This is a genomic window from Butyricicoccus sp. OF27-2pH9A, assembly GCF_027693185.1.
GTDB lineage: Bacteria > Bacillota > Clostridia > Oscillospirales > Butyricicoccaceae > Agathobaculum > Agathobaculum butyriciproducens.
In genome coordinates, this window is the sequence record NZ_JAQEXK010000002.1 from 286,514 (window position 1) to 343,819 (window position 57,306).

The 57,306-nt window shown below is 55.8% G+C and carries 57 protein-coding genes, 1 other RNA gene and 1 pseudogene (2 of these 59 only partly in view); 42 read left to right on the forward strand and 17 right to left on the reverse strand.

Annotated features, from left to right (window positions below; translation table 11 throughout):
- The 4 genes from PG722_RS03420 to PG722_RS03435 all read right to left on the reverse strand — a co-directional run.
- On the reverse strand, positions 1-27 hold the 5' end (the start) of the coding sequence (locus PG722_RS03420; protein ID WP_270579655.1) for a sensor histidine kinase. 1,224 nt of this gene lie to the left of the window's left edge; the window shows 27 of its 1,251 coding nt (coding positions 1-27); it begins with the start codon at positions 25-27; the stop codon falls past the left edge of the window.
- Complete coding sequence (locus PG722_RS03425) at positions 24-713, reverse strand: response regulator transcription factor (protein ID WP_118359817.1); 690 nt, start codon at positions 711-713, stop codon at positions 24-26. The genes PG722_RS03420 and PG722_RS03425 overlap by 4 nt, the downstream gene beginning before the upstream one ends.
- A 21-nt stretch (positions 714-734) precedes the next feature.
- A complete protein-coding gene (locus PG722_RS03430; RefSeq protein WP_270579656.1) occupies positions 735-1,052 on the reverse strand; it encodes a hypothetical protein in 318 nt (105 codons plus the stop codon).
- 235 nt (positions 1,053-1,287) lie between these two features.
- Positions 1,288-1,491, reverse strand: a complete 204-nt coding sequence (locus tag PG722_RS03435; protein WP_270579657.1) for a DNA-binding protein — start codon at positions 1,489-1,491, stop codon at positions 1,288-1,290.
- A gap of 369 nt (positions 1,492-1,860) precedes the next feature.
- Here PG722_RS03435 and PG722_RS03440 point away from each other — a divergent pair, with 369 nt between their 5' ends.
- The 6 genes and pseudogenes from PG722_RS03440 to PG722_RS03465 all read left to right on the forward strand — a co-directional run bounded on the left by PG722_RS03440 (position 1,861) and on the right by PG722_RS03465 (position 5,842).
- On the forward strand, positions 1,861-2,190 hold the full coding sequence (locus tag PG722_RS03440; RefSeq protein ID WP_270579659.1) for a plasmid mobilization protein: 330 nt from the start codon (positions 1,861-1,863) through the stop codon (positions 2,188-2,190).
- Positions 2,191-2,210: 20 nt separating this feature from the next.
- Positions 2,211-2,429, forward strand: a complete 219-nt coding sequence (locus tag PG722_RS03445) for a hypothetical protein (protein ID WP_270579660.1) — start codon at positions 2,211-2,213, stop codon at positions 2,427-2,429.
- A gap of 93 nt (positions 2,430-2,522) precedes the next feature.
- Complete coding sequence (locus PG722_RS03450) at positions 2,523-2,957, forward strand: replication initiator protein A (protein ID WP_442867821.1); 435 nt, start codon at positions 2,523-2,525, stop codon at positions 2,955-2,957.
- Positions 2,918-3,052 (forward strand): annotated as a pseudogene (locus PG722_RS03455) (IS256 family transposase); the annotation flags it as partial. The gene PG722_RS03450 and the pseudogene PG722_RS03455, both read left to right, overlap by 40 nt.
- A gap of 248 nt (positions 3,053-3,300) precedes the next feature.
- Positions 3,301-5,685 (forward strand): ferrous iron transport protein B, encoded by a 2,385-nt coding sequence (gene feoB, locus PG722_RS03460; RefSeq protein ID WP_270579663.1) that lies wholly within the window; start codon positions 3,301-3,303, stop codon positions 5,683-5,685.
- A gap of 13 nt (positions 5,686-5,698) precedes the next feature.
- Positions 5,699-5,842 (forward strand): FeoB-associated Cys-rich membrane protein, encoded by a 144-nt coding sequence (locus tag PG722_RS03465; RefSeq protein ID WP_116704689.1) that lies wholly within the window; start codon positions 5,699-5,701, stop codon positions 5,840-5,842.
- Between the two features lie 98 nt (positions 5,843-5,940).
- Here the strand turns inward: PG722_RS03465 and PG722_RS03470 are convergent, their stop codons facing one another.
- Positions 5,941-6,486: an NADH peroxidase gene (locus PG722_RS03470; RefSeq protein WP_110435265.1), complete on the reverse strand. Its 546-nt coding sequence runs from the start codon at positions 6,484-6,486 to the stop codon at positions 5,941-5,943.
- 30 nt (positions 6,487-6,516) lie between these two features.
- Positions 6,517-6,927, reverse strand: coding sequence for an RrF2 family transcriptional regulator (locus tag PG722_RS03475; protein WP_118285485.1), 411 nt, complete (start codon positions 6,925-6,927; stop codon positions 6,517-6,519).
- A 684-nt stretch (positions 6,928-7,611) separates the two neighbouring features.
- Between PG722_RS03475 and PG722_RS03480 the strand changes: the two genes are divergently transcribed.
- Both PG722_RS03480 and PG722_RS03485 read left to right on the forward strand, forming a co-directional pair.
- Complete coding sequence (locus tag PG722_RS03480) at positions 7,612-8,094, forward strand: RNA polymerase sigma factor (RefSeq protein ID WP_227108921.1); 483 nt, start codon at positions 7,612-7,614, stop codon at positions 8,092-8,094.
- Positions 8,091-9,110, forward strand: a complete 1,020-nt coding sequence (locus PG722_RS03485; protein WP_270579665.1) for a hypothetical protein — start codon at positions 8,091-8,093, stop codon at positions 9,108-9,110. Before PG722_RS03480 ends, PG722_RS03485 begins: the two co-directional genes overlap by 4 nt.
- 51 nt (positions 9,111-9,161) lie before the next feature.
- Here the strand turns inward: PG722_RS03485 and PG722_RS03490 are convergent, their stop codons facing one another.
- From PG722_RS03490 to PG722_RS03510, 5 genes are all read right to left on the reverse strand, one after another.
- Positions 9,162-9,692, reverse strand: a complete 531-nt coding sequence (locus tag PG722_RS03490) for a CAP domain-containing protein (RefSeq protein WP_270579667.1) — start codon at positions 9,690-9,692, stop codon at positions 9,162-9,164.
- A 152-nt stretch (positions 9,693-9,844) separates the two neighbouring features.
- Entirely contained in the window at positions 9,845-11,122 is a 1,278-nt protein-coding gene (locus tag PG722_RS03495) for a glycosyl hydrolase family 18 protein (RefSeq protein WP_270579668.1), read from the reverse strand.
- 116 nt (positions 11,123-11,238) lie between these two features.
- On the reverse strand, positions 11,239-11,931 hold the full coding sequence (locus PG722_RS03500) for an LrgB family protein (protein WP_270579670.1): 693 nt from the start codon (positions 11,929-11,931) through the stop codon (positions 11,239-11,241).
- Positions 11,924-12,292, reverse strand: a complete 369-nt coding sequence (locus tag PG722_RS03505; RefSeq protein ID WP_147357269.1) for a CidA/LrgA family protein — start codon at positions 12,290-12,292, stop codon at positions 11,924-11,926. Before PG722_RS03505 ends, PG722_RS03500 begins: the two co-directional genes overlap by 8 nt.
- Before the next feature lie 5 nt (positions 12,293-12,297).
- The gene (locus PG722_RS03510; RefSeq protein ID WP_158579384.1) at positions 12,298-12,852 is read right to left on the reverse strand and encodes a DUF4364 family protein; all 555 of its coding nucleotides are present in this window, start codon (positions 12,850-12,852) and stop codon (positions 12,298-12,300) included.
- A 260-nt stretch (positions 12,853-13,112) separates the two neighbouring features.
- On the opposite strand from PG722_RS03510, the gene PG722_RS03515 reads away from it, so the two are divergent.
- The 23 genes from PG722_RS03515 (at position 13,113) to rsmA (ending at position 37,478) form a co-directional block, all read left to right on the forward strand.
- Complete coding sequence (locus PG722_RS03515) at positions 13,113-13,712, forward strand: GNAT family N-acetyltransferase (protein ID WP_110435257.1); 600 nt, start codon at positions 13,113-13,115, stop codon at positions 13,710-13,712.
- Positions 13,713-13,853: 141 nt separating this feature from the next.
- Complete coding sequence (locus PG722_RS03520; protein ID WP_117489438.1) at positions 13,854-14,558, forward strand: JAB domain-containing protein; 705 nt, start codon at positions 13,854-13,856, stop codon at positions 14,556-14,558.
- Between the two features lie 57 nt (positions 14,559-14,615).
- Positions 14,616-16,535 carry an excinuclease ABC subunit UvrB gene (gene uvrB / locus PG722_RS03525; RefSeq protein WP_442867824.1) on the forward strand — a complete coding sequence of 640 codons (1,920 nt, stop codon included), beginning with the start codon at positions 14,616-14,618 and terminating at the stop codon, positions 16,533-16,535.
- 110 nt (positions 16,536-16,645) lie between these two features.
- Entirely contained in the window at positions 16,646-19,492 is a 2,847-nt protein-coding gene (gene uvrA / locus PG722_RS03530; protein ID WP_270579672.1) for an excinuclease ABC subunit UvrA, read from the forward strand.
- Between the two features lie 180 nt (positions 19,493-19,672).
- Positions 19,673-21,748 carry a single-stranded-DNA-specific exonuclease RecJ gene (gene recJ / locus PG722_RS03535; RefSeq protein ID WP_270579673.1) on the forward strand — a complete coding sequence of 692 codons (2,076 nt, stop codon included), beginning with the start codon at positions 19,673-19,675 and terminating at the stop codon, positions 21,746-21,748.
- Positions 21,749-21,768: 20 nt separating this feature from the next.
- Positions 21,769-23,955 carry a RelA/SpoT family protein gene (locus PG722_RS03540; protein WP_110435252.1) on the forward strand — a complete coding sequence of 729 codons (2,187 nt, stop codon included), beginning with the start codon at positions 21,769-21,771 and terminating at the stop codon, positions 23,953-23,955.
- A 425-nt stretch (positions 23,956-24,380) separates the two neighbouring features.
- Positions 24,381-24,833: a D-aminoacyl-tRNA deacylase gene (dtd, locus tag PG722_RS03545; protein ID WP_117492555.1), complete on the forward strand. Its 453-nt coding sequence runs from the start codon at positions 24,381-24,383 to the stop codon at positions 24,831-24,833.
- A 104-nt stretch (positions 24,834-24,937) separates the two neighbouring features.
- On the forward strand, positions 24,938-25,570 hold the full coding sequence (locus PG722_RS03550; protein ID WP_118478250.1) for an MBL fold metallo-hydrolase: 633 nt from the start codon (positions 24,938-24,940) through the stop codon (positions 25,568-25,570).
- A complete protein-coding gene (gene hemZ, locus PG722_RS03555; RefSeq protein WP_270579674.1) occupies positions 25,567-27,036 on the forward strand; it encodes a coproporphyrinogen dehydrogenase HemZ in 1,470 nt (489 codons plus the stop codon). The genes PG722_RS03550 and hemZ overlap by 4 nt, the downstream gene beginning before the upstream one ends.
- 46 nt (positions 27,037-27,082) lie before the next feature.
- A complete protein-coding gene (locus tag PG722_RS03560) occupies positions 27,083-28,006 on the forward strand; it encodes a uridine kinase family protein (RefSeq protein ID WP_270579675.1) in 924 nt (307 codons plus the stop codon).
- Positions 28,007-28,176: 170 nt separating this feature from the next.
- Entirely contained in the window at positions 28,177-28,569 is a 393-nt protein-coding gene (locus tag PG722_RS03565; RefSeq protein WP_118478256.1) for a hypothetical protein, read from the forward strand.
- 84 nt (positions 28,570-28,653) lie between these two features.
- Positions 28,654-30,279: a putative polysaccharide biosynthesis protein gene (locus PG722_RS03570; RefSeq protein WP_270579676.1), complete on the forward strand. Its 1,626-nt coding sequence runs from the start codon at positions 28,654-28,656 to the stop codon at positions 30,277-30,279.
- 15 nt (positions 30,280-30,294) lie between these two features.
- The gene (gene mazG / locus PG722_RS03575; protein ID WP_110435245.1) at positions 30,295-31,092 is read left to right on the forward strand and encodes a nucleoside triphosphate pyrophosphohydrolase; all 798 of its coding nucleotides are present in this window, start codon (positions 30,295-30,297) and stop codon (positions 31,090-31,092) included.
- A gap of 11 nt (positions 31,093-31,103) precedes the next feature.
- Entirely contained in the window at positions 31,104-31,385 is a 282-nt protein-coding gene (locus tag PG722_RS03580) for an HU family DNA-binding protein (RefSeq protein WP_110435244.1), read from the forward strand.
- Entirely contained in the window at positions 31,382-31,621 is a 240-nt protein-coding gene (locus PG722_RS03585; protein WP_116704678.1) for an RNA-binding S4 domain-containing protein, read from the forward strand. Before PG722_RS03580 ends, PG722_RS03585 begins: the two co-directional genes overlap by 4 nt.
- Before the next feature lie 74 nt (positions 31,622-31,695).
- Complete coding sequence (gene yabP, locus PG722_RS03590) at positions 31,696-31,980, forward strand: sporulation protein YabP (protein ID WP_110435242.1); 285 nt, start codon at positions 31,696-31,698, stop codon at positions 31,978-31,980.
- A 6-nt stretch (positions 31,981-31,986) separates the two neighbouring features.
- Positions 31,987-32,445 carry a spore cortex biosynthesis protein YabQ gene (yabQ, locus tag PG722_RS03595; RefSeq protein WP_119195000.1) on the forward strand — a complete coding sequence of 153 codons (459 nt, stop codon included), beginning with the start codon at positions 31,987-31,989 and terminating at the stop codon, positions 32,443-32,445.
- 46 nt (positions 32,446-32,491) lie between these two features.
- Entirely contained in the window at positions 32,492-32,773 is a 282-nt protein-coding gene (locus PG722_RS03600; protein WP_110435240.1) for an FtsB family cell division protein, read from the forward strand.
- A gap of 33 nt (positions 32,774-32,806) precedes the next feature.
- A complete protein-coding gene (locus PG722_RS03605; protein WP_110435239.1) occupies positions 32,807-33,271 on the forward strand; it encodes a S1 RNA-binding domain-containing protein in 465 nt (154 codons plus the stop codon).
- Between the two features lie 361 nt (positions 33,272-33,632).
- Positions 33,633-34,805, forward strand: a complete 1,173-nt coding sequence (locus PG722_RS03610; RefSeq protein WP_270579678.1) for an amidohydrolase — start codon at positions 33,633-33,635, stop codon at positions 34,803-34,805.
- Entirely contained in the window at positions 34,802-35,644 is an 843-nt protein-coding gene (locus PG722_RS03615; protein ID WP_110435236.1) for a fumarate hydratase, read from the forward strand. Before PG722_RS03610 ends, PG722_RS03615 begins: the two co-directional genes overlap by 4 nt.
- 195 nt (positions 35,645-35,839) lie before the next feature.
- Positions 35,840-36,367, forward strand: a complete 528-nt coding sequence (gene hpf, locus PG722_RS03620; RefSeq protein ID WP_118761109.1) for a ribosome hibernation-promoting factor, HPF/YfiA family — start codon at positions 35,840-35,842, stop codon at positions 36,365-36,367.
- A gap of 247 nt (positions 36,368-36,614) precedes the next feature.
- Entirely contained in the window at positions 36,615-37,478 is an 864-nt protein-coding gene (gene rsmA / locus PG722_RS03625) for a 16S rRNA (adenine(1518)-N(6)/adenine(1519)-N(6))-dimethyltransferase RsmA (protein ID WP_270579679.1), read from the forward strand.
- Positions 37,479-37,750: 272 nt separating this feature from the next.
- Here rsmA and PG722_RS03630 read toward each other — a convergent pair whose 3' ends face one another.
- From PG722_RS03630 to PG722_RS03650, 5 genes are all read right to left on the reverse strand, one after another.
- A complete protein-coding gene (locus PG722_RS03630; RefSeq protein ID WP_116704675.1) occupies positions 37,751-38,182 on the reverse strand; it encodes an Lrp/AsnC family transcriptional regulator in 432 nt (143 codons plus the stop codon).
- A 139-nt stretch (positions 38,183-38,321) separates the two neighbouring features.
- Complete coding sequence (locus PG722_RS03635; RefSeq protein ID WP_270579680.1) at positions 38,322-38,975, reverse strand: hypothetical protein; 654 nt, start codon at positions 38,973-38,975, stop codon at positions 38,322-38,324.
- Between the two features lie 68 nt (positions 38,976-39,043).
- Positions 39,044-41,059, reverse strand: a complete 2,016-nt coding sequence (locus tag PG722_RS03640) for a YgiQ family radical SAM protein (RefSeq protein WP_270579681.1) — start codon at positions 41,057-41,059, stop codon at positions 39,044-39,046.
- Positions 41,060-41,464: 405 nt separating this feature from the next.
- The gene (locus PG722_RS03645) at positions 41,465-41,710 is read right to left on the reverse strand and encodes an IreB family regulatory phosphoprotein (RefSeq protein WP_110435230.1); all 246 of its coding nucleotides are present in this window, start codon (positions 41,708-41,710) and stop codon (positions 41,465-41,467) included.
- A gap of 159 nt (positions 41,711-41,869) precedes the next feature.
- A complete protein-coding gene (locus PG722_RS03650) occupies positions 41,870-42,199 on the reverse strand; it encodes a BofC C-terminal domain-containing protein (RefSeq protein WP_270579682.1) in 330 nt (109 codons plus the stop codon).
- A gap of 349 nt (positions 42,200-42,548) precedes the next feature.
- On the opposite strand from PG722_RS03650, the gene PG722_RS03655 reads away from it, so the two are divergent.
- The 6 genes from PG722_RS03655 (at position 42,549) to PG722_RS03680 (ending at position 50,631) form a co-directional block, all read left to right on the forward strand.
- Positions 42,549-44,939, forward strand: coding sequence for a transglycosylase domain-containing protein (locus PG722_RS03655; RefSeq protein WP_270579683.1), 2,391 nt, complete (start codon positions 42,549-42,551; stop codon positions 44,937-44,939).
- Between the two features lie 55 nt (positions 44,940-44,994).
- An RNA gene (gene ffs / locus PG722_RS03660) (signal recognition particle sRNA large type) lies at positions 44,995-45,261 on the forward strand.
- A gap of 372 nt (positions 45,262-45,633) precedes the next feature.
- Entirely contained in the window at positions 45,634-47,259 is a 1,626-nt protein-coding gene (dnaX, locus tag PG722_RS03665; protein ID WP_270579684.1) for a DNA polymerase III subunit gamma/tau, read from the forward strand.
- Positions 47,260-47,273: 14 nt separating this feature from the next.
- Positions 47,274-47,627: a YbaB/EbfC family nucleoid-associated protein gene (locus PG722_RS03670; protein WP_118728905.1), complete on the forward strand. Its 354-nt coding sequence runs from the start codon at positions 47,274-47,276 to the stop codon at positions 47,625-47,627.
- Complete coding sequence (gene recR / locus PG722_RS03675) at positions 47,627-48,226, forward strand: recombination mediator RecR (RefSeq protein WP_270579685.1); 600 nt, start codon at positions 47,627-47,629, stop codon at positions 48,224-48,226. The genes PG722_RS03670 and recR overlap by 1 nt, the downstream gene beginning before the upstream one ends.
- An 809-nt stretch (positions 48,227-49,035) precedes the next feature.
- On the forward strand, positions 49,036-50,631 hold the full coding sequence (locus PG722_RS03680) for a peptide chain release factor 3 (RefSeq protein ID WP_270579686.1): 1,596 nt from the start codon (positions 49,036-49,038) through the stop codon (positions 50,629-50,631).
- Between the two features lie 612 nt (positions 50,632-51,243).
- Here PG722_RS03680 and gdhA read toward each other — a convergent pair.
- On the reverse strand, positions 51,244-52,587 hold the full coding sequence (gene gdhA, locus PG722_RS03685) for an NADP-specific glutamate dehydrogenase (RefSeq protein ID WP_117491421.1): 1,344 nt from the start codon (positions 52,585-52,587) through the stop codon (positions 51,244-51,246).
- A 217-nt stretch (positions 52,588-52,804) separates the two neighbouring features.
- Here gdhA and PG722_RS03690 point away from each other — a divergent pair, with 217 nt between their 5' ends.
- The 5 genes from PG722_RS03690 to PG722_RS03710 form a co-directional block, all read left to right on the forward strand.
- A complete protein-coding gene (locus tag PG722_RS03690) occupies positions 52,805-53,119 on the forward strand; it encodes an MGMT family protein (protein WP_118478278.1) in 315 nt (104 codons plus the stop codon).
- 211 nt (positions 53,120-53,330) lie between these two features.
- Positions 53,331-53,840 carry an HD domain-containing protein gene (locus PG722_RS03695; protein WP_270579687.1) on the forward strand — a complete coding sequence of 170 codons (510 nt, stop codon included), beginning with the start codon at positions 53,331-53,333 and terminating at the stop codon, positions 53,838-53,840.
- Between the two features lie 261 nt (positions 53,841-54,101).
- Positions 54,102-54,608 (forward strand): MarR family winged helix-turn-helix transcriptional regulator, encoded by a 507-nt coding sequence (locus PG722_RS03700; protein ID WP_270579689.1) that lies wholly within the window; start codon positions 54,102-54,104, stop codon positions 54,606-54,608.
- The gene (locus tag PG722_RS03705; RefSeq protein WP_270579691.1) at positions 54,608-56,338 is read left to right on the forward strand and encodes an ABC transporter ATP-binding protein; all 1,731 of its coding nucleotides are present in this window, start codon (positions 54,608-54,610) and stop codon (positions 56,336-56,338) included. The genes PG722_RS03700 and PG722_RS03705 overlap by 1 nt, the downstream gene beginning before the upstream one ends.
- Positions 56,338-57,306: the 5' portion of an ABC transporter ATP-binding protein gene (locus PG722_RS03710; RefSeq protein ID WP_442867822.1), read on the forward strand. It continues 957 nt past the right edge of the window; 969 of the gene's 1,926 nt are visible here — the first part of the coding sequence; its start codon is at positions 56,338-56,340; its stop codon lies beyond the right edge, outside the window. Before PG722_RS03705 ends, PG722_RS03710 begins: the two co-directional genes overlap by 1 nt.

Sequence of the window (57,306 nt, forward strand, 5' to 3'; positions counted from 1 at the left end):
CCACTTTTTACGATGTCGTTTCGTCACTGACTTACCTCTTGATTCCATATATACCCAAGACCTCTGATATTCTTTATATAGACCGGTGCAGCCGGATTGTCTTCAATTTTCTCACGGAGTCTTCTGATATTGACAGCGATTGTATTTTCATCCACAAAATCCCCTTCCAGATCAAATACATTTTCCAATATTTGTGTTTTTGAAAGAATCTGTTTCGGATTCTGAAGAAAAAAAGTCAGCATTTTCAACTCCGTTTTTGTCAGACTGATTTCACGACTCTTTATCAGGACTTTCATTTCTCCTGCGATAAATACGATATCTCCCGAAATCATCTTTCCGGCTTCTGTTTTCTCCTGTCTGCGGCGGAAATGTGCTTCTATTTTCAAAAGAAGTACCGAAAGACTAAATGGCTTTGTAATATAATCATCTGCCCCTGCTTCATATCCCATGACCTGATCCATCTCCTGATCTAGTGCTGTAAGACAAATAATGTATGTATTATAATTGCATCTCATCCACCTTACAAATTCCAGTCCATTCCCATCCGGGAGATTCACATCACAAATGGCAACATCCACATTATTATCACTTGCAATTCTTTTCGCTTTTTTCACTGATTCTGCTGAAAAAACCTCATATCCGGATTTTTTCAGTGAAAAAGTGATTCCACGATTCAAGTTTTCATCGTCCTCAACCACAAGGATATTTGGCATAATTCAAACCACCCTTCCGTCTTAGCTATATATGTTAAACGTTACATCAAATACTGCAAATGCTTTTATTGATTCAGGCGAACTCTGCATTCCTGTTGGCACACGATTTTCCGCAGGAAAGTCTAGTGTGCTATACCTTTGCTTCCGGCTGACGCGGAAAAGGGACCGCATTCGCCCTCCCTCCCCAAAACTAATTTTATTATATTCAATAAATTTCAGGAGCTGTGTCTCGGAAAAACGCGGGATCGGGTACAGCATGATGTGAGTTTTGTCACCACGAGGCATTTTTGTTCCTTTTGCCCCTGACATGACATAATCGAAGAATCCATCTTGAAACATGATGGATTTCAGAAGGTATGCGTACTTCTTGTCCAAGGCGCTAAAACACAGGACATCGGCGTTACACCCGCCCGAAGTTGTTGCGAACCACATCTTTTTGAAATATGGACGGATGTTGCTAACAAGCACGTCCTCCGCTTGAAAATATGTCACTCGCTCTGAAGAATCAGTCGTGCCAAAGCAAGCAACACCTTGCTCGTCCGGCAGAATGTTTTCCGTTGAGACATGATGCGGCTCATTTTTCGTTTTCGGCGGGCTTCTTGATATACTTGCCGTTCTTGATTCTCGCGTCCGCTGGCTTCTCTGCGTCCTCTGGAATCCCCCAGACCGAGCCAATGCGGATCGCACCGGGGACGCGCCCCTCGCCGCACAAAATCTGAATACAGCGAGTGGATATACCCCAGCGTTCGGCGGTTTGCGCGATAGATAAATACTTCATGGGCGGTACTCCTGTTGCAGTTCCGTTCTGCGTCTGCTTATAAAATCACAGTATAATTATAATCGTCAAAGCGAATAAAAGAAAGGGCTTTTCGGAAAAGCACAGAAAGTATCTACAACTTAAAAATCAAGGGTTTGGGGCTTCCCCAAAAATCAAAATGGGCGTATCGGCTGCAAGGCTGAAACGCTCATTTTTCCGGTGTGTACGGACACCGGATGTGCTTGCTACTCGCTCAAATCTCATATCCGCAAATACAACGCGCTCCCGCTTTTGCAAAAGCAGGGGCGCATATTTTTTGAAAATCTCTCGTTTCGATACCTGCGTTTCGACGAAGAAATGTCCGTTGTATTGTGAAAGGAGTGTTTCAATATGCCAGACCGCACGCGACCCATCCGCAAAGAAATCTGCCTGAATGAGCAGGAATTGAGCATGGTTCGCCACAAGATGAACCAACTCGGCACCCGCAACTTCGACGCGTATGCCCGGAAAATGTTGATTGACGGGTACATCATCAAGGTCGATTACACCAAGCAGAAAAAGTTAGCTGCCGCTGTCAGCAGGATTGCCACGAACATCAACCACGTCTGCCGCCGCATCAACAGCATCGGGCATTTCTACGATGCTGACGTTGCCGAGCTGAAAGAACGGATGGCTGACGTATGGGAGCTGCTGAAAGTACAGCAGAGAAACGAATTGTAATTCGGGAAAGGAGTACAGATATGCCGCGCATGAGCAAATCAAAAAAGCTGGAATGGTCGTTCTTCCTGAATGACCGGGGACGCAAGGCGTACAACACGCTCTGCCGCCGCTGCGTCCACGATTGCAAGCAGAGTTTCCAGGCGGTTGTCGTTATTTGTCCGCATTATCAGTCAAAGAGGGCAAAAAAGGGTGGCACAGCTGCGTACTCCCCTCGCGGACCTGACAGAAAACCGCCATAGAAGCCGTATCATACCAGACCAGAGAGGATGTGATGAAAAATCTATTTCAAACTGAACACCACATTGCCGCCGTTCATTCCCTTGCCGCGCTTCATGCTGGCGGGCGAATATTCCATCAACGCCAAGCTGCTATATGGGCTGCTGCTTAACCGCACCACACTTTCCCAGAGAAGCGGCTGGGTGTCCGAGAATGGGAATGTGTATGTGATCTATACGATCAAGCAGATGGCGGATGACCTTGACCGGAGTGAGCGGACGGTCAAAACCGCCCTGCGGGAACTGGAAAATGCCGAGCTGATTACCCGCGTCCGTCAGGGATGGAATCAGGCGAACCGCATCTTTCTGCAAATCCCGGACAGGGTGCAGGTTTCTTCCCGTCCAGAGGGCAATATCTGCCCAATGGATGTGCAGGATTCTTCCACTTGCATGGGGCAGAAATTCCCCACAAGTAATACTGATGCAGAGTATAAAGAACATAGTAAGACCGAACCGATGACAGCTTTTTCAAAATGCTGTATCTGGCAATGATCGACATCACGAAAAAGTGGACTGGCCGCAGACAGGACTGGAGCATGATTTATGCCCAGCTGGCAATCTACTTCGAGGATCGGATGCCTGATTAACAACCCGGCTCGAAGGTCAAGGGGCGCTTTATCGCCGGCGAGGCTCCAATGGACGAGGGTGCCCCTTGACTTCCACCTTGGTTGGCGTTATGTTTCTCGTAATTCTCGATGTCATCCGTGTGTTGCGTGTGCACAATCGGCAGGATTGCTGTATAATAAACATTGACAACTCCCGCGCATAGGAGAATAATAGTCTACGAGTATAGAGCAAAACTGTCGACGGCACGAAGCCGCGAGGAGATATAGATATGACATTGGATAAACTGAAGCCGCATGAAAGTGCGAAAATCACCGCAGTAGGAGGAAGCGGAGCCTTACGCCATCACCTGCTCGATATGGGACTGACGCCGCAGACCGAGGTCACGCTGCAGAAGGTCGCTCCGATGGGTGATCCGGTGCAGTTTGAGCTGCGCGGCTATGAATTGACCCTGCGCCTGGATGAAGCGCGGAAGATCGAAGTCGGCACGCCGTATCAGCGAACAAAAAAGCCTTCCGCCGGACAGGTACGCCACCGTCCTGCGGCGCACCCCGGCATGGGTGAGCTCAGAAAATCCAAGGACTACCACATTTATGAGCATGCCAAAGCCGCGGCTGCCGATAAAAAACTGACATTTGCGCTTGCCGGCAATCAGAACTGCGGCAAAACGACGCTGTTCAATCAGCTGACCGGTGCCAACCAGCATGTCGGCAACTTCCCCGGTGTTACGGTGGACCGCAAGGACGGCACGATCCGCAGCCATCCGGAGGCAACCGTTACCGACCTGCCCGGCATCTATTCGCTGTCACCGTATTCCAGCGAGGAGATCGTAACCCGCAGCTTTCTGCTGGACAACAAGCCGGACGGCATCATCAATATTGTAGACGCGACCAACATTGAGCGAAACCTCTACCTGACCATGCAGATGATGGAGCTGGGCATTCCGATGGTGCTGGCGTTGAATATGATGGACGAGGTCCGTGCAAACGGCGGCACCGTTCATGTAAATGAGCTTGAACAGGCGCTCGGCATTCCGGTAGTGCCGATTTCGGCAGCAAAAAACGAAGGCATTGATGAGCTGATCGACCACGCGATCCACATCGCCCGCTATCAGGAAACACCCAGAGGCATCGACTTCTGCCAGGACAGCAGCGACAAGAACGATCCGGTCGCCGCTGTTCACCGATGCATCCATGCAACCGCCCTGATGATCGAGCCGAATGCCAAACGAGCCGGTCTGCCGGTGCGCTTTGCCGCCACCAAGCTGATCGAAAAGGACCCGCTCATCGAAAAGGCACTCGCGCTGTCCGATGACAATCGCTCCGCTTTTGACCAGATCGTATCCGTCATGGAGAAGGATTCCGGTCTGGACCGCGAAGCGGCGCTGGCAAACATGCGGTTCAGCTTTCTGGAAAACCTGTGCAGCACAACAGTCGTCCGCCCGCACGAGAGCAAAGAGCATAAACGCAGTATGGCGATTGACCGCTTTCTGACCGGCAAATACACCGCTATCCCTTGCTTTGCCGGTATCATGGGTCTGATCTTCATCATGACCTTCAGCTGGATCGGCGCATGGCTGTCCGACGGCATGACCGTTCTGGTCAATGCCTGCATTTCGTGGCTGGATGCCGGGTTATCCGCCCTGCAGATCAACCCCGTTGTTCACTCGCTCGTTGTAGACGGCATCGCAAACGGCGTTGGCAGCGTACTCAGCTTCCTGCCGACCATTGTAACGCTGTTCTTCTTCCTCTCGATTCTGGAGGACACCGGCTATATGGCGCGTGTGGCCTTTATCATGGATCGGCCGCTCCGCAAGCTGGGACTGTCCGGCCGCAGCTTTGTGCCGATGCTGGTCGGCTTCGGCTGCTCGGTTCCGGCCATTATGGCTACCCGTACACTGTCCAGTGAGCGTGACCGCCGCATGACGATTTTACTTACCCCGTTTATGAGCTGCTCGGCCAAGCTGCCCATCTACACCATGATGATCAGCGCCTTTTTCCCCAGGCGGTATCGTGCGCTTGCTATGATAGGCCTGTATCTGTTCGGCATTCTCTGCGGCATCCTGTATGCGGTCATTTTGAAGGTCTCCCGCTTCAAGGGCGAACCGGTTCCGTTCGTCATGGAGCTGCCGAATTACCGTCTGCCCAGTGCCAAAAGTGTTGTGCACCTTATCTGGGAAAAGGCAAAGGGCTTTATCCAGAAGGCATTTACCATCATCTTTTCCGCTTCTATCGTAATCTGGTTCCTGCAGACCTTCGATGCACGCTTTAATGTGGTGTCTATGCCGGAAAGCAGCCTGCTGGCTGCGCTGGGCAGCATTTTTGCACCGCTGTTCGCACCGCTCGGCTTTGCGGACTGGCGCGTGTCCACCGCCCTGATTACCGGCTTTACCGCAAAGGAAAGCGTTGTATCCACGCTGACGCTGCTGCTCGGCGGCGAGGTATCCAGCATCGGCACCCTGTTTACGCCGTTTACCGCGGTCGTATTTCTGGTATTCGTGCTGCTCTACACCCCTTGTGTTGCGGCAATCGCCACCGTAAAGCGTGAGATGGGCAGCACACGGGCTGCCATCACGACTGCGCTGACCCAATGCGTGATTGCATGGCTCATTGCCTTTGCCGTCCGCTGTATCGGTCTTGCATTTGGTCTGGCATAAGGAGGCACGGTATATGAATCTCCCCACTATTTTGATTCTGGCATTGATCGGCATCGCGCTGTTTGCCGCGCTCCGTTCGATGAAAAAGCATCCGTCCGGCTGTTCCGGACACTGCTCCGGCTGTCCCGTGCAATGCAAAAGTGAAAAACACAAATAAAACAGCAGCCTGTCCGCCCCAAGAGCGGACAGGCTGCTGTTTATCGGTTTCTGAAAAAAGAGGGCAGGCATTTCTGCCTGTCCTCTGAATAGTCTCAATTACTTGTTGAAGTAACGCTTCAGCAGGCCCTCGAAAGCCTTGCCGTGGCGAGCCTCGTCGCGTGCCATCTCATGTACGGTGTCATGGATCGCATCGAGGTTCAGAGCCTTAGCGCGCTTTGCCAGATCAAACTTGCCAGCGGTTGCGCCATTCTCAGCGTCTACACGCATCTGCAGGTTCTTCTCGGTGGAGTCGGTTACAACCTCGCCAAGCAGCTCTGCGAACTTAGCAGCGTGCTCTGCTTCCTCGAATGCAGCCTTCTCCCAGTACAGGCCGATTTCCGGATAGCCCTCGCGGTGTGCAACGCGAGCCATTGCCAGATACATACCAACCTCGGAGCACTCGCCCTCAAAGTTAGCACGCAGGTCAGCCATGATGTCCTCCGGAGCACCCTGTGCAACGCCTACAACGTGCTCAGCTGCCCAGGTCTTTTCACCGGCCTGCTCCTTAAACTTCTCTGCCGGTGCGTGGCAGATCGGGCACTCTGCCGGAGCTGCTTCGCCTTCATATACATAACCACATACGGAACAAACAAACTTTTTCATGATTTTTTCCTCCTGTATCGTTGAACAAATTTATTTTTGAGGGGGCAGGAAACGATCCATTGTTATCGAACAAAGCTGATCGCGCAGAGACCGGTTGATCTCCGAGAACACGCGATGAAAATCACATTCATTCTGGGTACCCATGTGTGTGCACTGGAACTCATTTGCAAGGCAGTGATTGATAGCGATCGGACCATCAATGCATTCGATGATCGCGCCGAGACTGATCTCCGATGGGGAGTGGTTCAGCTCATAGCCGCCGGCAACGCCCTTATAGGATTTTGTAATACCGGACTGCGTCAGCTTGCGGAGAATTTTAAGTGCAAACCGGAGTGTTACGCCGGTTGCCTCGGAAATATCCTTCGCGCACTGCTTTTCGCCTGCAAGTGCCAGACAATAGGTCACACGAATTGCATAATCCGCTTCATGTGTGATTCTCAAATCGTTCCTTCCTTTCTCTCCTTGGAACAACTTTAGTATAACCGTGTTGTGCCAAAATGTCAATAGGTTTTCTTAAAAATAAATAATATTTTTTATTTGATAATAGTTATCAATATGTAACTCGATCTTCGACTCGAATTAAGGCAATACCGCATAATTGAACAAGAGCGATTTGCGAGCAAATTTTGTGTACTAACGAGACGCGGTTTTGCAGTAATACTTAATGTATTACTGTGAAATCGCAACAAAGTCAGGACGCAAAATTTCCGCAAAGCGCCGCGGCAGCGCGACCGGAGCCTGCGCAAGGAGCCGCAGCTTTAATTGTGCGGTGTTGCCTTAACTATACCAGATAAGGACAGTATACCATGGCGGGAGACTTTTGTCTATCGGTTCAGGAATGGAGAATGGAGGATGGAAAATGAACGTGGAGATTCAGCATTCTTCCTTTATTCATTTGTATTGTGCGATACGATGGGGAAATGCGCTTTGAATCTTTGCACCGATTTCATTCTGTGCGCTTGTACTGTATAATAGGTAATGCAAAATGCAAGTACGAAAAATTTTCCCTTTCACAAAACCATTTGCCGCACCGAACCGTCTAATAGATGAAAGCAGCAGACAGGAAGCGCTTTTCGCGAAACCTGCCTGCGTTGTCCGGACGCTTTCGGAAAGGAGAATTCGCTTATGATGGATAGAGAGCAATTTACCTCCGCGGTGCTGGCAGCCGAGCCTACGCTGTACCGCGTAGCGAAAACCATGCTCCGCAGCGAGCATGACTGTGCAGACGCGGCGCAGCAGGCAATCCTGCGGGCGTGGGAGCAGCTGGATTCGCTGCGCAGCACGCGGTATTTCAAAACGTGGCTGGTCCGCATACTCATCAACGAGTGCAGCACGATATTGCGCCGTCAGCAGCGGCTTGCGCCGTATGACGCGGCTGCTGCAGAGGCGATACCGGCGCCTGCGGCTGATGATCACAGCGACCTGTATGCCGCCATCACCGCACTGGAGGAAAAGCTGCGCCTGCCGGTGGAGCTGTACTACTTAGAGGGCTTCAAGACCCGTGAGATTGCCGGAATGCTCGGCATACCGGAAAACACGGTCAAGACCCGTCTCCGAGCGGCAAGAGAGCATTTGCGCAAGGACTTGAAAGGAGCGTGCTTTGCATGATGAACCATAATGATTTCCCGAAAATGACCGAAGAATTTGACCGCAGTGTCCGCAGGGCGCTGGACAGCCTGCCCGAGCGAGAAAGCAAGCCGGTACGCCGTTTCTCAGCAAAGAAAATCGTCTGCGCCGGACTGGCTGCCGCGCTGTGCATCGGCGGAACTGCATTCGCCGCGAATGCACAGAGCTGGTTTCCGGTGCTGTTTCCGAATGGCGGAGACGCGAATCTCGAAGGGTATGTGCAGACGGCGGACAATGCCAAGTTGACCGACGAGAACGAGCATTACCGTCTGTCGGTGGAGTCAGTGCTGTTTGACGAGAGTGCGGGTACGGGCGTTATCAGTCTGCACCTTGCAAACAAAAAGCAGGACGGCGTAAAGCCGTTCACGCTGGCGCACCTGATCGACAGCTATCAGAACAAGCCAGACATCACATGGTCCACGCTGTCCTCGTGCTATGCCGAGGAGGGACAGCTTGATTTCGAGGTCATGTACGGCGACAGCGGCTTCTGCGGCAGTGAATTTTATCTCGATACCGCGCGTTCGACCGACAACGACTACTATTTCGAAGGCGCATTTGCGATTTCGAGCGATTACAGGCAGGGAGAGCCGCTCCGTCTGGAAGCGCTTGATCCGAGCGGAACGACCGTGCGTGCGGACGGAGCGGGTACCGCAAAGACGGTTCTGGCGGTCGATCTGCCGGAATTTCAGCAGATGCCGTACCTGACGAGCGCAGACGGCGATGTTACGCTGTCGCAGATCGGCATCCGCATCCGCAATGCGGATATGCACTGCACGGTGGACGAGGTCGATAAGCTGAGCGTGCAGCTGAGGGACGGCTCGGAGTACGTTATTCTGGATGAAAACGCCGATATCGACCGGACATTGTACACTTACGGTTTCAATTCCACCGAGGATACCGACCGTATCGACACTGAGATTGCCGTGCTCGCGCGTGCGTTTGATCTGGATAATGTGCAGTCCGTCACCATCAACGGCGAGGTATATCCGCTCTCGTGATAAACGGCAGGATAGAGCAAAACAGACCGCAAATGCGGTCTGTTTTTGCGTTTATGCGGTGAAAAGCTGCGCCCAGTATGCGGTTCCGTTCACAACGGTACAGCCGATGCCAATCGTGGTGAAGCTGCTGCTGAGAATGTTTGCGCGGTGGCCGGACGAGTTCATCCACGACTGCACAACAGCCTCCGGCGTGCTCTGACCATAGGCGATGTTTTCGCCGGCACGCGCGTAGGAAACGCCGGCCTCGGTCAGCGCGGTAAAGCAGGATGCACCGCTCGGGCGTGTGTGCGAAAAGCTGGTTTGCAGTTCTCCGGCGCGGGTCTGCGCCGCCTGCTGCACCGCGGTGCTGACGGTCAGCGCGGGCAGTCCCTGCCTGGCACGCTCGGCGTTCACGAGCGAAACCACCTGTGCGGCGTAGCTGCTGTTTGGCTGTGCGCTCATCGAGGGACGGCTGACCGTCTGCGTATAGCCGGGACGGAACAGAAACGAAAAGCCACTCTGCGGCAGTCTTGCCGCGCCCGCCGATACGGTGGATGCGATGGCAAGCGCAAGTGCCAGCGGCACGAGTCTCTTGAACTTCATAGGTAGATACCTCCTTGGATTTTGCGGGAAATTCCCATGCACCGTATGATAGCGGGTTTTGTAACCGTTTTGCAATGGAAATCCAAGGAGAAACTGCCGGAACACGGAAAAAACCGACCGAAACAGGGGAAATTCGGTCGGTTTGGTGAATTTTATCCAAGCTTTTCGATGTCGTACAGGCTGTTCAGCACGAGCCACAGCTGCGGAAAATACCGCATGATATTCCAGATGCTGACGCCGGCCAGCTGATATTCTCCGGCAAGCGCCAGCTTGGCGCGGACAGAACGCGCGTCCTCGAACCAGACCTCGTGCTCGGCACGGTCGCGCCAGTAGTTGTAGTGCGGAGACTGTGCCGTGTCATCATAATGAATCGGCGCGCCGACCTGAATCGCCTGCTCGACGGCCTGCACGTTGCCCAGACTGCGGGCGCGCGACTGTCCCTGCACATAGGGCAGCGCCCAGTCATAGCCGTAGTTCGGGATGCCCATGAACAGCTTATCCGGTGGCACCTGCGACACGGCAAACCGCACGACCTGCGCTACCTTGTTAATCGGCGCGACCGCCATCGGAGCGGACAGCGTGTAACCCCATTCATAGGTCATCAGCAGGGCACGGTCCGCCGCAGAGCCGAGCGCGGCATAGTCGTGTGCCTCATATAGAAGACCTTGCTGCGCGGCGGAGGTTTTAGGCGCGAGTGCCGCGAAGACCGTGTATCCGGCAGGCGAGAGCCGCTCGCGGACCGAGCGGACAAACGCGGCATATGCGTCCGCGTCCTCCGGCGGCACATACTCAAAGTCGATGTCCACACCGGCGAAGCCCTGCATGGCCAGTACCTGTGCCAGATTTTCAATCAGCGCCGCGCGAGCCGTCGGGGTGTTCAGCAGCCGGTGGGCACGTTCGCCGGAGAACTGCCCGTCCTCGCCGAGTGTTGTCAGAACGAGCAAAGGTTTTACCTGATACTGCCGCGCCATGCGCACGAGCAGCTCGGCGGAGAACGGTAAAATGCGTCCTGCGTTGTCAAAACCGACGGAAAATACGGATAAGTACGTCAGATAGGGCAGTGTGCGGCGCAGAACGCGCAGGTCGATGCTCGGATAGGCGTAGCCGTTCACCGCAAAGCGTCCCAGCTTATTTCCATAGCCGAGTACAAGCATCTGCCCCGGCTGAATGCGGTCGGTGCCGCCAAGCTGCGGATTGTTCTGCCACAGCTGCATCACGGTTGTGCCGTTCTGCGCGGCAATGCTGCCGAGCGTGTCGCCGCGGCGGACGATGTACGTCTTTTCCGGCTGCGGAACGACAATGGTCTGCCCGGGCGTTAAGCGGTACGGCTCGTGCAGCTCGTTCTGCTGGATGAGGAACGGTAGGGGAACACTGTGCAGCTGCGCAATGCGGTACAGCGAATCACCCGGCCGAACAACATGGATCACCATAGAAAAACCACCTTTCTTCCTGCATTTTATGCAGGGGAAAGGTGGTTTTGTGAATGGAGAATGGAGAATTAGGGTATCGCGCAAGGATAGCGACATTTTCCATTCTCCATTTTCAATTATAACAGAATTGCCGAGCCAATCGACACGATAAGTGCCGTCAGCAGACCGGCAACGCCGATCGCCAGACCGGAAATTGCGCCTTCGGTCTCACCCAGCTCAATGGCACGCGAGGTACCGACCGCATGGGAGGCCGTGCCGATGGACAGGCCCATCTGCACCGGATTGCGCACGCCGATGCACTTGAGGAAGGTCGGCAGGATGATCGCGCCGATGATGCCGGTGACGACAACCGCAATCGCGGTGATGGAGGTTACGCCGCCGAGCATTTCGGCTACCGCGACTGCAATCGGAGTTGTTACCGATTTCGGCACGAGAGAAAGCGTCGTGCTTTCGCTCAGACCGAACAGATGGCTGAAGAGCAGCACGCTGCCGATGGATACCATCGAGCCGACGAACGCGCCGAGCAGAATGGGCAGCAGGTTTTTCAGCAGTACATCCAGCTTGCGGTAAATCGGGATCGCAAGCGCTACCGTTGCCGGCGTCAGGAAGAACGAGATCAGCTTGCCGGATTCCTCATAGGTCTGGTAGGGGGTGCCGGTTGCGATCAGCAGCGCACCGACCAGAATCGAGGCAATCAGCAGCGGATTGCAGACCGCAGAACCGGTTTTCTTTTGAATCTCTACGCCAAGCGCATAAAAACCGATGGAAACCAGCAGCCAGAACTGCGAGGAGGAGAGAAGATCAGTCATGGTCGAACGCCTCCTCGGTTTCACGATGCTGCAGACGGAACACGATATGTACGGTCAGTGCGGTAGCAGCGGCAGTACACAGCGTGGTCAGCAGGCAGACGGCAAGAATGGCAAGTGCTTCACTTTTGATGTCGTTCCAGATTTCCAGCACGCCCAGCATGGCGGGCAGAAAGAAAAATGCCATGTTCTGCAGCAGAAAATCCGCTACGCTCTCTACATGGTGCAGACGAACCGCACCGAAGATGAGCAGGGCGAGCAGCAGGGTCAGACCGAGCACGTTGCCGGGCAGCAGACCGCGGAGTAAAAGGGAGAGCAGTGAGCCGCCGACACAGCAGGCAAGCAGCACACCGAGTTGCTTCATGTGTTTCAAGGTTTTTGCGCTTCTTTCTCGTTTGCGTAGTTTTTGGTCATTGCGGCGAGCAATGTTTGGTAGATGGCCTCGGCGTTTTCCTTAAAGGTACGCTCGAGCATGGCAGCCTGTCCGTGACTGACGACGTTCATTTCCACCGCGAACACCTGCTCCATTTCCATGCGGACGGTCAGGTCGTTCGGACCGTGCTCGGTGACGGCGGTGTGGATGCCGGCGTCGCGCCGGATCTGGCGGACGACACGCAGCGCAGAGCGCTGTGCGGCTTCGCGGACCGGATAGGGAAGCTGCTTCTCGAAAATGCGGGTAGCCTCACGTCCCTTTTCGGTGATGGCGTACAGGGTTTCTCCTTCGTCGGGTATCTCCTCGATGTGCCCGGTCGGGACCATCTCGTAGAAAGCCTCGCTCAGCTCGAAGTAGCCAAAGCCTTCGTCACACCAGGTCGTTAAGTCCACAATGGTGCTGAAGCTGACCGGAAATGGCAGCAGATCCATGGCGAACAGGACCAGAAACTTGATATCCTCTTTGGTATGGATGAAACCGTAGCGAACCATATGCGCGATGCCTCCTTCTCTTCCCCGGCAGGGCGAAACGCCGTTTTCGTCAGTGCTTTTCATAGTATACTACTCGGCAGGGTAAAATGCAATCGGCTGAAATGACAAAGAATATTATATAGAACGGCAAGAATTATACTGTAAAAAAATCAGCATATACAAGGCGAACAAATGTGCGATTTTTTGATAATCTTCTATTGAACATAAAAAATGAATGCGGTATACTTATATCGAGATTATATCGAAACGAGGAAAAAATCATGCCGGAAGTTGTTCTGCGTCCTGCAGAGGAAGAAGATATTGCCGAGATGCTTGCGCTGTATGCGCCGTATGTTATTCAAACCACTGTGTCGAGCGAGTACGATGCTCCTTCGATAGAGGAGTTTACCCGCCGGTGGCGCACCTATACCCAAAAGCTGCCGTGGCTGGTCTGCCGCATTGACGGCGAGGTCGTCGGCTATGGCTATGCTGCGCCGCACCGTACCCGCGCTGCCTATCAGTGGTCGGTCGAAACGTCCATCTACGTTGCACAGGAGCAGCACCGCCACGGTATCGCCGGTGCGATTTACGCCGCGCTGTTTGAACTGCTGGCGATGCAGGGATACTATAATATCTACGTCGGCATCACTTCACCGAATGAGCGGTCGATGAAGTTCCATAAAGCCATGGGCTTTATCATCTCGGGCGCATATCAGGAGAGCATGTATAAATTCGGTCAGTGGCGCGATGTCCTCTGGATGGGCAAGAGCCTGCGTCCGCATGACGGCGCACCGCAGCCGACCGTTCCGTTCCCGGAGATTAAGGACAGTCCGCTGGTAACCAGAGCGCTCAATCAGGCGGTGGAGAAGATTCATTTTTAATGGAGAATTGAGAATGGATAATGGAGAATTAAGGAAACGCCGCGAAGCGGCGTATTAACAATCGCGCAGAGCGCGATACTGCTTTCAATCTTCAATTTTCAATTCTCCATTCTCAATTTTGTACAGGGGGAGGGAATACAGATGCCGGACAACCCGCATATGGGCCATCGACAGCGCATGCTGGACAAATTCCGCCGGTTCGGACTGGAGATTTTCAGCGACCACGAGGTGCTGGAGATGCTGCTGTATTTTGCGGTACGGCAGGGCGACACCAACCCGACAGCACACCGGCTGATGCAGCGGTTTGGTTCACTGCATGCGGTGCTCGAGGCAACCGAGGACGAGCTGCAGACGGTCGAAGGTGTCGGTCCGCGCTCGGCGGAGCTGCTGCACCTGTGCTTTGCCCTGTTTCACCGTTATCAGGCGGATGTGGCGAAAATGGAGCAGTTTACCGATAAACTGAACACCTATGACCGCATTGGCGCGTATTTCGTGCCGCAGCTGTGCGCCGAGCGGGAGGAAGTGCTGCTGGCCGCCTATGTGGATGGCGCGGGGCGTGTGCTCAAGTGCGAGGAGATCGCCCGCGGCGGGCATGCGCGGGTGCAGGTGGACAGCTACAAGATTGCCCGCGGTGCCTTGATGGCCGGTGCGGCAGGCGTTGCGCTGGCGCATAATCATCCGAACGGCACACCGACACCTTCGCAGGAGGATTTTGATATGACTGACCGTCTGCAGCGCACGCTCTCCGAACTGGGTTTGGAGCTGGTCGATCACTGCGTTGTGGCACGCAGCAATTTCACATCTATCGGTCGATTAAGAAGCGGAAGTTTGCGAAAAAGATACTGAGTGGCAAAAAAGGAGGTACGCTCTGTGCCGGAATTTAAGATACACAGCCCCTATCAAATGGCAGGCGATCAGCCGGAGGCGGTAGCCAAACTGGTGGAGGGCATCAACAACGGTCTGACCGAGCAGACGCTGATGGGCGTTACTGGCTCGGGCAAGACGTTCACCATGGCGAACATCATCGAGCAGACCCAGCGCCCGACGCTGGTGCTCGCGCACAATAAAACGCTGGCCGCACAGCTCTGCACCGAGCTGCGCGAATTTTTTCCAGAGAATGCGGTAGAATATTTCGTATCCTACTACGATTATTACCAGCCGGAGGCGTATATCGCCTCGACCGACACCTATATTGAGAAGGATTCCGCCATCAATGACGAAATTGACCGCCTGCGCCACTCTGCGACCTCGGCGCTGAGCGAACGGCGCGATGTTATCATCGTGTCCTCGGTTTCGTGCATTTACTCGCTCGGCGACCCGATAGACTACAAGAGCATGGTCATTTCCATCCGTCCGGGCATGGAGATGAGCCGCGAGGAACTCATCCGTCGACTGATAGACATTCAGTATGAGCGCAACGACATTGCGTTCGAGCGCAACCGCTTCCGCGTGCGCGGCGACACGGTGGAAATCTGGCCGGTATACTCGGATGAGGATGTTGTCCGTATCGAGTTTTTCGGTGATGAGGTGGACCGCATCAGCCGTATTAACCCGCTGACCGGCGTTTCTCTCGGTGAACTGGGGCATATTGCTGTTTTTCCGGCGAGCCATTACGTTACGCCCAAGGAAAAACTGGAGGAAGCCATCAAGGATTTGGAGGAAGAACTCGACAAGCGCGTAAAATACTTCGAGGAAAACGGCAAGCTGATCGAGGCACAGCGCATCGCGCAGCGCACCCGCTACGACATTGAAATGCTGCAGGAGATCGGCTTCTGCTCGGGCGTTGAGAACTATTCGCGCGTGCTGTCGCGGCGTGCGCCGGGAAGTGCGCCGTATACGCTCATCGACTATTTTCCGAAGGATTTCCTGCTCATCGTGGACGAGAGTCATGTGACGCTCCCGCAGGTGCGCGCCATGTACCACGGCGACCGCGCCCGCAAGGAAAGTCTGGTCGAAAACGGCTTCCGCCTGCCGAGCGCGTATGACAACCGCCCGCTCAATTTTGATGAGTTCAACGACCGTTTGAACCAGATTGTGTATGTTTCCGCAACGCCTGCCGAGTACGAGCTGTCGCGCTCGGGGCAGGTGGTCGAGCAGGTCATCCGTCCGACCGGTCTGCTCGATCCGGAGGTCGTTGTCCGTCCGGTTGATGGCCAGATCGACGATCTCATTGGAGAAATCAACGCCCGCACAGCCAAGGGAGAACGGGTTCTGGTCACCACGCTCACCAAGAAAATGGCCGAGGATTTGACCGATTACCTTGAAACCGCAGGCATTAAGGTGCGCTACATGCACCACGATGTTAAGACCATCGAGCGGCAGGAGCTGGTGCGCGATCTGCGTCTCGGCGTGTACGATGTGCTGGTCGGCATAAATCTGCTGCGTGAGGGTCTCGACATTCCCGAGGTGTCGCTCGTTGCCATTCTCGATGCGGACAAGGAGGGTTTTCTCCGGTCGGAGACCTCGCTCATCCAGACCATCGGCCGCGCCGCACGAAACGAGCACGGCATGGTCGTGCTGTATGCAGACAGCATCACGCCCTCGATGAAGCGCGCGATGGACGAGACCGAGCGCCGCCGTGCGCTGCAGGATGCGTTTAATAAGGCACACGGAATTATCCCCAGGTCTGTGCATAAAAAGGTGCAGGATGTTATCGAGATCACCTCGAATGTGCCCTCGAGCAGCAAGAAAAAGCTGCGAAGCAAGGGCGAAAAACAGCAGGAAATCGCCCGCCTGACCCGCCAGATGAAGGAAGCCGCGAAGATGCTCGAGTTTGAGATCGCAGCACAGCTCCGTGATCAGATAAAGGCGTTGGAAAATTGAAAATTGAGAATGGATAATGAGGTACGCCGCTGCGCGGCGATCAATAAACGTGCAAAGCACATCACCACAATTTTCAATTCTCCATTATTTTTGTGATAAGGAAAAATACAATGCAGGAATATATCCATGTAAAAGGTGCCCGAGAGCACAACCTGAAAAACATCGACATCAAGATTCCGCGCGACAAGCTGGTGGTGTTCACCGGCCTGTCCGGCTCGGGCAAATCGTCTCTGGCGTTTGACACAATCTACGCCGAGGGTCAGCGCCGCTACGTTGAATCGCTGTCCAGCTACGCGCGGCAGTTCCTCGGTCAGATGGACAAGCCGGATGTGGACTATATTGACGGTCTTTCGCCCGCCATCTCTATCGACCAGAAGACCACCTCACAGAACCCGCGTTCGACGGTCGGCACGGTCACCGAGATCTACGACTACATGCGCCTGCTGTGGGCGCGCATCGGTACGCCGCACTGTCCGAAATGCGGCAAGGAGATTCACCAGCAGACCATCGACCAGATCATTGACCGGCTGATGGCGCTCGAGGAAAAAACGCGCGTGCAGCTGCTCGCGCCGGTCATCCGCGGCAAAAAGGGCGAGCACGTTAAGGTGTTCGAGAACGCCCGCAAGCAGGGCTATGTCCGCGTGCGCGTGGACGGCGAGATTCACGACCTTTCGGAAGAATTTAAGCTGGCAAAGACCAAAAAGCACAACATCGAGATCGTTGTTGACCGTGTTGTCATCCGTCCGGACGCCCGCGGACGCATTACGGATTCGGTGGAGACCGCCTCGGCGCTGTCCGGCGGTCTGGTGATTGCGGATGTCATTGGCGGCGAACCCATCACGTTCTCGCAGAACTACGCCTGCGACGACTGCGGCATTTCTATCGAAGAGCTTACCCCGAGAATGTTCTCATTCAACAACCCGTACGGTGCGTGCCCGGTGTGCACCGGTCTGGGCATTCAGAAGCGTGTCGATCCCGACCGCGTCATTCCGAACCGCCATCTTTCCATCAAGCAGGGCGCTATCCGCGCCTCCGGCTGGGGGAACGCCGACACGGGCAGCATCGCGGCGATGTACTACAACGCACTCGGCAAAAAGCACGGCTTTACGCTGGAAACGCCCATCGAGGAGTTCTCCGAGCAGGCGCTCGACGAGCTGCTGTACGGCACCGGAGATGAACCGCTCGAGCTGTCGGTCAGCCGCATTTCGGGCGGCGTGATGCGCCAGCCGTTCGAGGGTATCATCCCCAATCTGGAGCGCCGTTACCGTGAGACCAACAGCGAGTGGTCGCGCGGCGAGATTGAAGAAGTGATGAGCGAAAGTCCGTGTCCGGCGTGCCACGGCCGCCGTCTGCGCCCGGAGGTGCTGGCGGTCACGCTCGGCGGACTGAATATCGCGGAGTTTGCGGAAAAGTCGGTCGTCAAGGCGATGGAGTTCCTACACACGCTCAAGCTGACCGAAATGCAGCACAAAATCGGTGACAGAGTAATCAAGGAGATTATGGACCGTCTCGGCTTTTTGCAGTCGGTCGGACTGGAATATCTGACGCTTTCGCGCTCGTCCGGCACGCTTTCCGGCGGCGAGAGCCAGCGCATCCGGCTGGCAACGCAGATTGGCTCATCGCTGATGGGCGTGCTGTATATCCTCGACGAGCCGTCCATTGGTCTGCACCAGCGTGACAACGACAAGCTGCTTGCGACCCTGGGGCGGCTGCGTGACCTCGGCAACACGCTCATCGTGGTCGAGCACGACGAGGACACCATGTTTGCAGCTGACCACATTGTGGATATCGGTCCGGGCGCGGGCCGCAACGGCGGCGAGGTCGTGTTCGAGGGCACGATAGACGAGCTGCTCAAAAGCGACAAATCCATCACCGGACAGTACCTTTCGGGCAAAAAATTCATTCCGGTGCCCGAAATCCGGCGCAAAGGCAACGGCAAGAGCATCACGGTCAAGGGCTGTGCGGTAAACAACCTCAAGCACACGGACTTCACCATCCCGCTCGGCACGCTGACCTGTGTCACGGGTGTTTCTGGCTCGGGCAAGTCCTCGTTTGTCAATGAGATCCTGTATAAGAAGCTGGCCGCTGAGCTCAATGGCGCAAAGACCCGTGCAGGCGCGCACGACGAATTCATCGGCATCGAGAATCTCGACAAGGTCATCGACATTGACCAGTCGCCCATCGGACGTACGCCGCGTTCCAATCCGGCGACCTATACGGGTGTGTTCAACGATATCCGCGACCTGTTTGCCAAAACGGCGGACGCAAAGGCGCGCGGCTACAACGCAAGCCGTTTTTCCTTCAATGTCAAGGGCGGCCGCTGTGAGGCCTGCTCGGGTGACGGCCTGCTCAAAATCGAAATGCACTTTCTGCCGGACGTTTACGTTCCCTGCGATGTGTGCAAGGGGCGCCGCTACAACAAGGAGACGCTCGAGGTGCGCTACAAGGGCAAAAACATCTACGAAGTTCTGGACATGACGGTGGATGAAGCGTGTGAGTTCTTCGCCAACGTGCCCAAGATCGCACGCCGATTGGAGACTATGCGCGAGGTCGGTCTCGGCTATGTTAAGCTGGGGCAGTCCTCCACGACGCTGTCCGGCGGTGAGGCACAGCGCGCCAAGCTGGCTACCGAGCTGTCCAAACGCTCGACCGGCAAGACCATCTATATTCTCGATGAGCCGACCACCGGTTTGCATGTCGCAGATGTCCACAGGCTTGTGGATGTGCTGCAAAAGCTGGTGGACGCAGGCAACACGGTCGTTGTCATCGAGCATAATCTGGACGTGATCAAAACGGCGGACTATATCCTCGATCTCGGTCCCGAGGGCGGCGATGGCGGCGGCCGACTGGTCGTTTCCGGCACGCCGGAGGAGGTTGCACAGTGCAAGGGTTCGTATACCGGACAGTATCTCGGACCGATCCTCGCACGCAAAAACGGCGGAAAACGCGATAAATAAAGTCGAAATGTGTAATAAAACAGGTGTTTCTTAGCGAGACACCTGTTTTTTCTGTATTTGATAAAGATGTTGTGATTTTGGGTGTGTTTTGGTATAATAGTGATAATATAAAATCGGAGTTACTATACGCAGGCGCCGGAAGGCGTGCTGCTGCCGTGACTCAGGAAGGGATCGTTCAATATGAGAGCAAAGCGATGGGTGATCGCCTCGCCGGATACCGAGCGGGTGCGGGTGCTGTCGCGGGAGACCGGCTATACACCGCTGACGGCGGCGGTGCTGTCGGCGCGCGGCATCGACACACCGCAGGCTGCGGCGGATTACCTGAGCTGCGATGCGCGAGGACTGCATGATCCGTTCGGTTTGACCGATATGGATAAGGCAGTCGAGGTCATCCGCGACGTAATAAATCGCGGAGAGAAAATGGTGGTCTACGGTGATTACGACGTGGACGGCATCACGGCAACGTGCACACTGGTGGATTATCTGCGCAGCAAGGGCGCAAAATGTGAATATTACATTCCCAATCGTCTGACGGACGGCTACGGTCTGACTCGTCCGGCGATGGAGCAGCTGTACGAGCAGGGCACGCGCCTGCTCATCACGGTGGACTCGGGCATTACAGCCAACGAGGAGATTGCCGTCGCACGCGAGCTCGGCATGCAGGTCGTCATTACCGACCACCACGAGTGCCACGAAAACCTGCCGGACGCGCAGGCGGTCGTGGACTGCAAGCGGACGGACGATACCTATCCGTTTTCCAGTCTTGCGGGTGTCGGTGTGGCATTCAAGCTGATCTGCGCACTCGAGGGCGACACGCTTTCCGTGCTCGACCGGTATGCCGACCTTGTAGCGCTCGGCACGGTAGCCGATGTCATGCCGATTGTCGGTGAAAACCGCATTATCGTGGCGGAAGGACTGAAAAAGCTGTCCGTGACGGCAAATATCGGTCTGGAAATGCTGCTGCGTGAGGCGGGGATGAAGAACAGGCGGCTGACCTCCTCGACCATCAGCTATGTGCTTGCGCCGCGCATCAACGCGGCGGGCCGCATGGGCAAGGCCGAACTGGCAGCAGAGCTGTTTCTGACGAAAGATCCGATACGCGCACAGGCGCTTGCCGCCGAGCTTTGCGAGCAGAACAAGCTGCGCCAGAGCGAGGAGAACAAGATACTCGAGCAGACGCTCACACGCCTGCGCCGCGAATACAACCCGCTTGAGGATAAAATTATCGTGCTGGCCGGAGAAGGCTGGCATCAGGGCGTTATCGGCATTGTGTGCTCGCGCCTGTGCGACCGCTACGGCTGTCCGGTCGTGCTCATCTCGGTGGACGAGGACGGCGTAGGCAAGGGCTCCGGCCGCTCGATCGGCAGCTTCAATCTGTTTGAGGCGCTCACCTCGTGTGAGGACCTGTTCGAGCGCTACGGCGGTCATGCGCTTGCCGCAGGACTGACCGTGCAGGCAGACAGGATCGAAGAACTCCGCATGCGCCTGCGCAAGTACGCGGAAACGCATGTCACCATGGCGGAGCTCGTTCCGCAGCTGCACATCGACTGCATGGTGCAGCCGGAGTGGCTGACGCAGGAGAACATCGAATCTCTGGGCGTACTCGAGCCGTACGGCATGAAAAACGCAGAGCCTGTGTTCTGCATGAAGAACATGACCGTTGAGGAGATTACGCCGCTGTCCAGCGACCGGCACGTTCGTCTGTCGCTCATCAAGGACGGCAAGCGTTTTTCCGCAATCTGGTTCGGCATCGGTGCGGGCGGTCTCGGCTTTGTCGAGGGCAACACCGTGGATGCCGCCTTTCATCTGGAGATCAACGAATTTCGAGGCCGCCGTTCGGTGCAGCTGACCATCTGCGATGTGCAGCTGAGTGACTGTGAGCATCTGGCAGATCAGAAGATTCTCAATCTGTATAATACACTTATGCAGGACGGCCCGCTCACCGCAAGGGAAGCGCGTCTGCTCCTGCCCGACCGCAAGGATCTGGTTGCTGTCTGGCGGCATGTGACCTGCCGCGCGGAGGACGGACGGCTTTCCGTACCGGATGGGGCACTTTCCCGCCGGGTTGCGTGGGAAAGCCGACGCGACATTAACATCGGCAAGCTGTTTGTCTGTCTGGACGTTTTTCAGGAGTCCGGACTCATCAGCTATCATTTTAAGGAAGGCATGCTCAATATTTTGCTCAAACCCTACGAGGGCAAGGCCGATATTTCCGGATCGGTTGTCCTTGCCACATTGCAAAGTATGGCGGGGTGACACGAATGGGGGAAGGATCTATGCAAACGAAACTGGATTTTTTGATCGAACGCGTACAAAAACAAAACCCGCAGGCGAATATCAAGAAGATTCGCGCGGCATACGAATGTGCGGCCAAGGCACATGAGGGACAGAAGCGCCGCAACGGTGAGCCGTATATCATTCATCCGGTCGCTGTCGCCGAGATCGTTGTGGAGATGGGTCTGGATACGGATTCCATCTGTGCAGCGCTGCTGCATGACTGCATTGAGGACACCGAGTTCGGCTACAAGGAGATCGAAAACAAATTCGGCACGCCGGTCGCGGAGCTGGTGGACGGCGTAACCCGACTGGGCATGCTGCGCTACTCCAAGGAGCAGGAGCAGTTCGAGGACCTGCGAAAGATGTTCCTCGCCATGGCGAAGGATATCCGCGTTATCCTCATCAAGCTGGCCGACCGACTGCACAATGCCCGCACCTTCCAGTTCCTGCCTGAGCGCAAGCAGCGCGACAAGGCACTGGAAACGATGGAGATTTACGCGCCGATCGCGCACCGTCTCGGCATGAGCCGCATCAAGTGGGAGCTTGAGGATCTGTCGCTGAAGGTTCTCGACCCCATCGGCTACAACGAGATTGTGGAAGGCTTAAAGGCCCAGAGTGAGCAGCACGAGGAATTCCTGCAGGGCATTCAGGACCGCATCAGCACCAAGCTGAAGGAAGCGAACATCCACAACGCAATTTCGGCCCGCGTCAAGCATATTTACTCCATCTACCGCAAAATGTATGCCCAGCACAAGACCATCAACGAGATCTATGATATCTGCGCCGTGCGCGTCATTGTCGATACCGTGGCGGACTGCTACAACGTGCTCGGCTACGTCCACGACCTGTACAAGCCGATTCCGGGCCGCTTCAAGGACTATATCTCCACACCGAAGCCGAACGGCTATCAGTCGCTGCATACGACGGTCATCGGCCGAGCGGGCATCCCGTTTGAGGTGCAGATTCGTACCGTAGAGATGCATAAAATGGCGGAATACGGTGTTGCGGCACACTGGAAGTACAAGCAGGGTCTGGATAAGAAGGGCAACGAGGAAGCGTTCGCGTGGATTCGCCAGCTGCTTGAAGCCCAGCAGGACACCGAGGCCGAGGACTTTATCAAAAACATCAAGGTTGACCTGTTCGCGGACGAGGTATTTGTCTTTACGCCCAAGGGCGATGTGGTCAACATGCCGGCAGGCGCAACGCCGATCGACCTTGCGTATGCGATTCACTCGGCAGTCGGCAACCGCATGACCGGCTGCAAGCTGAACGGCCGTATCGCACCGATCGACAGCCAGCTGAAAAACGGCGATATCGTTGAGATCCTGACCTCCAAGGAGGCACACGGTCCGAGCCGTGACTGGGTGAAGATCGTCAAGACCACCGAGGCGCGCAACAAGATCAAGCAGTGGTTCAAGAAGGAATGCCGCGAGGAAAATATCGTCAACGGCAAGGAGGATCTTGACCGCGAGCTGCGTGCCAACCTGCTGTATAACGGCTTCTATGAGAACGAAGAGGTGCAGAAGAACACGCTCAACAAGTTCTCGTTCAACACAGTCGATGAGCTGTACGCGGCCATCGGCTACGGCGGCATTATGCTGACCAAGGTCATCAATAAGGTCAAGGACGATGTCGGCAAGCTGCGCCGTCAGCGCGAGCAGGCCGAGCGTGCCGCGCATCCGCAGAACGAGCAGCAGCAGCGCCGCCAGAATAAATCCAGCGACGGTGTTGTTGTCGAAGGCATTGATAACTGCCTGGTCAAGTTTGCGCGCTGCTGTACGCCAATTCCGGGCGATGAGATCGTCGGCTTTGTCACCCGCGGCTACGGTGTTTCCATCCATCGCCGCGACTGCGTGAATGTCCATATCGAGGAAGAACCCGACCGCTGGGTCCGTGCCTGGTGGGATGAGGATATGGCGGCCAATGCCGGTCATGTCAATAAGTTCTCCACCGGTCTGCAGATTTCCACGCGCAACCGTATCGGCGTGCTGAGCGATGTAACGCTGGCGTTTGCCTCGAGTAAGATCAACGTTCATGAGATTTCCGCACGCGACCTCAACGACGGCTACGGCGTGATCAACGCCATGGTTGACGTCACGAGCGTCCATCAGCTGGATAATATGATCAGCCGCCTGCGTTCCATCAAGGGCGTTGTCGATGTGACCAGAACGGTCGATACCAACTGAGAATAGGTAGGAGTGAGGAGGTAGGAGATAGGAGTTATTCGATAGGTGTAATTCGCAGGTGCGGTCTGTAGTCACCAAGCAAACGAGTTGTGCGGCACTGTCATCCTCCAGAGGACCCTCTCTTGCCCTTTGGGCAATTCACCTTGTGCCGCACTCTGCGTAGACTAACTGACCTGTGTAGCAGTCCACTATCTGTGAACTGCGAACAGGCGGAGAAAGACACGCTGCGGTAACCCGACTGCCGTTCCCCTTTTCGGAGCGGTCGCCGTTCTCCGATTTCCACCAGACCAACAAATAAAGGAAACTGGAGTCCCAAGAGGATAGAAACCATTGGTGTCTATCCTTTTGGCCTCTCAGCCAAAAGTTGGCTCCTATTCTAACATCTTTAGCAAACGATTAAATTAAAATGAAATGAGGAAATAACTATGCGGGCGCTGGTACAGCGAGTCTCCCACGCGTCGGTGACGATCGACGGCAGGATTCACGGACAGATCGGACAGGGCTTCCTTGTCCTGCTCGGCATCACAGACGGTGATACCGTGGACGATGCGGTTTATCTGGCCGATAAAACAGTTAAAATGCGTGTATTCACGGACGAAAACGACAAAATGAACCGCTCACTCGCGGATGTCGGCGGCGGTCTGCTCATCGTGTCGCAGTTCACGCTCTACGGTGACTGCCGCAAGGGCAACCGCCCGAGCTTCACGAGCGCTGCCCGTCCGGAGACCGCCATCCCGCTGTATGAAGCATTCATCGCGCGCTGCCGCGAGAGCGGCCTGCCGGTCGAGACCGGCGAGTTCGGCGCGGATATGAAGGTTGACCTGCTCAATGACGGACCGGTCACCTTGTGGATGGACACCAAAGATATGCGGAAATAATTGGTGATGAGTAATTGAGGTATCGCGCACAGCGCGATGATTAAAATGGCAGCGAAGCTGCCTACCGCAATTCCTAACCACTAATTTCCTGAAAGGATATTACTATGAAATTGTTGCAGCTTTGTGTGGGCATGGTCCGCACGAATTGTTACATTGTATATGACGAAGCAACCCGCGAAGCCGCGGTGATCGATCCGGGCGACAATGCCAAGTCGATTTTGCACGCGGTAAACGAGGAACAGCTGAATGTCAGATATGTGCTGCTGACGCACGCGCATTTTGACCACATTCTGGCGGCGCACGAGGTACTCGAAGCCACCGGCGCACAGTATGTTGTGCCGGAGAAGGACACCTGGCTGCTGAGCCGCGACAACATGGGACAGTTCCGCGGGCTGGCGCGCAATTATGTGCAGGATACGCCAGATATTCTCGCGAATGAGGGCACCGAGGTGACGTTCGGCGGCATGACCGCGACCTACATGGCAACGCCCGGTCACACACCCGGCTCGTCCGTCATCAGGATCGGCGACTGCCTGTTCACCGGCGATACGCTGTTCCGTCACGAGTGCGGCCGCTGCGACCTTGAGGGCGGCGATTTCTCCGCCATGCTGCGCTCTTTGAAGCGTCTGCATGACCTCGACGGCGATTACAAGGTATTCCCCGGTCACGAGGGCATTTCTACGCTGAACGAGGAACGCGCATACAATCCGTATATGCTGCAGGCGATGGGAAAATGATCTATACACTGGAAAATCACGAACTGAAACACGCGGTAGAGGAAATGCTGTTTCATCTGCTGCCGACTGAAACGCTGAGCAGGGCAGATTCGGTCGAGCAGCTTACCGAGCCGTACTGCCGCAGCATTTTGACCGAGGAGAACGGCGAAGCCGCCGCGCGTGCGATCGTCTGCATGGACGGCGCAGTGCATGAGGCGGAAAAGCGCGCGTCCGTTACCGGACTGGCAACGCTGGACTACAAGCGCACCATCACCGAACTGGTGAAAACGACCGTGTACGACGCGGCCGTGCCGTTTCTGCCGCAGGCTCCGGTCTGGGGCAGCCTGACCGGCGTGCGTCCGGCCAAGCTGGCGCGCGGCATGATCGAGCGCGGCATGACGCGCGGCGAGGCGGCGGTCGAGCTGCGCGAGCACTTTCATGTTTCGCCGGAGCGCACGGCGTTGACCATCCGCGCGGCCGCAACCGCGATGGAGATGGACAAGACCATCGGTGAAAACGATATTTCGCTGTACGTCGGTATTCCGTTCTGTCCGTCGAGGTGTTATTACTGCTCGTTCGTATCGGCAACCACGGCACAGTCCGGTAAACTCATCGAGCCGTATCTGGACACGCTCTGCCGCGAGATCGAGGAGACCGCCGCGCTCGTCCGCGCAGCGGGCAAGCAGGTGCAGAGCGTCTACATCGGCGGCGGTACACCGACCACGCTGGACGAGCATCAGCTGGCACGGCTGCTGTCGGCGCTCGAAAATCACTTTGATTTTTCGCATTTGCGCGAATATACTGTAGAAGCGGGCCGTCCGGATACCATCACACCGGAAAAGCTGCGCGTGCTCAAAAGCGCGGGCGTTGGCCGCGTGAGCATCAACCCGCAGAGCATGAATGACGCCGTTCTGGCTGCAATCGGCAGAAAACACGGCTCGGCAGACGTGCTCCGCGCGTTTGACGAGGCGCGGCAGGCGGGCTTTGACGAGATCAACATGGATCTGATCGCCGGTCTGACCGGAGACACTGCCGAGACTTTTGCACAGACTGTGGATACTTTGCTGAATCTTTCGCCGGAGAATATCACGGTGCACACGCTTGCCATCAAGCGCGGCGCGGATCTGACCGATAAGGCGGCTGCCGCCGCACAGCGCGAGACCGTTTCTCAAATGCTGGACGGTGCCGCGCATGCACTGCAGAACGCAGGCTACGGCCCGTATTATCTCTACCGGCAGAAATTTATGGCAGGCGGCTTCGAGAACGTCGGCTGGTGCAAGCCGGGCACCGAATGCTTCTACAACGTGAGCATGATGGAGGAGCTGCAGACCATTCTGTCGCTCGGTGCAGGCGGTGTTTCCAAGCGTGTCGTGCGCGAGACCGGCTGGATTGAGCGCGCGAACAATCCGAAATATCCGCTTGAGTACATTCAGGCGGCAGACAGACTGGCCAACGGCAAGAAAAAGCTGCTGTTCCCCAAGAAATAATCAGGATAGGGAAATGAGTGAGTAATTCCGTAAGAAGGGACTGTCTATGGCAGAATACACACTGAAATACATCAATTACCGCGCCGAATGCGACGCGGAAGCCTTTGTGAACGACTGCGAGGAGCACTATCATCGTCAGCTGCATCTGGTGGCTGACCAGATCGCCGCGAACTGCAAGCGCAAGCCGGTCGTGCTGCTCAACGGTCCGTCCTCATCGGGCAAGACCACCACGAACGACCGTCTGGGCCGCATTCTCGAGCTGGCGGGCATTCACGCGCACATGATTTCGATGGACGACTATTACCGTACCTCGGGCACCTACGACATTCCGTTTGACGAGGAAAACGGCGTCAATGACCTCGAAAGTCCGGAGTGCATGGATCTGGATCTGCTCCGCGACCACCTGACGCGTCTGGTGGCAGGCGAGGAAATCATGGTGCCGCGCTTTGATTTTGAAACGCGCACCTCGCATCGCAACGACCGTCCGGTGCAGCTGCATAAGGACGAAATTGTGATGATCGAGGGCATTCACGCGTTCAATCCGGTCATCATGGGCGATCTGGAGAAGCATGCGACAAGCGTCTATCTTTCGGTGGCGAGTGTGCTGTTTACGGACCGCAACGTCCGCGTTGAGCCGCACATGCTGCGCTTTCTGCGCCGTGCCATGCGCGACAGCCTGTTCCGCAGCTCGCCGGTGGAGTACACCTTAAAGCAGTGGAACTCGGTGCGGAGAGGCGAGAGACTGTATATTTCGCCGTACCGCGGGCAGGCTGATCTTACGGTGGACACCTATCTGCCGTATGAGACCAACATCCTCATGCAGTACCTGAGCGAAAAGTTGCAGGGCGAGGAAAAAATGCTCGAGCAGGCCGACCTTGCACCGCTCAGCGCGATTCTGGATAAGGTTTCGCCGATCGACTACAAGCCGTATATGCCGGAGGATTCGGTTCTGCATGAGTTTATCGGCTGAAAAGTGTCCGGATTCTTGCTTTTTGGCAGGGTATGAAGTATAATGGCAATACCACATAATTGAAACTGCGGCGTTTTGCGGAAATTTTCCCGCAAATCGCCCTTGTTCCATTACGCAATATTACCATGAGACCGGAAACGGAGACATTCCGTCGGAAGGAGCGACAAGCTATGGATATGAAAATGCAGGCGTTTCTCGATAAGGTAAAGGACATGGCGGATAAGACCGGCAAGGTCTCACGTCATGCGGCAGGCGTAGCCGGCAAAAAGGCGAACGACCTTGCACTGGCGACCCGCATCAATCTGCAGATTTTCGATCTGAATACCGAGTGCGAAGCACTGTACAAGGAAATCGGCAAGCTGGTGTACGATCTGCACCGCGGTGCAGAGGTCACCAACGAGGAAATGGACGAAAAGATGGCGCAGGTCGATGCCAAGCAGGAAAAGCTGGCCGCGCTGCGCGACAAGCTGGCGGAAATGCGCTCGGTAACGGCGTGCCCGCACTGCGGCAAACCGTGCGGCAGGGATGACGCATATTGCTCGTCCTGCGGTGCAGAGCTGTAACATAATACGGTTTGATGCATCATATTGTAATATCGGGCAAGGGCAGCTATGCCCATTCTGATCAAAGGAAGGGGCGTACGGCGTTTGCAGCGTAAAAAACAGAATTTCATTCAGGGTGCGTTCATTTTGATGCTGGCCAGTCTGCTGGTCAAGGTGATTGGCGCATTCTTCCAGATACCGCTGCTCAACATGATCGGCGGCAAGGATTCGCCGGCGTTCGGCATGTTCAGCGCGGCGTACCGCGTGTACACGGCGATGCTGATGATCTCGACCGTCGGTGTTCCGGCGGCGCTGGCGAAAATGGTCGCAGAGGCCACAGCCCGCGGCAGAGAACATGAGGTGCGGCGTACCGTCCGTGTGGCGGGAAGCATTTTCATTCCGCTCGGCGCGGTCTGCTCGGTCGTGCTGTTCCTCGGCGCGGGCACGTTTGCATCCTGGATCAAGAGCGCGGATTCCCGGCTGGCGGTTATGGCCATCGCACCGAGCGTGCTGATGGTTGCTGTTCTGGCGGTGTTCCGCGGCTACTATCAGGGCCGCTCGAATATGGTGCCGACGGCGGTTTCGCAGGTGATCGAGTCACTCGGCAAGCTGTTTATCGGTCTTGGACTGGCGTATTACGCGGTTCAGCATAACTTTTCCGATCAGGCAGTCGCGGCAATGACCGTCCTCGGCGTTACCATCGGCGAGGTGGCTGCCGCTGTTTACATGCTCATTCAAGGTGCGATCACGCATCGCAGCAGCTTGGCGGTGCACGCGCTGGACGACAGCGCGCGCCCAGCGGGCCAACTGGCGAAAACGCTGCTCAGTCTGTCCATCCCGATCACGATCAGCTCAGCGGTTATGAGTCTGACCGACCTGATCGACGTGGCGCTGATTTCCACGCGTCTGCAAAGTCCGGCGGTCGGCATGACGGCAAGAGAAGCAATGTCCACCTACGGCATTTACACCGGTCAGGCCATCAACTTCTTCAACCTGCCGCAGACGCTCATCACCGCACTGGCGGTCAGCGTGCTGCCGACTATCGCAAGCGCACGCGCAGCGGGCAACCATGCCAAGGTTTCCAAAACACTGGGTACCACGCTGCGTATGACGGTTATCATCACCCTGCCGGCCGGCGCGGGCTTCATCATGCTCGCCGGACCGATCCTGCGCATGCTGTACTCGCAGGGCACGGAGCTTGGCGGTGTGCTCATGGGTCTGCTCGGCTTTGCCGTACCGGCGGCGGCACTTGTGGCTGTCACCAACTCGACGCTGCAGGCGTTCGGCCGCATTGACTTGCCGCTTGTCTCGATGTTTGCAGGCGCGGTTGTCAAAATGCTCGGCGACTATTTTCTCATCGGCAATCCGGCGCTGAATATCATGGGTGCGCCCATCAGTACGGCGCTCTGCTACTGGCTGATCGCGGTCATCAACCTGTTCCATATCAGGCGTTTGACGGGTTCGCTGCCGCCGATCGGAAAAACGGTCTGCCGTCCGCTGGCGGCCACCATCGGCATGGGTGCGGCGATTTTCATTGTGCAGCGCGTGCTGAACGGTGCGTTGAACGCGGCGCCCGGAACCATGCTTGACAAGCTGATCACGCTCGCGTGCATCGGCGTGGCGGTTGTCGTGTATGCCGTTCTGCTGCTCGCGCTCGGTGCAGTCGAGCGGGATGATGTTCTGCTGCTGCCCAAGGGCGAGAAAATCGCAGATATTTTACATCTAAAGTAATCAGGAAGTGCAAAAATGGTTGATTTTGAAATAAAGGATTGTTACAAGTTCGATGATCTGCTTCGCATTATGGAAATCCTGCGCGCGCCGGACGGCTGCATGTGGGACCGTGAGCAGGATCATCATTCCATCCGCCGCAACTTCATCGAGGAGACCTACGAGGTCTGCGAAGCCATCGACGACGAGGACACCGAGCATATGAAGGAAGAGCTTGGCGATGTTCTGCTGCAGGTGGTATTCCACACCCAGATGGAGAAGGAAAAGGGCACATTCGACATCGACGATGTGGCAGACGGCATCTGCAAAAAGCTGATCTTCCGTCATCCGCATATCTTCGGCAATGTCGAGGTCGCCTCGTCCGAGGAGGTCCTCAGGAACTGGGATGACCTCAAGCGCAAGGAGAAGCATCAGGAGACCGATACGCAGGCGCTCGAAAGCGTAGCAAAGAGCCTGCCGAGTCTGATCCGTGCAGAAAAGCTGCAGAAGAAGGCGGCAAAGGTCGGCTTTGACTGGGATAACGTGAAGGATGCACTTGACAAGGTGCAGGAGGAGCTTGACGAGGTTCGCCGTGCCATCGACGGCGACGGCGATCCGGAGGAGGAGATTGGCGACCTGCTGTTCGCGTCCGTCAACGTGGCACGTCACCTGAAGATCGACCCGGAGGCTGCCGCCGAAAAGACCTGCAACAAGTTTGTCAGCCGCTTTGCGGAGATGGAGCGTCAGGCGACTGCCGCAGGCAAAAAGCTGGCTGACCTGTCCCTTTCCGAACTGGACGCACTGTGGGACAGCGCAAAGCATGAGGAACACGCATAAGGAGCAAAACCATGAAGAAAAGCGAACTGGTGACGCTGGTTGCAGAAAAGACCGGCTTTTCCAAGAAGGATACCGAAAAGACGATCGACACCGTGTTTACCGCCATTGCGGATATCATGGCAGCCGGTGACAAGCTGCAGATCAGCGGCTTCGGCACGTTTGAGACCAAGGAGCGCGCAGCACGCACAGGACACAATCCGCGTACCGGCGAGGAGATCAATATTGCAGCGGCCACTATGCCGGTGTTCAAGCCGGGCAAAGTTTTGAAGGATAAGGTAGACGGAAACAAGTGAGATTAGACAAGTATTTGAAGGTATCCCGCCTGATCAAGCGCCGCACGGTGGCGAATGATGCATGCGATGCAGCGCGCATCACGGTCAACGGCAAGCCGGCCAAGGCTTCATATCAGGTGAAGATCGGCGACGTGATCGAGATCGCATTCGGTCAGCGCACGATGAAGGTGGAAGTGCTGAATATCGCGGAGCATACGCTCAAGGCAGATGCGTCCGCGCTGTATAAAGAACTGTAAACCGAACATAACGTATCCCGCTCTCGCATATATTGCAGAGCGGGATACTTTTTTGCAGTCAGGAGGGGAGTTATATGGCACAGGAGGAACGAAGCCGTGAAATGCCGCACAGTGTCATTCTGGAGGGGAGAGAGAAGCTGACCATTTCCGGTGTGACCGATGTGCACAGCTTTGATGAGGAACAGGTGCTGCTCGAAACCGTGCGGGGCATGCTGGTCGTGCGCGGTCAGGGACTGCATGTAGAGCGGCTGCAGCTCGAGGCCGGAGAGCTGATCATTCAGGGTGAGATCGGCCTGCTTGAGTACGACGACAGCGTGCAGCCGCGCGACAGCCTGTTCCGGCGGATATTCGGCGGGTGAGCGGCCATGCCGGTGTTTACGAACAGCCAGCAGGTCACGCTCGTGCTGCAAAGCCTGCTGCTCGGTGTCGGGATCGGGGCGGTGTATGACATGCTGCGGGCACTGCGTCTGCATTTCCGGTGCGGATGGGCAGGGGCGGCGCTGCTCGATACATTGTTCTGGGCGATCGTGCTGGCGGCCTTATTCGAGTTCGGACTGATCGCGGCCGCCGGTCAGCCGCGCGGCTTTGTGCTCTTAACGGCGGCAGGCGGCATGGGATTGTACTTTGCAGCGCTGAGCGAAACCGTGCTGGAGGTGCTTATGAGGCTCCTGCAGGTGCTTGCAAAGCTGAGACGCGCCGTATACGGCCTGCGGATGCACTGTCAAACGGTGGTAAAACAGCGGTGCAGTCCGGTAAAAATTCGGTTTTTGACGAAAAAATTTGAAAAAGACTCTTTTCTTTTTCGCAAAAAAGGTATAAAATAAAACTTGTATCAGTCTGACGCGCAAGCAAACGATATGAGGTGAGCAGATGACAAGGCGCACGCGGATGATCCTTATCAGGGCAGCGGTAGTGGTGTTTCTGCTTTACGCGGTCGTCAATGTGGTAAACCTGCGCACGCAGATCAAGAGCAAGCGGGATGAACTCGCGTCTCTGACGTTGCGGGTGGAGGAATATCAGAAGGCGAACGAGACGCTCCGGCAGGAAATGCAAAGCGGCATTTCCGAGGAGGATATCGGAGAGATGGCGCGGACAGAACTGGGCTATGCGGAACCGGGCGAGCGTATTTTTGTAGATACGTCCAGCCGGTAAAAGGGAAATAATAACGGAGGCAAAACAGCTTATATGGATTTGGCAGTGGGAGCAATCGTAGAGGGCAAGGTAACCGGCATCACCAAGTTTGGTGCATTCGTTGCGCTGCCCGAAGGCAAGTCGGGTATGGTGCATATTTCGGAGGTCGCTTCGACTTTCGTAAATGACATCAAGGATTTCCTGCAGGAGGGCCAGCAGGTCAAGGTAAAGATCATCAATATTGATCAGGCAGGCCGTATCAATCTGTCGATCAAGAAGGCGCAGCCGCAGGAGCCGCGTCAGCCGAGACAGGAGCGCCGTGAGGGCGGCTTTGCGCCGCGTCAGCCGCGTTTCCAGCGTTCGTCTGCACCGCGCGGACGTGTGCAGCAGGCACCGAAGGACCCGTCCACGATGAGCTTTGAGGATAAGCTGAAGGCGTTTATGTCGGACAGTGAAAGCCGTCAGGCCGATGTGCGCCACGCAACCGATCGAAAGAACGGTTCGCGCCGCCGCAGATAAAGAAGAAAACCGAGGGAAACCTCGGTTTTGCTTTTATATGCCGGTGCACGAAGCGTCGGCAGGGCTTTTCGGCACTGGCTGTCCGGTGCACATGAACTGCGTAAGCGTGTTCGCCCCCTGACGGGCGGTGCGTTTTTCGCTGAGATTCAGCGGGAGTTTGCCTGCCCGGCATAGCTTGTGCTGGAAAAGTAACGAAATCCTGCTTTTATGCAAAAAAAAGCGCGCTCTTCCTTGCGAAAGAGCGCCAAAAGTAGGATTGTGGGGATAAAGATATGAACGGTGCATGGCGGCTTTCCCAACCGCCATAATAAATATACCATAAATTACCACACTTGTCAACAGTTTTTGGAAGAGGTTTTCCATGAATCAAACACTGATCAAAAATATCAACATTTGGACGATGGACGAGCGTGATTCCCGCTTTTTCGGATGGATTCTGCTCGAAAACGGCAGAATTGCCTCGATGGGCGAGGGAGAAACGCCGGACTGCGAAAACGTCATAGACGGCGAGGGCGGCGTGCTGACACCCGGCCTGATTGACATTCACTCGCACATCGGTCTGTACGAGGACGGTCTCGGCTTTGAGGGCGCGGACGGCAACGAGGACACCGATCCGGCGACGCCGCACCTGCGTGCACTGGACGGCGTCAACCCGTTCGACCGCAGCTTCCGCGAGGCACTTGAGGCCGGTGTGACAGCTGCCGCAGTCAGCCCGGGCAGCGCAAACCCCATCGGCGGACAGATTGCGCTGCTCAAGACGGCAGGCCGCCGTGTGGACGACATGATTCTCAAAGCGCCGCTGGCGATCAAGTTCGCGCTGGGCGAGAACCCGAAGTCGGTCTATCACGACAAGGACGAAACGCCGGTCACGCGCATGGCGACCGCGGGCATCATCCGCGAGGAGCTGTACAAGGCGAAGGAGTATTTCTCACGCAAGGCGCGTGCGGAGAACGACCCGGACCAGGACGAGCCGGATTTCGACATCAAGATGGAAGCGCTGCAGCCGCTTCTCTGGGGCAAGGCTGAGGCACATTTTCACGCGCACCGTGCGGATGACATTTTCACTGCGCTGCGTATTGCGAAGGAGTTCGGTCTGCGGGCGGTTATCATTCACGGCACGGAGGCGCATCTTGTGGCCGATCTGCTGGCCGAGGAGCACGTTCCGGTGGTCAGCGGTCCGTACATGACCGACCGTTCCAAGCCGGAGATCCGCAACCTGTCGGATGCCGCGCCCGGACTGCTGTGCAAGGCCGGAATCGAAACTGCTATTACGGTCGATCATCCGGAAATTCCGCTGCGGCTGCTGCCGATGGCGCTTATGCTGGCGGTGCGCGCGGGTATGGATAAAACGGATGCGCTGCGCGCTGTCACTTCGGTACCCGCGAAAATTGCGGGCATGCAGGACAGAATCGGCAGCCTGAAAACCGGTCTGGATGCAGACTGTGTGCTGTGGAGCGGGGACCCGCTGGATATTGCAACTCAGGTGCAGGCTGTTTTTGTAAACGGCGCACCGGAATATAGGAGGACAAAATGAGGACGATTGAGGTTTCGGAAGTAACCAAGCTAGTGCGTCAGCTGTGCATTGATGCCAACTACTATCTGCCTGCAGATCTGCGGCAGGCGTTCGTGGATGGTCAGAACGCGGAGGAGTCTCCGCTCGGCAAGACCATCTTCGGTGAAATGATCGCCAACTGCGACCTTGCACGCGAGAACAACGTGCCGGTCTGTCAGGATACGGGCATGGCGATCGTGTTCGCGGAGATCGGTCAGGACGTGCATCTGACCGGCGGCTCGTTCGAGGATGCAGTCACCGAGGGTGTCCGCCGCGGCTACATTGACGGCTATCTGCGCCTGTCGGTGGTCGGTGATCCGCTGCGCCGCGAAAACACCAACGACAACACGCCGTGTATCCTGTACACCTCGGTCGTTCCGGGTGACAAGGTGAAGATCACGGTGGCACCGAAGGGCTTCGGCTCGGAGAATATGACCCAGATGAAGATGTTCACGCCTGCCGCTACCAAGGCGCAGATTGTGGATTTTATCGCGGATGCGTGCATCCATGCGGGCTCCAACCCGTGCCCGCCGATCGTTATCGGTGTCGGTCTGGGCGGCACGAGCGATAAGGCGGCATATCTCGCCAAGCGTGCGCTGCTGCGTCCGGTCGATCAGCACAACGCCGATCCGCTGTACGCCGAGATGGAGCAGCAGATTCTCGATAAGGTCAACGCATCCGGTGTCGGCCCGCAGGGACTCGGCGGCACGGTTACCGCTCTTGCGTGCGCCATTGAGCCGTTCGGCACGCATATCGCCGGTCTGCCGTGCGTGGTTAATATTTCCTGCCATGTTACCCGTCACGCAGAGGGCGAGCTGTAAGCAACCTTGACAAGAGATTGTAAAACATCTTGGGAAATATGCTGAACAAATTGTGAACTTCTGAAAAATTGTTGGACAAGTTGCATAGGTTGTGCTATACTGAAGATAGCAAAAACCCAATACCGTTTCCGCCACACCACGGCGGCCGCGGATAAAGCCATCAAAGGCGGTTTACGCCTGTTAGGAGATGATTTTATGATGTTCACTATCGTCGAAAGAAAAATCAAGATCGAGGACGAGCTGCGCCAGTACGCACTGCGTAAGGTAGAAAAGCTGGATCGCTACTTCCAGCAGGATTCGGATACCACGCTTACATTCAGCGAGCTGCGCGGCAAGCAGACGGTCGAGATCACGGTGCGTCAGGTTGGTCTGGTTGTCCGCGCCGAGGAAACGACGACTGATATGTATGCTTCCGTAGACGGTGCCATCAGCAGTATCGAGCGCCAGATCCGCAAGCATAAGACCCGTCTGGAGAAGCGCCTGCGTGAGGGCGCATTCGACAAGATGGCAGAGCAGAAGGCCGCACTGACCGAGGAGGATTTCGATGTAGTACGCCGCAAGCGCTTCGACGTAAAGCCGATGAGCGTGGACGAGGCTATCCTGCAGATGAACCTGCTTGACCACCAGTTCTACTTCTTCCGCAACGCCGACAACGACAATATCCACGCCGTTGTTTACAAGCGTGCGGCAGGCGGTTACGGTCTGATCGAGGGCGAGGAATAATTCGTTGAAAAGCACGCTTTTCAACGAGTAGAATATGCCGAACAATGTTCGGACATATCCAAAGAGAAAATCAGCGCGTCGCTATGCGGCACACTGATTTCCTCACTTGTATAAAAACCGTGATACATGCTCCCGGTTTTTATGGATTTTATAAATAAAATCCGATTAAAAATGCACTGCGTGCAAAATACATAAAAGAGCCGGCGGCATATGCCGCCGGCTTTTTTGAGCCACAGGGAGAAAATAAATGAATTTATGTGATATTGAGACAATCCGAGCGGTTCTGGGCCGTCATGGCTTCCATTTTTCCAAATCGCTCGGACAGAACTTTCTGACGGACGAGAGCGTGCCGCGCCGCATTGCGGAGATGAGCGGCGCTGCCGACTGCGGCAACGCGATCGAGGTAGGTCCCGGCATGGGCTGCCTGTCGGCGGAGCTGTGCAGGCGTGCGGATAAGGTCGTAGCGGTCGAGCTGGACCGTGCGCTCATGCCGGTTCTGGCAGAGACGCTTGCGGATTACGATAACTTCGAGGTCGTGCACGGCGATGTGCTCGAAACCGACCTTGCCGCGCTCTGCAAGGAGAAATTCGGTGACGAAAAGGCGATCGCGTGCGCCAATCTGCCGTATTACATCACCACACCGGCGATTACGGCGCTGCTTGAGAGCGGCGCGTTCGAGCAGGTGACGGTCATGGTGCAGAAGGAGGTCGCGCAGCGCATCTGTGCAGAGCCGGGCACGGCGGCGTACTCGGCGTTCTCGATTTATGTGCAGTACCACGCCAAGGCGGAAATTTTGTTTGATGTTCCGGCGGACTGCTTTGTGCCCAGACCCAAGGTGGATTCGGCGGTGCTCAAGCTCGTGCCGCTCGACAAGCCGGCGGTTGAGACCAAGGACGAAAAGCTGTTCTTTTCCCTCGTGCGCGCAGCCTTCAATATGCGTAGAAAGACACTCGTGAACGCGCTCGGTCCGGTGCTCGGCTCGTCGATGAGCAAGGAGGAGATCACCGCACTCGTAGAAGCAGCCGGTCTGGATACCCGTGTTCGCGGTGAGCGGCTCAGCCTCGCGGAGTATGCGAAACTGGCAGATCTCGCGGCGGAAAAACTGCAGTAAATTTTGATTTGTGGGTTTAATCAACCTGTACAGGCTATCGTAGGGGCGGACCAGTGTGTCCGCCCTTTTCCGTGGATGGCGATCGGTCAGATTAGGGCGCACACATTAGTGCGCTCCTACGGAACGTGTGCCGTTGGTGTTAATTGGTGCAAACCGGAGAGAAACGGCGGGATGCCCCCATCCCGCCGTTTACCGGCTATGCCTAATGGAATACTCAAACCTATCCCCACCCTGTGGATAAAAGAAATAAGCCTGCACACGCAGGCTTTTTCTTATACCACAATGGCTCTCGGCGGCACCGGCGAGGAAAACACAATCTGTGTTTCTGTTTTGCCGAATTTCTGCAGACGTCCGATAAAGCCGTCCAGCTCCTGCGTCGAGGCGAACGACACCTTGATCAGCATGGAGTAGTTTCCGGTCACGCAGTTGCACTCGAGCACATTTGAGCACGCGGCAATGAACGGATAAAATTCCTCTTTCTGGGTGGGCTGCATATCCAGATGAATGTACGCGAGAATGTGATGGCCAAGCTGCAGCGGGTCCAGATCGAGCGTATACGCACGAATAACACCCTGTTTTTCCAGCCGCTCAATACGCGCGGAAACCGCAGGGGAGGAAAGGCGAACCTCACCTGCAAGGGCCTTGATGGGGGTGCGGGCATTCTTCTGCAGCAGCCGCAAGAGCTTCAGATCAATTTCGTCCATGGGGCAAATAGCCCTCCTTATCCTAAAAATAAAAACAGGAGTCCGACCCGCCTTCGCGGGACGAACTCCTTTGTTCACTGTTTATTATAAAGCACGACCGGGTTGTTGTCAAATAAAATAAGGCTTCGAACAAAAGTTTTTATACATCCGAGTCGGTGATGACCTTGAATTCCATCCAGTCCGGCGTTGCGGAAACGTAAATGGTATCCTCGTCAATGAACACAAAATCCCGGTTATCGCTGAAATTGGACTGGTTGTTTTCGGTCGGAACATCGTTTCGGTTTGCCGTTTTCGAGGTGATCGAACCGTCAGGCGTTCCGCAGAACGGCTCGGAAGGCAGGTTTCCGGTCTCCTGATACAGCTTGCCATCCACCATGACCATCCGCGGTACGGTGACATCCTGCTCGAACACGATCCACTGGTTATCAATCAGCACCTCGATATGGTCGTCTATGCGCTGATAGCCGTAGCCCGTGCCGAAGTTGGACTGGCCGTTCTCGGTGGGCGCGTCCGTGCCGTTCGCCGTCTGCGAGGTGATCTCGCCGTCCATGTTGCCGCAGCGGCCATCGATCGTGCTGACCTCACCGGTAGACTGATACAGCGTGTTATCCACCATCACCATCATGGGTGCATCTGCGACCGGTTTCTGCTCGGTGGTATCCGGCAGGGCAGCTGCGTCATCCGTGCTTTGGCTGCCGATTTCGGCTTCCGTGGTTTTCGGCTCGGCATTGCCGCAGCCGGTCAGCAGCAGCGCCAGAAGTGCAAGAAGCATTGCTAAAGTACGTTTTGTCATAAAAAAACACCGCCTTTCGTAACTCTGATAGTATAGACGAAAGACGGCGTAAAAAGTTCCGTATAAAATTATTTTTTCTTTTTCGGTTTTGCCCAGCCGGATTTTTTACCCTGATTCGGCTTGCTCTGTGCCGGACGTGAAGTCGGTCGTTTGCTGTTCGGTGCACTGTGCTTGCCGTTATTAGGCGCAGAATGACGGCGGTCGTTATTCTGCTGTCTGCCGCCGTTGGACACGCCGTGGCGGCTGACGCTGTGCTGCTTGCTGCCCGGCATGCGCTGGTCGTTGCCTCTGCCCGGACGAATGAGACATTCCCTGCCAAAGCCGATGAGATCCTCACGGTGCGCCTTTTTGAGCGCGGCAATGACGATCGGGCGCTTGTCCGGTCGGCGCCACTGCAGGAGTGCACGCTGCATGGCCTTGTCCTCGGGCGTTTTTGCCACGAAAACCGGCTTCATGGTGCGCGGGTCAAGCTCGGTGTAGTACATTGCGGTGGACAGCGTACCCGGCGTGGGATAAAAATCCTGCACCTGCTCGGGCATGTAGCCGACGCGGTTGAGGTACTGTGCGAGCATGATGGCGTCATCAAGCGTTGCACCCGGATGCGAGCTCATCAGATAGGGCACAAGGTATTGCTTGCGGCCCAGCTTTTCGTTGATGCGGGCATATCGCTCGCGGAACTGCTCGTACACCTTGAAGGACGGCTTGCCCATGTAGTACAGGGCGTTGTCGCTCATGTGCTCAGGCGCGACCTTCAGCTGACCGGAAATATGATGCTCGACCAGTTCACGGAAGAACGCGTCGTTTTTCTCGGCCATCATGTAGTCGTAGCGCAGACCGGAACGGACGAATACCTTCTTGATACCCTCGATACGGCGCAGCTCGCGCAGCAGCTCAAGGTAGTCAGTGTGGTCGGCTTCGATATTCTGGCAGGTGGTTGGGAATAGACAGCGCTTGTCCTTGCAGCAGCCGAATTTCTCCTGTTTTTTGCAGGCCGGAAAACGGAAGTTGGCGGTCGGGCCGCCGACATCGTGGATATAGCCCTTGAATCCGGGCATTTGGGTGATCTTTTTTGCTTCCTCGATCACGCTCTCGTGGCTGCGGACCTGAATGTAGCGTCCCTGATGGAACGCGAGCGCGCAGAAGTTGCACGCACCGAAGCAGCCGCGGTTGTGGATGATGGAGAACTGCACCTCCTGAATGGCGGGTACGCCGCCGAGTGCCTCATACGACGGATGATAGTTACGCATGTACGGCAGCGCGTAAACATGGTCCATCTCCTCCGTGGTCAGCGGCTTTGCGGGCGGGTTCTGCACGAGGATGCGCTTGCCGTGCCGCTGGAGAATCGCCTTGCCGCGCACGGCATCCTGTTCGTCGTACTGGATTTTGACCGAACGGGCGTAGTCCGGCTTGCTGGCGCAGACATCCTCGTACGAGGGACATTCGACCGCATCATACTCCAAATCGTCCGTATCATGCACCATATAGGCCGTGCCGCGGACACCCTTGCACGCATCCGCGCCCTTTTTGCCGTGCTTGAGGTTGTTCGCCAGCTCAACGACCGAGTGCTCGCTCATGCCGAACATCACGCCATCCGCGCCGGTGGATTCCAGAATAGACGGCATAACGCGGTCAGCCCAGTAATCGTAGTGCGCAAATCGGCGCAGACTGGCCTCAATGCCGCCGAGATAGACCGGCGTTTCCGGGAAGGCGCGCCGCGCAAGCATGGAATAGACGGTTACCGCACGGTCCGGGCGCTTGCCGCCTACACCGCCCGGCGTGTACGCATCGTCCGAACGGCGCTTTTTCGCCGAGGTGTAGTGCGCGACCATCGAGTCGATGTTGCCGCCGTTGATGAGCACCGCGTAGCGCGGACGGCCCATCTCGAGGAAGTCGTGCTCATCGCGGAAGTCCGGCTGACTGAGGATAGCGACCTTGTAGCCGGCATCCTCCAGCACGCGCGAAATGATCGCCGTGCCGAACGACGGATGATCAACGTACGCATCGCCGGTGACGATCAGAAAATCGCAGTAATACCATCCGCGGTCGGTCATATCTTGTTTGGAAATAGGGAGAAAACCGTTCATATATACCTCTTTGGCTTTACAAGGTGAAAATTATAGGTTACAATAAAAATACGGGTAATCCGGCAAAAGATGTTGAAGACGGTTGACCATACTCCCTGAAGGGAGGTGGTATTGTGGATCAGATTCTGCAGATTATTACATTGATCATTCTGCTTGAAATCGTTAAAACCATAAAAAAATAACCGTCCTCGGCCAAAGGTAACGGTTATTTTTTCAACAAAATAATTGAACCCAGGTCAACCGTCTTCTGCCGGATTGCCCTTTTCTATCTATAAGTATAGCAAATCTGCGGTAAAAGTCAAGCCGCAGAGAACGGAAATGTTTTGCAAAATAAAAAATAACCGCCCTCGCCCAAGGTAACGGTTATTTTTTCGCAAATAAGGTATACGGTTATTCTGCAAAAACTCAGTTATCCAGATAGAACTGAACCAGCTCCTGCATGAGTTCGTCGCGGTCGATCTTGCAGATCAGGCTGCGGGCATTGTTGTGGTTGGTTATGTAAGTCGGGTCCTCAGAGAGAAGATAGCCGACGATCTGGTTGATCGGGTTGTAGCCTTTCTCCTTGAGCGCGTCATACACAGTGGTAAGCGTGCGCTTCATCTCCTTGTTGGACTCGTCTACCAGACTGAATTTTCTCGTTCCGTCAAGCATATTTGGTTCTCCTTTCCGATCCTACCTGTCGGTGTTTATCGTTACTTAAAGCATAATACAAAAAGCGGAAAAAGTAAAGCCTTATCCGCGCAAAACTCGCATGAAAACTTTTTCCGCCTGTGGCATACACTGTATGGCGATGGAAAAGGAGACGGTGTTTTACGAGCTGTAATTTTCCAACAGCCGCGCCAGCTCCTCTGCATTATCGAGTGTAATGCCGTCCGCAAGCGCTTGCTGCTCGGCGGATGGCAGCGTGCGCGTGTCGATGCCTGTGCGCAGGACCGAGCCGTCGCTCTGCCGGATGACAAGCCGGTCGTTTTCGCTCTGCACCGTATAGGTAATCGATGCGCTCGCCGGAACGGCCGGCGAAGCCAGAAGCACACGTCCGGCCAGCACCAGACTGATCATTGCCGCAAGACACGCCAGCGCGGCGAGCTGTGTGCGCCGCCGCGCCTGCTGCATAGCAAGCAGATAAAAACCCTGCATCATAGTCAAAACTCCTTCACTCAGTGGGACTTGCTTTGAGTATTCCCACAAAAATACGGTCTATTCTAAAAGCAGCGTAAAAAATGTTTGGAATTTGCAAAGTCCTGTGGTATAATGCTATCAGAGTGCCTATTACCTCGGCAGTAAGCTGCCGGAAGAAAATCGGCACAGGCAGCTATTGTACAATTCATTTAGCCTTATAAGACGGTAATACCGATGAATTTTACGGTATTGCCAACAATACACGGTGCTTCAAAAAAACAAGACCGTGTGCGGGAACAAATAGGACGTGTTCTTCGTCTTACCCGACAGGACCCTGCGGTGCATATCGTGGGGCAAGGAGGAAAACAAATTGGCAACTGGCAATCAAAAAGGAACGGGAATCGGACATCTGTTCTCCCGCGTACTGATTACACTGGTATTGATCGGTGTGCTGTGCGGCTGCTTCTGCGGTATTGCGTTTGCGCTGTATGTGCACATCTATATCAATCCGTCCGCGCAGGAAACTGCGGTGGAGATCAGCAAGGGACTGGGTCTGAATCTGAATTCATTCATTTATGCTAAGGAATCGGATTCCGATGAATACAAGCTGTACGAAACCATCAAGGGCAAGGAAAACCGTGAATGGGTGGACAGCGACAAGATTCCGGATACCCTCAAGAACGCAGTCGTTGCAATCGAGGACGAGCGCTTTTACAAGCACCACGGTGTAGACTGGGTGCGCACGATCGGTGCGGTCAAGGGCTGGCTGCTCGGCGGCACGCAGTACGGCGGCTCGACGATAACGCAGCAGCTGATCAAAAACATCACGGCTGATAACGATTACTCGGTAAAGCGCAAGGTGAACGAGATTTTCCGCGCGTTTGCACTCGAGAAAGAGATTGACGACAAGGACCGTATTCTGGTCATGTACCTGAACACGATCTATCTGGGCTACAACAGCTACGGTGTGCAGACTGCGGCGATGCAGTACTTTGACAAGGATGTATCGCAGCTGGATCTGGCAGAATCCGCCGTGCTGGCAGGTCTTACCAACAACCCGTCGATTTACGACGTTTATAACCATCCCGAAAAGGTAAAGAAGCGTCAGGAGACCATCCTTGCACAGATGCTCGATCAGAAGATGATCTCGCAGGAGGAGTACGAGGCTGCCGTAGCAGAGGAGCTTAACTACCGCCCCTACGAGGAGTATCAGCAGGAGATCAAGTCCACCTACAGCTACTTCACCGATGAAGTTATCAAGGACGTGATCAACGACCTGATGACCGAAAAGGGATATTCCCGTCTGGTTGCGGAGAACATGGTTTACTCCGGCGGCCTGAACATCTATGCGACCATCGACACCAAGGTGCAGAATGCACTCGATGAGGTCTGGGCTAACGCAGATAATTTCCCGAACACCGAGAAGTACGGCGAAATCCCGCAGAGTGCCATGGTCATCACGGACAAGCAGGGCAATATCGTTGGTATTGCCGGCGGCCGCGGTGAAAAGACCAGCAGCCGCGGTTTCTCCTATGCGTCTGACGCACGCCGTCAGCCGGGTTCTTCGCTCAAGCCGCTCTCGGCTTACGGACCGGCGATGGATAACGGCATCGTCACGCCGGACAGCACGATTTATGATCGTGCGCTCATGGAGGATGAAGAGGGCAATCCGTGGCCGATGAACGACGGCAAATATCCGACCGGCCGTCAGCTGACCATTAAGGAGGGCATGACCCGTTCGCTCAATACGGTCTCTGCACAGCTTCTCAAAACGCTGACACCGCAGGTATCGTTTAACTTTTTGACCCAGCAGCTTGGCTTTAAGCTGGTAGACAGCCGCACCAACGAGGATGGTACCGTGCAGTCGGATATCGACCTTGCACCGTTGGCGCTTGGCGCACTGACGGACGGTGTTACCGTTCGTGAGATGGCGGGCGGTTTCTCGACCTTCATCAATGATGGCGTTTGCGGCGGTACCCGCACCTACACCAAGGTGACGGACAGCGAAGGCAACACCGTAATGGAGAATACACCCAATACGGATAAGGGCTTTACCAATGTCCGCACGGATTATTATATGCTCGACTGTCTGCAGAACGTTACCGCACACGGTACCGCCTACGGCATTCAGCTTGACGGTGTAGAAACCGGCGGCAAGACCGGTACCACCACCTCCAATACCGATATCTGGTTCTGCGGCATCACGCCGAAGTATTCCGGTGCGGTATGGGTAGGCTACGAGCATAACTACCGTCTGGACGGCCTGTACGGTCGCAATGCGGCGAATATCTGGCTGGCTGTTATGCAGAAGGTGCATGCGGGTGATTCCGGTCTGGTATTTGACTCGCATCCGCAGGATTTCGAGGAAGTCACCTACTGTATGGATACCGGTCTGCTGGCATCCGGCGCGTGCCGCGCTGCGGGACGTGCTGCAACCGGCCGATTCTGGAAGGGCAAGGCTCCGACCGAGACCTGCAGTCATCAGAATATCGAAAACAAGTATGATTTCGAGAACATGGGCGTAGATAATTATTACTACGATGATGAAGAAGATGACAGTGATTCGGACAGCAGCTCTTCGGATACCGGCACCGGCAATGAGGATTCCGGTGACGGCGGATCGTATGACAGCGGCGACAGCGGCGATTCCGGTGACGACAGCGGAGACGGCGGTGACAGCGGAGACGATTCGGGAGACAGCGGCGATTCCGGTGGCGACAGCGGAGACAGCGGCGACAGCTCGGAGGATCCGGAAGCATAAAGCCGAATTGTTCGGCACAAACTGAAAACTGAAAATCGTTCAGCGCCGCACAAGGCCGCACAAGTCGGGGCGTTAGCGGTGCCTTGAACCCGCAATCCGCTTCAGCGGGGACTATGCGGGTAACAAGGAGCACACATGCGGCGAGGCAGCCACTCACAGGGCGATGAGGAACCGGTACTGCGCAACGGAGGACTGTGAACCATGTCAGGCGGGGAACCGAGCAGCATTAAGCAGAAACCATCGTGTGCCGCAGATCTGCCGATTCTGAGCCCGAAATGCGGAAAGGCAGCCGGGTGTGTGTATTCGAATTACCTGTGTGCGGTCTTGTGGGGCGCTGAACGATTCTCGATCGAAACCACGCTTTCGATCGAAGGGATATGCCGAGCCTGCGGCTCGGACAAATCCCGGCTGGACAAAAGTTCCTCCCGATGGTCGAAACTTTTGCTCCGTCTTGTATAAAAACCCACGCACATGTCGCGGGTTTTTATGAATCTTACGGCACGGCCGTAAGATTCGATTGAATGCCGCCGTGAAGCGGCGGAGATCGATGGCTCGGATTTTTGAAACAAAATCCTGTCATGCGGGTACGGTTTGCAAGCAAACTGGTATTGAATGGCGGACAAAGTCCGCGAGAGGACGCTTTGAGGCGGGCTTACGCCCGCCTCTTTATTTTATTGAGGGGAGGATTTTCGTAATGTATCAGGCTTTATACCGCAAATGGCGGCCGCAGACGTTTGCGGATGTGATTGGGCAGCAGCATATTACGGACACGCTGCGCGCGCAGCTGCAGTCCGGACGTTTGAGCCATGCATATCTGTTTACAGGCACGCGCGGCACCGGCAAGACCACCTGTGCGAAGATCCTCGCGCGCGCAGTCAACTGCGAGCATCCGGTGAACGGCGATCCGTGCAACGAGTGTGCGGCGTGCCGCGGTATTCTGGACGGCTCGGTGCTGGACGTGACCGAGATTGACGCGGCGTCCAACAACGGCGTGGACAACATCCGCGACCTGCGCGATGAGACGCGCTATACGCCTGCACAGGTCCGCAAGCGCGTGTTCATCATCGACGAGGTACACATGCTGTCCATCGGTGCGTTCAATGCGCTGCTCAAAACACTCGAGGAGCCGCCGGAGCACGTTCTGTTCATCCTCGCTACCACCGAGCTGCACAAGGTACCTGCGACCATTCTGTCGCGCTGTCAGCGGTTTGATTTCCGCCGCATCGGCGCGGAGGATATTGCCCGCCGGCTGCTGGATGTTGCGGCAGGTGAGGGCATTGCGCTGACCGAAGGTGCGGCACGCCTGATCGCCCGGCTGGCAGACGGCGCCATGCGAGACGCACTTTCCATGCTCGACCGTGCGGCGGTAGCCGGTGCGGTGGACGAGAAAACGGTCACGGCGGCGCTCGGCGTCATGGGTCAGGACGATGGCATTCGCTTGGCCGAGCACCTGAAAACCGGTGATCTGGCGGCGGCAGTCGGCCTGCTGGACGAATATTACAACGCAGGCCGTGATCTGGCGTCCGTGTATGACCAGATGCTCGGCCTGATCCGCGATGCACTGCTAGTCAAGACCAGCAAGACCGACGTTTCCGCGCTTATTTCTCCGGCGTACAGCGTAAAGACGCTGCAGGCGCTGTGTGACGGTCTGGCCTCGTCCACGCTCATCGCGTGGAGCCGCATTATCAGCGATTCGCTCGACCATATGCGCACGGCAGCCAACCGCCGCGTGGAGGCGGAACTGTGCGCGGTGCGGCTGTGCAGCCTGGGCGCTGACAATTACGACACGCTCGGCGGGCGCGTGGAAGCGCTCGAGGAAAAGCTGAAGAACGGCGTTCCGGTGCAGATGGTGCCCGCAGCAGCCGCGCAGCAGGCAGGCGATGTGCCGCCTCCGCCGAGTGACGATGATGCACCGCCGCTTCCGGGCGACGAGGATGCGCCTGACTGGGCGCGAGAGGAAGACGAGACCGCAGACACGCCTAAGCAGGAAGTGACGCTGTGGAGTCAGTGGCAGCCGCTGCTTGAAGCGCTGACCGGCAAGATCAACATCGGCGCACACACCAATATCAAGCTGAGCGCGAAAGGCGTGCTCGAGGACAACGCGCTCGTCATTCTCTGCGAGGACAAAATGACGGCCATTCTCGCGGCAAAGGAGCCGACCATTTCGGTCATCCGGGAGCAGGCGGCCAAGCTGAACGGTGCACCCATCAAGGTCAAGGTGCGCGAAGCGGGCGAGGAACTTGTTGTGAAAAAAAATATCGCAGTCGATGAACTGATCGACCGCGCTAAATCAATGGATATTCAAGTGAAACAGCTTTAAGGAGGACATTTATTATGGCAAAGGGTAAGGGTTTCGGCGGCTTCGGCGGCGGCATGAACATGCAGGCGATGATGAAGCAGGCACAGAAGATGCAGGAGAGCATGCTCAAGGCGCAGGAGGAGATCGCGCAGATGGAATCCACCGGCACGGCAGGCGGCGGCATGGTTACCGCGACTGTAACCGGCACTTCCACGCTCAAGAGCATTGCAATCAAGCCGGACGTTGTTGATCCGGACGACATCGACATGCTGCAGGATCTGGTCGTTGCAGCGGTCAATGAGGCACTCAAGGCGGCTTCCGATAAGTCGCAGAGCCAGATGTCCGCGATTACGGGCGGTATCGGCGGCGGTCTGGGCGGTCTGCTGTAATGGAGCTTTTTGCACCGCCGGTCGAACGGCTGATCGAGGAGTTTGCAAAGCTCCCGGGCATCGGCCAGAAGACCGCACAGCGGCTGGCGTTTTATGTGCTCGACCTGCCGAAAGAGGACGCCGAGCGATTTGCGGATGCCATCCGTGAAGCAAAAGCCAAGACGTTCACCTGCAGGCGTTGTCAGAATCTGACGGACAGCGAGATCTGTCCGATCTGTTCGGATAAGACGCGCAACCAGAAGGTGATCTGCGTGGTGGCAGAGCCGCGCGACGTAATTGCGTTCGAGCGCACGAAGGAGTACAAGGGTCTGTATCATGTGCTGCACGGCACGCTGTCTCCGATGGGGCACGTCGGACCGGATGACATCCGTATCCGCGAGCTGGTCAAGCGCGTGGCGGAGGAGGAGACCGAGGAGGTTATCCTCGCCACCAATCCGGACACCGAGGGCGAAGCCACGGCGATGTACATTTCGCGGCTGCTGCAGCCGTTCGGCATCAAGATTACGCGGCTGGCGTATGGTATTCCAGTTGGCGGGCATCTGGAGTTTGTTGATGAGGTGACGCTGACCCGTGCACTGGAGGGTCGAAAGGAGCTGTGATGGCTCCTTTGCAGCCTTGTGGGCGGTTCGGCTGAATCGAATCGGTGCAGCTGGTCCAGCTGGGTGGTCCAAAAGGATAGACACCAAGGTTTGCCCGTAGGCCACTAAACCTTGTTCCCGCGCCGTGCGCGGATTAAACGAGTGCTATCCTCTTGGGACTCCAGTTTCCTGTTGTTTGTTAGCCTGACGCAAATCAGAGATCGGCAACCGCTTCGAAAAGGGGAACGGCAGTCGGGTCACCCTTACACGTTGACGAGGGTCTCTTCTGCGTCTGACAGCGCGTGCCGCACGCAATGGTTAAGTTTAACCTTTGGGCGGCATAGCTGTCCTCCAGAGGACCTTCTCTTGCCCTGCGGGCAATTCACCTTGTGCCGCCCTCTGCGTGGACTTTCCGATATGTGTAGCAGTAAGTTGTCTGTGAACTGCGAATAGGCGGAGAAAGACACGCTGCGGTAGACCGACTGCCGTTCCCCTTTTTCGGAGCGGTCACAGATAGGAAAGCTGCGCCGGACTAACAAGTTAAGGGAAACGGGAGTTAAGAGGGTAGAAACCGTAGGTGTCTACCCTTTTGCCCCGATGCGGCGGGTGCCGCAGCTTTCGTTCTACCTTTGAAAAAGGTAAAAAAACAGGAACAGCCGAACTTTCGTCCGGCTGCTCCCGCAATAAAAGGTAGGATAGAGAGTAGAAAGCAAGAACATGTGGGGGGATCTTACGCTTTCCACGTCATTTATCATACTGGTGAATTGTGAACATTCTGTGTACATTCTACAACAATATTAGATTTTTGATAGATCGGGAGGAAAAAGTCTGTGGCAGACCTGAAAAAAGAAATTGAAAATCGGCGCACATTTGCAATCATTTCGCACCCTGACGCCGGTAAAACCACCATTACGGAGAAGTTTTTGCTCTACGGCGGAGCCATTCAGGAGGCCGGCATGGTCAAGGGCAAGAAAAACAGCCGTCATGCGGTTTCCGACTGGATGGAGATCGAGAAGCAGCGCGGTATTTCGGTAACGTCCTCGGTGCTGCAGTTCCGCTATGAGGGCAAGTGCATCAACATTCTGGATACCCCGGGTCATCAGGACTTCTCGGAGGATACCTACCGCACGCTGATGGCGGCTGACTCTGCGGTGATGGTCATTGACGCCTCCAAGGGCGTCGAGGCACAGACCCGCAAGCTGTTCAAGGTCTGCGCGATGCGCGGTGTGCCCATCTTCACCTTTATCAACAAGATGGACCGTGAGGCACGCGACCCGTACGAGCTGCTCGAGGACATCGAGAACGAGCTGGGCATTGGCACCTATGCGGTAAACTGGCCGATCGGCTCGGGCAAGCGCTTCAAGGGCGTGTACGACCGCATGGACGATGAGGTTATCGCGTTTGAGGGCGCGGATTTCCGCCACGAGGTCAAGGCGCAGCGACTGTCGATCGACGATCCGATCCTTGAGGGGCTGCTGCCCGAGGATCAGTACCAGACGCTGATCGACGATGTGGAGCTGCTCTCCGGTGCGGGCGATGAGTTCGACCTCAAGGCTGTCCACGAGGGCAAGCTGTCGCCGGTGTTCTTCGGTTCCGCGCTGACTAACTTCGGTGTTGAGCCGTTCCTGAAGAAGTTTCTGCAGATGACGCCTCCGCCGACCGCGCGCACCGCTGACATCGGCGTGATCGACCCGTTCGACCCGCATTTCTCCGCGTTTGTGTTCAAGATTCAGGCGAACATGAACAAGGCGCACCGCGACCGTGTTGCGTTCATGCGTATTTGCTCCGGCAAGTTTGAGCGCGGTCAGGACGTGCTGCACGTTCAGTCCGGCAAGAAGATGGTGCTTGCCGCACCGCAGCAGCTGATGGCACAGGACCGCTCCATTGTCGATGAGGCGTATGCGGGCGATATTATCGGTATTTTCGATCCGGGCGTGTTCTCCATCGGTGATACCGTGTGCGATCCCAAGCATAAGTGCGTGTACTCCGGCATTCCGACGTTTGCACCCGAGCTGTTTGCCGTTGTTCGCCAGAAGGATACGCTCAAGCGCAAGCAGTTCGTCAAAGGCGTCGAGCAGATTGCACAGGAGGGCGCTATCCAGATCTTCCGCGAGCCGAATGCCGGTATGGAATCGGTCATCGTCGGCGTTGTCGGCGTGCTGCAGTTTGAGGTGCTCGAGTACCGATTGAAGAACGAGTATAACGTCGAGATCATCCGCGAGAACCTGCCGTATGAGCACGTTCGCTGGGTTGAGAATGATGAGGAGGACTTCGATATTAAGAAGCTCCAGCTCACGAGCGATACCAAGATCGTCGAGGATCTCAAGGGCAACAGCCTGCTGCTGTTTACCTCGCCGTGGAATATCACCTACGCAACCGACCATAACGAGAACCTGCGTCTTGCGGATTTCTCGGAAAACGCATAAAATGCCTGTCGCGAAACTACAGTTTCGCCGACAAGGGGGAACGGACCGTGGGCCGTTCCAAAGTCGTCCGAAAGTTCCTCCTGATGGTCGAAACTTTCTCCCTCCAGAAGTATAAAAACCGAGATACATGCTCCCGGTTTGCTCTCATTAAATCTTTTTAAGGATAGAGGCCTACGGGCTATGAATTTGCATAGCAAATTCTATTTGAAGCGCGCTGACGCGCGAAATACGGGACACAGGCGGCTGTGCCGCCGTGTCCCGCACCCGCGAACGCAGTTCGCGGCATAAAATACACAGTATGCCCCTCAAACCGCACCTATAGGACAGCCGCCTGTTGGCGGTGAGTCCTTCGCGGGCGACAGCGTTCACGCCAACCCATAAAATCCCCGACGGGGATTTCAGCACCCAGATAACCTATCACGCCGCAGAGCGCATCAAATGGAGCGCTTTCAGCGCGACAAAAATGGCCCAGCTTTGCCGGGTCATTTTTAGCAAACAATAAAAGAGCACCGGAATCAAAATTCCGGTGCTCTTTTATTGCGGTAGCCCTTACAGGCAGCGCCTGTCAAGGGCGTCCCTCGATTGAAAGGGCTGCGCCCTTTCAATCGAAAATCAGCAAACGCCCTGAGCGAGCATAGCGTCAGCGATCTTCTCGAAGCCGCCGATGTTAGCGCCCATAACAAGATTGTCCTTGTGACCGTACTTCTCAGCTGCAGTGATGCAGGTGTGGAAGATGTTAACCATGATGTCGTGCAGACGCTGGTCAACTTCCTCGAAGGTCCAGGACAGACGCAGGGAGTTCTGGCTCATTTCCAGACCGGAGGTAGCTACGCCGCCTGCGTTAGCAGCCTTTGCCGGGCCGAAGAATACGCCGGCTGCCTGGAATGCTGCAACAGCTTCCGGAGTGGACGGCATATTAGCGCCCTCAGCTACAAACTTGCAGCCGTTGGCGATCAGAGCCTTTGCGTTCTCCTCGTTCAGCTCGTTCTGAGTAGCGCACGGCAGAGCGATGTCGCACTTGGTGCCCCACGGACGCTGACCCTCGGTGTAAACGCTGCCCGGTACGCGCTCAGCGTACTCCTTGATGCGGCCGCGCTTAACTTCCTTGATGTCCTTGACAACATCCAGGTTGATGCCGTTCGGATCGTAGATGAAGCCGTTGGAGTCGGACATGGTAACAACCTTAGCGCCCAGCTGGGTAGCCTTCTGGCAAGCGTAGATTGCAACGTTGCCGGAACCGGAGATTGCAACAGTCTTGCCCTCGAAAGAAGTGCCCTTGTATGCGAGCATTTCCTTCATGTAGTAGCACAGGCCGTAGCCGGTAGCCTCGGTGCGGGCCAGAGAGCCGCCGTAGGACAGGCCCTTGCCGGTCAGAACGCCGGTGTACTCGTTGCGCAGACGCTTGTACTGACCGAACATAAAGCCGATCTCACGGCCGCCAACACCGATATCGCCGGCCGGTACGTCGGTGAACTGACCGATGTGCTTGCACAGCTCGGTCATGAAGGACTGGCAGAAACGCATGATTTCAGCATCGGACTTGCCCTTCGGGTCGAAGTCGGAGCCGCCCTTGCCGCCGCCCATCGGCAGAGTGGTCAGGCTGTTCTTGAAGCACTGCTCAAAGCCGAGGAACTTGATAACGGATGCGTTAACAGAGGGGTGCAGACGCAGACCGCCCTTGTAGGGGCCGATTGCGGAGTTGAACTGTACGCGGAAGCCGCGGTTAACCTGAACCTTGCCCTGATCGTCAACCCACGGTACACGGAACATGAACATGCGCTCCGGCTCTACGATGCGCTCCATGATGCCGTTCTTCTCGAGCTCCGGACGAGCTTCAACAACCGGCTCAAGGCTCTCAAGAACCTCGTAAACTGCCTGCTGGAACTCCGGCTCATTCGGGTTGCGCTTCTGTACGGTTTCGTACACGCCCTGCAGATAAGAATTGGTAAGTGCCATTTTTATTGTCCTCCTTACATTCTATACCACTCGCTTAACTTTCGTAAGTAATCCGAGTGGAATGCTTTTATATTTGGTGACGGTTCTATTATATAGCAATTTTTTTGCATATGCAATACTTTAGCACGATAAAATTATACAGTTTTTTAGGCTGAAAAACCTATGGATATTGGCAATCTGACTTGATATAATAAAGTAAAAGAAGGAGGCAACAGCCATGGCAAACAGCTTTGACCGAATATATGCAGTGGTGAAGAAAATTCCGCGCGGAACGGTGGCCAGCTACGGGCAGGTCGCGTTGCTCGCGGGCAACCCGAGATGGGCGCGCGTTGTTGGCTACGCGCTGCATGCCAATCCCGATCCGGAGGGGATTCCGTGCTACCGCGTGGTAACGAAAGACGGACGAACGTCACCGGCGTTTGCGTTCGGCGGCGCGGATATCCAGCGCGCACTGCTCGAAGCGGACGGTATCGAGTTCACCGAGGACGGCCGCGTGGATATGACGAAATACGGCTGGACAGGATTAGGGTAACACCGCACAATTAAACTGCGGCGCTTTACGGAAATTTTGTGCTCTGACGTCGTTGTGCTTTCACGGTAATACACAAAGTATTACCGCAAAATCACGCCTAGTCAGACCGCAAAATTTACTCGTAAATCGCTCTTGTTCAATTATGTGGTATTACCCTGACTTGACAAATCCGGTCGTGCGGTGCTATGCTTGCGCCAAAGGAGTGACACGCATGATCGACATCGAAAAGCTGACCGCGCTCGCCATCGCGTATGACGCAGGCGACGCAAAACGGATTCAGCACTTTATAAAGGTATACGCGTACAGCCGCCTGCTCGGGCGCAGGGAAGGTCTGGATGAGCAGAAGCAGAATGTACTCGAAGCTGCAGCCGTCCTGCACGATATCGGCATCCACGAAGCCGAACGGAAGCACGGCTCGAGCGGCGGACACTGGCAGGAGATGGAAGGTCCGGCGGTCGCGGCTCCCATGCTGCAGCAGTGCGGCGCAGATGAGCGGGAGAGCGAGCGCGTGCAGTGGCTCATCGCGCATCACCATACCTATACCGCCGGAGAGGAAAAAGATTTCCGTATTCTGCTTGAAGCGGATTTCCTCGTCAACGCCTACGAGGACGGCATGACGGCAGAGCAGTGTAAAACCGCGAAAGACCGCGTGTTCCGAACCCAAACCGGCAAGCAATATCTTGAAGAAATGTTTTTGAAACCGACATATCAGGCGAAATAATGGAGAATGGAGAATAAACCAGACGGTGTTTATTCTCCATTTTTTATTGGGTGCAAATCGTTAGATACGGTGCGCCGAGGTCGTACCCCAGGGGACCTTCTCTTGCCCCTCGCCGTGGGTACGGCGCACCCGCCGGGCAGGCGAGTTAGCTTCGCTTTGCAAGCGACTGATCCCCGAAATGTGAACATTTCGTGAAACCCGTTGACATTGCCGAATGACGGTGTATAATATGTTAGCAAGCTAACAGTAAGGAGGCTAACAATGAATTGTTGTGACCATAATGCATGCTGCGGTCACTCGAACGACCGCATCGGTGCAGAAATCGGCATGCTGCATAATCTGCTTCGGCGGCAGATGGCGTGTATGACCGAAAAGACTGCGAATGCAGCGAATGTGACCGGCATGCAGGCGATGATCGTCCATCACCTGATCATACACGAAAAACAGGGCGATATATTCCAGAAGGATCTGGAAAACGCGTTCCAGATGCGCCGCTCGACCGCAACGGGTATACTGCAGCTGATGGAGCAGCACGGCATTATCCGCCGTGAGCCGGTGGAGCATGACGGCCGCCTGAAACGGCTGGTGCTGACCGAGCAGGCTCGTGCGATGGATAAGCGCATTGGCGAGCGCATGCAGCAGATGGAACAGCTTCTGCGGCAGGGCATCACCGAGGACGAGCTGAAGGGCTGGTTTGCGGTCTGTGAAAAAATCCGCTCCAATCTGGAGCAGTACCAATGCAATATGTGCAGGGAGGGACAGAAATAATGATAAAACGACTGCTGAAAAGTGTGCGTGAGTTCAAAAAGGACGCACTGCTCACGCCGTTTTTCGTTGTGCTTGAGGTCGTGATGGAGGTCATCATTCCGATGGTTATGGCGCTGCTGATCGACAAGGGCATTGACGGGCAGGATATGACCGCCATTTGGAAATACGGCATCATCCTTGTGCTGTGCGCCATGCTCGCACTGGTGTTCGGCGCGGCGGCGGGCACCTTTGCGGCAAGAGCCTCAACCGGCTTTGCCCGCAATCTGCGTCACGATATGTACTACAATGTGCAGAATTTCTCGTTTTCCAACATTGATAAGTTCTCCACCGGTTCGATCGTCACCCGTCTGACCACCGATGTTACCAACGTACAGAACGCCTTTCAGATGTGCACGCGCATCGCGGTGCGCTGCCCGGTCATGCTGGTCTTTGCGCTGTTCATGGCGATGAAGATCAACAGCAGGATGGCGCTCGTATTCCTCGCGGTGCTGCCGATTCTGGCAATCGGCATGGGCATCCTGATGAAGGTTGTCGGTCCGGTCTTTGAGCGCGCATTCAAGATCTACGACCGCATGAACACGGTCGTACAGGAAAATGTGCGCGGTATCCGCGTTGTTAAGACCTATGTTCGTGAGGATCACGAGACCGAAAAGTTTGAGGGCGTTTCCGGCATGCTGTACCGCACGTTCTCCAAGGCGCAGAAGACCATGGCAGGCGTTATGCCGCTGATGCAGTTCTGCATGTACGCGTGCATGCTGCTGATTTCGTGGTTCGGCGCGCGTCTGATCGTCGGCGGCTCGATGACCACCGGCGAGTTGACCAGCATGTTCTCCTACGCGATGCAGATCCTGATGAGCCTGATGATGGTAGCGATGGTTTTCGTTATGATCACCATGGCCAAGGCGAGCGCAGAGCGTGTTGCCGAAATCCTCGATGAGCAGCCCGACCTGCACAATCCCGCAAACCCGATTCACGAGGTCAAGGACGGCGCGATCGAGTTCGATGATGTTTCCTTCAGTTACAAGGGCGATGAGCGCAAGCTGGCGCTCAAAAACGTCAACCTGCATATCAAGGCCGGTCAGACCGTCGGTATTCTCGGCGGCACCGGTTCCGCGAAGTCTACGCTTGTGCAGCTGATTCCGCGCCTGTACGATACCACGCACGGCACGGTCAAAGTCGGCGGCGTGGATGTCCGCGATTACGATATCGAGGCGCTGCGCGATCAGGTTGCCATGGTGCTCCAGAAGAACGTGCTGTTCTCCGGCACGATCAAGGAAAACCTTCGCTGGGGTGACGAAAATGCCTCGGACGAGGAGCTCGAGCGCGTATGCCGTCTGGCACAGGCGGATGAATTCATCCAGCAGATGCCGGATAAGTACGACACCCACATTGAGCAGGGCGGCTCGAATGTTTCCGGCGGTCAGAAGCAGCGCCTGTGCATTGCGCGTGCGCTGCTGAAAAAGCCGAAGATCCTCATTCTTGATGACTCGACCAGTGCGGTAGATACCAAAACGGATGCGCTCATCCGCAAGGCATTCGCGGAGGAAATCCCGGACACGACCAAGATTATCATTGCACAGCGTGTTTCCTCTGTGCAGGATGCGGATCAGATCGTCATTCTCGACGGCGGCACCGTGCAGGCTGTCGGCACGCACGATGAGCTGCTCGCCGCCAACACGATCTATCAGGAAATCTACAACCAGCAGAACAGAAAGGGCGGTGAGGAATAATGGCAAGACCTCAGATGCGCGGACCCGGCGGCCGCAGAGGCATGATGGGCGGAAAGCGCAGCAAAAATCCGAAAAAGACGCTCGGACGTCTTATGAAATACATTCAGAGGGGTTACAGCGTACAGTTTGTGGTTGTACTCATCTGCATTCTGCTGTCGGCTGTGGCAAACGTGGCCGGCTCCATGTTCCTCAAAAGCCTGATCGACGACTATATTTCTCCGCTGCTGCTGCAGGCATCTCCGGTGTTTACCGGTCTGCTGCATGCGCTGATGAGCATGGCGGTTATCTATCTCATCGGCATTGCGACTACGTTCATCTACAACTGGCTGATGGTCAGCATTTCACAGGGCGTGCTCAAAAAGGTGCGTGACGAGATGTTCGCGCACATGCAGAAGCTGCCGATTCGCTACTTCGATACGCATACCCACGGCGATCTGATGAGCCATTTCACCAACGATACCGATACGCTGCAGCAGATGCTCAGCCAGTCCGTGCCGCAGATGTTTTCCTCAGCGATGACCATTATCTCGGTGTTCATCGGCATGCTGGTGACGAATGTATGGCTGACGCTGTTCGTACTGCTCGGCGTGTGCGTCATGCTCAAGGTGGTAAAGAAACTGGGCGGTCAGTCCGCGAAGTACTTCCTCGAGCAGCAGAAGTCGCTCGGCAGGGTCAACGGCTATATCGAGGAAATGATCAACGGTCAGAAGGTCATCAAGGTGTTCTGCCACGAGGAAAAGTGCAAGGAGCAGTTCGATGCGCTCAACGATGAGCTGCGCGAGAACGCTGCGAGCGCGAATACCTTCGCAAACATCCTCATGCCGATCATGATGAACATCGGCAACCTGCTGTACGTTCTGGTCGCGGTCGTCGGCGGCGCACTGGCGCTGTCCGGCGTGGTCGGAAACAGTATCACCATCGGCGTTATCGCGTCCTTCCTGCAGCTGACCAAGTCGTTCACCCAGCCG

What these genes read in the sequence shown, in the direction of transcription:
- PG722_RS03470 (WP_110435265.1), bottom strand. Translation starts at nt 6,486, where the DNA reads ATGAAAAAGTTTGTTTGTTCCGTATGTGGTTATGTATATGAAGGCGAA.
- yabQ (WP_119195000.1), top strand. Translation starts at nt 31,987, where the DNA reads ATGCCGGTGTTTACGAACAGCCAGCAGGTCACGCTCGTGCTGCAAAGC.
- PG722_RS03515 (WP_110435257.1), top strand. Translation starts at nt 13,113, where the DNA reads ATGCCGGAAGTTGTTCTGCGTCCTGCAGAGGAAGAAGATATTGCCGAG.
- PG722_RS03600 (WP_110435240.1), top strand. Translation starts at nt 32,492, where the DNA reads ATGACAAGGCGCACGCGGATGATCCTTATCAGGGCAGCGGTAGTGGTG.
- PG722_RS03695 (WP_270579687.1), top strand. Translation starts at nt 53,331, where the DNA reads ATGATCGACATCGAAAAGCTGACCGCGCTCGCCATCGCGTATGACGCA.
- dtd (WP_117492555.1), top strand. Translation starts at nt 24,381, where the DNA reads ATGCGGGCGCTGGTACAGCGAGTCTCCCACGCGTCGGTGACGATCGAC.
- PG722_RS03635 (WP_270579680.1), bottom strand. Translation starts at nt 38,975, where the DNA reads ATGACAAAACGTACTTTAGCAATGCTTCTTGCACTTCTGGCGCTGCTG.
- PG722_RS03495 (WP_270579668.1), bottom strand. Translation starts at nt 11,122, where the DNA reads ATGGTGATCCATGTTGTTCGGCCGGGTGATTCGCTGTACCGCATTGCG.
- yabP (WP_110435242.1), top strand. Translation starts at nt 31,696, where the DNA reads ATGGCACAGGAGGAACGAAGCCGTGAAATGCCGCACAGTGTCATTCTG.
- PG722_RS03485 (WP_270579665.1), top strand. Translation starts at nt 8,091, where the DNA reads ATGATGAACCATAATGATTTCCCGAAAATGACCGAAGAATTTGACCGC.
- PG722_RS03690 (WP_118478278.1), top strand. Translation starts at nt 52,805, where the DNA reads ATGGCAAACAGCTTTGACCGAATATATGCAGTGGTGAAGAAAATTCCG.
- dnaX (WP_270579684.1), top strand. Translation starts at nt 45,634, where the DNA reads ATGTATCAGGCTTTATACCGCAAATGGCGGCCGCAGACGTTTGCGGAT.
- PG722_RS03540 (WP_110435252.1), top strand. Translation starts at nt 21,769, where the DNA reads ATGCAAACGAAACTGGATTTTTTGATCGAACGCGTACAAAAACAAAAC.
- PG722_RS03580 (WP_110435244.1), top strand. Translation starts at nt 31,104, where the DNA reads ATGAAGAAAAGCGAACTGGTGACGCTGGTTGCAGAAAAGACCGGCTTT.
- recR (WP_270579685.1), top strand. Translation starts at nt 47,627, where the DNA reads ATGGAGCTTTTTGCACCGCCGGTCGAACGGCTGATCGAGGAGTTTGCA.
- PG722_RS03700 (WP_270579689.1), top strand. Translation starts at nt 54,102, where the DNA reads ATGAATTGTTGTGACCATAATGCATGCTGCGGTCACTCGAACGACCGC.
- PG722_RS03510 (WP_158579384.1), bottom strand. Translation starts at nt 12,852, where the DNA reads ATGGTTCGCTACGGTTTCATCCATACCAAAGAGGATATCAAGTTTCTG.
- rsmA (WP_270579679.1), top strand. Translation starts at nt 36,615, where the DNA reads ATGAATTTATGTGATATTGAGACAATCCGAGCGGTTCTGGGCCGTCAT.
- PG722_RS03480 (WP_227108921.1), top strand. Translation starts at nt 7,612, where the DNA reads ATGATGGATAGAGAGCAATTTACCTCCGCGGTGCTGGCAGCCGAGCCT.
- PG722_RS03640 (WP_270579681.1), bottom strand. Translation starts at nt 41,059, where the DNA reads ATGAACGGTTTTCTCCCTATTTCCAAACAAGATATGACCGACCGCGGA.
- PG722_RS03445 (WP_270579660.1), top strand. Translation starts at nt 2,211, where the DNA reads ATGCCGCGCATGAGCAAATCAAAAAAGCTGGAATGGTCGTTCTTCCTG.
- hemZ (WP_270579674.1), top strand. Translation starts at nt 25,567, where the DNA reads ATGATCTATACACTGGAAAATCACGAACTGAAACACGCGGTAGAGGAA.
- mazG (WP_110435245.1), top strand. Translation starts at nt 30,295, where the DNA reads ATGGTTGATTTTGAAATAAAGGATTGTTACAAGTTCGATGATCTGCTT.
- PG722_RS03430 (WP_270579656.1), bottom strand. Translation starts at nt 1,052, where the DNA reads ATGTTTCAAGATGGATTCTTCGATTATGTCATGTCAGGGGCAAAAGGA.
- PG722_RS03670 (WP_118728905.1), top strand. Translation starts at nt 47,274, where the DNA reads ATGGCAAAGGGTAAGGGTTTCGGCGGCTTCGGCGGCGGCATGAACATG.
- PG722_RS03505 (WP_147357269.1), bottom strand. Translation starts at nt 12,292, where the DNA reads ATGAAGCAACTCGGTGTGCTGCTTGCCTGCTGTGTCGGCGGCTCACTG.
- gdhA (WP_117491421.1), bottom strand. Translation starts at nt 52,587, where the DNA reads ATGGCACTTACCAATTCTTATCTGCAGGGCGTGTACGAAACCGTACAG.
- PG722_RS03450 (WP_442867821.1), top strand. Translation starts at nt 2,523, where the DNA reads ATGCTGGCGGGCGAATATTCCATCAACGCCAAGCTGCTATATGGGCTG.
- PG722_RS03465 (WP_116704689.1), top strand. Translation starts at nt 5,699, where the DNA reads ATGAATCTCCCCACTATTTTGATTCTGGCATTGATCGGCATCGCGCTG.
- PG722_RS03490 (WP_270579667.1), bottom strand. Translation starts at nt 9,692, where the DNA reads ATGAAGTTCAAGAGACTCGTGCCGCTGGCACTTGCGCTTGCCATCGCA.
- uvrA (WP_270579672.1), top strand. Translation starts at nt 16,646, where the DNA reads ATGCAGGAATATATCCATGTAAAAGGTGCCCGAGAGCACAACCTGAAA.
- PG722_RS03550 (WP_118478250.1), top strand. Translation starts at nt 24,938, where the DNA reads ATGAAATTGTTGCAGCTTTGTGTGGGCATGGTCCGCACGAATTGTTAC.
- PG722_RS03645 (WP_110435230.1), bottom strand. Translation starts at nt 41,710, where the DNA reads ATGCTTGACGGAACGAGAAAATTCAGTCTGGTAGACGAGTCCAACAAG.
- PG722_RS03520 (WP_117489438.1), top strand. Translation starts at nt 13,854, where the DNA reads ATGCCGGACAACCCGCATATGGGCCATCGACAGCGCATGCTGGACAAA.
- recJ (WP_270579673.1), top strand. Translation starts at nt 19,673, where the DNA reads ATGAGAGCAAAGCGATGGGTGATCGCCTCGCCGGATACCGAGCGGGTG.
- PG722_RS03630 (WP_116704675.1), bottom strand. Translation starts at nt 38,182, where the DNA reads ATGGACGAAATTGATCTGAAGCTCTTGCGGCTGCTGCAGAAGAATGCC.
- hpf (WP_118761109.1), top strand. Translation starts at nt 35,840, where the DNA reads ATGATGTTCACTATCGTCGAAAGAAAAATCAAGATCGAGGACGAGCTG.
- feoB (WP_270579663.1), top strand. Translation starts at nt 3,301, where the DNA reads ATGACATTGGATAAACTGAAGCCGCATGAAAGTGCGAAAATCACCGCA.
- PG722_RS03425 (WP_118359817.1), bottom strand. Translation starts at nt 713, where the DNA reads ATGCCAAATATCCTTGTGGTTGAGGACGATGAAAACTTGAATCGTGGA.
- PG722_RS03440 (WP_270579659.1), top strand. Translation starts at nt 1,861, where the DNA reads ATGCCAGACCGCACGCGACCCATCCGCAAAGAAATCTGCCTGAATGAG.
- PG722_RS03650 (WP_270579682.1), bottom strand. Translation starts at nt 42,199, where the DNA reads ATGATGCAGGGTTTTTATCTGCTTGCTATGCAGCAGGCGCGGCGGCGC.
- PG722_RS03605 (WP_110435239.1), top strand. Translation starts at nt 32,807, where the DNA reads ATGGATTTGGCAGTGGGAGCAATCGTAGAGGGCAAGGTAACCGGCATC.
- PG722_RS03705 (WP_270579691.1), top strand. Translation starts at nt 54,608, where the DNA reads ATGATAAAACGACTGCTGAAAAGTGTGCGTGAGTTCAAAAAGGACGCA.
- PG722_RS03615 (WP_110435236.1), top strand. Translation starts at nt 34,802, where the DNA reads ATGAGGACGATTGAGGTTTCGGAAGTAACCAAGCTAGTGCGTCAGCTG.
- PG722_RS03610 (WP_270579678.1), top strand. Translation starts at nt 33,633, where the DNA reads ATGAATCAAACACTGATCAAAAATATCAACATTTGGACGATGGACGAG.
- uvrB (WP_442867824.1), top strand. Translation starts at nt 14,616, where the DNA reads ATGGCAGGCGATCAGCCGGAGGCGGTAGCCAAACTGGTGGAGGGCATC.
- PG722_RS03560 (WP_270579675.1), top strand. Translation starts at nt 27,083, where the DNA reads ATGGCAGAATACACACTGAAATACATCAATTACCGCGCCGAATGCGAC.
- PG722_RS03565 (WP_118478256.1), top strand. Translation starts at nt 28,177, where the DNA reads ATGGATATGAAAATGCAGGCGTTTCTCGATAAGGTAAAGGACATGGCG.
- PG722_RS03435 (WP_270579657.1), bottom strand. Translation starts at nt 1,491, where the DNA reads ATGAAGTATTTATCTATCGCGCAAACCGCCGAACGCTGGGGTATATCC.
- PG722_RS03500 (WP_270579670.1), bottom strand. Translation starts at nt 11,931, where the DNA reads ATGACTGATCTTCTCTCCTCCTCGCAGTTCTGGCTGCTGGTTTCCATC.